At 67.7% G+C, this 48,293-nt stretch carries 48 protein-coding genes and 1 tRNA gene; 18 read left to right on the forward strand and 31 right to left on the reverse strand.

Annotated elements, in window-relative coordinates:
* Together VL15_RS20525 and VL15_RS20530 are read right to left on the reverse strand one after the other, a co-directional pair.
* Positions 1–660: an exonuclease gene (locus VL15_RS20525; RefSeq protein ID WP_048248140.1), complete on the reverse strand. Its 660-nt coding sequence runs from the start codon at positions 658–660 to the stop codon at positions 1–3.
* A complete protein-coding gene (locus tag VL15_RS20530; RefSeq protein ID WP_048248141.1) occupies positions 657–1,301 on the reverse strand; it encodes an MBL fold metallo-hydrolase in 645 nt (214 codons plus the stop codon). The genes VL15_RS20525 and VL15_RS20530 overlap by 4 nt, the downstream gene beginning before the upstream one ends.
* Positions 1,302–1,957: 656 nt before the next feature.
* Between VL15_RS20530 and VL15_RS20535 the strand changes: the two genes are divergently transcribed.
* Positions 1,958–2,569 (forward strand): septal ring lytic transglycosylase RlpA family protein, encoded by a 612-nt coding sequence (locus VL15_RS20535; RefSeq protein WP_048248142.1) that lies wholly within the window; start codon positions 1,958–1,960, stop codon positions 2,567–2,569.
* Between the two features lie 78 nt (positions 2,570–2,647).
* Here the strand turns inward: VL15_RS20535 and rsmI are convergent, their stop codons facing one another.
* On the reverse strand, positions 2,648–3,526 hold the full coding sequence (gene rsmI / locus VL15_RS20540; RefSeq protein ID WP_048248143.1) for a 16S rRNA (cytidine(1402)-2'-O)-methyltransferase: 879 nt from the start codon (positions 3,524–3,526) through the stop codon (positions 2,648–2,650).
* A 46-nt stretch (positions 3,527–3,572) separates the two neighbouring features.
* Here rsmI and VL15_RS20545 point away from each other — a divergent pair, with 46 nt between their 5' ends.
* From VL15_RS20545 to VL15_RS20565, 5 genes are all read left to right on the forward strand, one after another.
* On the forward strand, positions 3,573–4,001 hold the full coding sequence (locus tag VL15_RS20545; protein WP_196319608.1) for a YraN family protein: 429 nt from the start codon (positions 3,573–3,575) through the stop codon (positions 3,999–4,001).
* A gap of 126 nt (positions 4,002–4,127) precedes the next feature.
* Entirely contained in the window at positions 4,128–4,712 is a 585-nt protein-coding gene (locus VL15_RS20550) for an SIS domain-containing protein (protein WP_048248145.1), read from the forward strand.
* Positions 4,713–4,729: 17 nt separating this feature from the next.
* A complete protein-coding gene (locus VL15_RS20555) occupies positions 4,730–5,530 on the forward strand; it encodes a BON domain-containing protein (protein WP_048248146.1) in 801 nt (266 codons plus the stop codon).
* An 11-nt stretch (positions 5,531–5,541) separates the two neighbouring features.
* Positions 5,542–5,889 carry a c-type cytochrome gene (locus VL15_RS20560; RefSeq protein ID WP_419188681.1) on the forward strand — a complete coding sequence of 116 codons (348 nt, stop codon included), beginning with the start codon at positions 5,542–5,544 and terminating at the stop codon, positions 5,887–5,889.
* Positions 5,890–5,955: 66 nt separating this feature from the next.
* Positions 5,956–6,031: transfer RNA gene (locus VL15_RS20565), tRNA-Ala, on the forward strand.
* A gap of 114 nt (positions 6,032–6,145) precedes the next feature.
* Here the strand turns inward: VL15_RS20565 and VL15_RS20570 are convergent.
* The 4 genes from VL15_RS20570 to VL15_RS20585 all read right to left on the reverse strand — a co-directional run bounded on the left by VL15_RS20570 (position 6,146) and on the right by VL15_RS20585 (position 10,599).
* Complete coding sequence (locus VL15_RS20570) at positions 6,146–6,457, reverse strand: hypothetical protein (protein ID WP_048248148.1); 312 nt, start codon at positions 6,455–6,457, stop codon at positions 6,146–6,148.
* Positions 6,458–6,581: 124 nt separating this feature from the next.
* Complete coding sequence (locus VL15_RS20575; RefSeq protein ID WP_048248181.1) at positions 6,582–7,985, reverse strand: enolase C-terminal domain-like protein; 1,404 nt, start codon at positions 7,983–7,985, stop codon at positions 6,582–6,584.
* Between the two features lie 62 nt (positions 7,986–8,047).
* The gene (locus VL15_RS20580) at positions 8,048–9,388 is read right to left on the reverse strand and encodes an MFS transporter (protein WP_048248149.1); all 1,341 of its coding nucleotides are present in this window, start codon (positions 9,386–9,388) and stop codon (positions 8,048–8,050) included.
* 200 nt (positions 9,389–9,588) lie between these two features.
* Entirely contained in the window at positions 9,589–10,599 is a 1,011-nt protein-coding gene (locus VL15_RS20585) for a LysR family transcriptional regulator (protein WP_048248150.1), read from the reverse strand.
* A gap of 39 nt (positions 10,600–10,638) precedes the next feature.
* On the opposite strand from VL15_RS20585, the gene VL15_RS20590 reads away from it, so the two are divergent.
* From VL15_RS20590 to VL15_RS20600, 3 genes are all read left to right on the forward strand, one after another.
* Positions 10,639–11,355, forward strand: coding sequence for a glutathione S-transferase family protein (locus tag VL15_RS20590; protein WP_048248151.1), 717 nt, complete (start codon positions 10,639–10,641; stop codon positions 11,353–11,355).
* A gap of 123 nt (positions 11,356–11,478) precedes the next feature.
* Entirely contained in the window at positions 11,479–12,105 is a 627-nt protein-coding gene (locus VL15_RS20595; protein ID WP_048248152.1) for a DUF2239 family protein, read from the forward strand.
* Between the two features lie 16 nt (positions 12,106–12,121).
* Positions 12,122–13,453: a carotenoid oxygenase family protein gene (locus VL15_RS20600; RefSeq protein ID WP_048248182.1), complete on the forward strand. Its 1,332-nt coding sequence runs from the start codon at positions 12,122–12,124 to the stop codon at positions 13,451–13,453.
* Positions 13,454–13,466: 13 nt separating this feature from the next.
* On the opposite strand, the gene VL15_RS20605 is transcribed toward VL15_RS20600, so the two are convergent.
* The 4 genes from VL15_RS20605 to VL15_RS20620 are packed head-to-tail and all read right to left on the reverse strand — an operon-like array spanning position 13,467 to position 17,725.
* Positions 13,467–14,633, reverse strand: coding sequence for an ABC transporter permease (locus VL15_RS20605; RefSeq protein WP_048248153.1), 1,167 nt, complete (start codon positions 14,631–14,633; stop codon positions 13,467–13,469).
* A 4-nt stretch (positions 14,634–14,637) separates the two neighbouring features.
* Positions 14,638–15,792, reverse strand: coding sequence for an ABC transporter permease (locus tag VL15_RS20610; RefSeq protein WP_048248154.1), 1,155 nt, complete (start codon positions 15,790–15,792; stop codon positions 14,638–14,640).
* A 21-nt stretch (positions 15,793–15,813) separates the two neighbouring features.
* On the reverse strand, positions 15,814–16,512 hold the full coding sequence (locus VL15_RS20615) for an ABC transporter ATP-binding protein (RefSeq protein WP_048248155.1): 699 nt from the start codon (positions 16,510–16,512) through the stop codon (positions 15,814–15,816).
* Positions 16,513–16,519: 7 nt separating this feature from the next.
* Positions 16,520–17,725 carry an efflux RND transporter periplasmic adaptor subunit gene (locus tag VL15_RS20620; protein ID WP_048248156.1) on the reverse strand — a complete coding sequence of 402 codons (1,206 nt, stop codon included), beginning with the start codon at positions 17,723–17,725 and terminating at the stop codon, positions 16,520–16,522.
* Between the two features lie 239 nt (positions 17,726–17,964).
* Between VL15_RS20620 and VL15_RS43220 the strand changes: the two genes are divergently transcribed.
* A complete protein-coding gene (locus tag VL15_RS43220; RefSeq protein WP_226799902.1) occupies positions 17,965–18,330 on the forward strand; it encodes a hypothetical protein in 366 nt (121 codons plus the stop codon).
* Between the two features lie 77 nt (positions 18,331–18,407).
* On the opposite strand, the gene VL15_RS20630 is transcribed toward VL15_RS43220, so the two are convergent.
* Positions 18,408–19,166, reverse strand: a complete 759-nt coding sequence (locus tag VL15_RS20630; RefSeq protein ID WP_048248158.1) for a Mut7-C RNAse domain-containing protein — start codon at positions 19,164–19,166, stop codon at positions 18,408–18,410.
* Positions 19,167–19,223: 57 nt separating this feature from the next.
* Here VL15_RS20630 and VL15_RS20635 point away from each other — a divergent pair, with 57 nt between their 5' ends.
* Together VL15_RS20635 and VL15_RS20640 are read left to right on the forward strand one after the other, a co-directional pair.
* Positions 19,224–20,132 carry an NAD(P)-dependent oxidoreductase gene (locus tag VL15_RS20635; protein WP_268991212.1) on the forward strand — a complete coding sequence of 303 codons (909 nt, stop codon included), beginning with the start codon at positions 19,224–19,226 and terminating at the stop codon, positions 20,130–20,132.
* A 74-nt stretch (positions 20,133–20,206) separates the two neighbouring features.
* A complete protein-coding gene (locus VL15_RS20640; RefSeq protein ID WP_048248160.1) occupies positions 20,207–20,848 on the forward strand; it encodes a LysE family translocator in 642 nt (213 codons plus the stop codon).
* Positions 20,849–20,923: 75 nt separating this feature from the next.
* On the opposite strand, the gene VL15_RS20645 is transcribed toward VL15_RS20640, so the two are convergent.
* On the reverse strand, positions 20,924–22,207 hold the full coding sequence (locus VL15_RS20645; RefSeq protein WP_048248161.1) for an MFS transporter: 1,284 nt from the start codon (positions 22,205–22,207) through the stop codon (positions 20,924–20,926).
* A 97-nt stretch (positions 22,208–22,304) separates the two neighbouring features.
* On the opposite strand from VL15_RS20645, the gene VL15_RS20650 reads away from it, so the two are divergent.
* The gene (locus VL15_RS20650) at positions 22,305–23,246 is read left to right on the forward strand and encodes a LysR family transcriptional regulator (RefSeq protein ID WP_048248162.1); all 942 of its coding nucleotides are present in this window, start codon (positions 22,305–22,307) and stop codon (positions 23,244–23,246) included.
* A gap of 184 nt (positions 23,247–23,430) precedes the next feature.
* Here VL15_RS20650 and VL15_RS20655 read toward each other — a convergent pair whose 3' ends face one another.
* The 5 genes from VL15_RS20655 to VL15_RS20675 all read right to left on the reverse strand — a co-directional run bounded on the left by VL15_RS20655 (position 23,431) and on the right by VL15_RS20675 (position 29,214).
* Entirely contained in the window at positions 23,431–24,264 is an 834-nt protein-coding gene (locus tag VL15_RS20655) for an OmpW/AlkL family protein (RefSeq protein ID WP_048248183.1), read from the reverse strand.
* An 18-nt stretch (positions 24,265–24,282) separates the two neighbouring features.
* On the reverse strand, positions 24,283–25,524 hold the full coding sequence (locus VL15_RS20660) for a DUF2957 domain-containing protein (RefSeq protein WP_048248163.1): 1,242 nt from the start codon (positions 25,522–25,524) through the stop codon (positions 24,283–24,285).
* A gap of 141 nt (positions 25,525–25,665) precedes the next feature.
* Entirely contained in the window at positions 25,666–27,096 is a 1,431-nt protein-coding gene (locus VL15_RS20665) for a DUF2957 domain-containing protein (RefSeq protein ID WP_048248164.1), read from the reverse strand.
* A gap of 430 nt (positions 27,097–27,526) precedes the next feature.
* Entirely contained in the window at positions 27,527–28,477 is a 951-nt protein-coding gene (gene argC, locus VL15_RS20670; RefSeq protein WP_048248165.1) for an N-acetyl-gamma-glutamyl-phosphate reductase, read from the reverse strand.
* Between the two features lie 164 nt (positions 28,478–28,641).
* Positions 28,642–29,214, reverse strand: coding sequence for a flavodoxin family protein (locus tag VL15_RS20675; RefSeq protein WP_048248166.1), 573 nt, complete (start codon positions 29,212–29,214; stop codon positions 28,642–28,644).
* Here VL15_RS20675 and VL15_RS42055 point away from each other — a divergent pair.
* Positions 29,198–29,347 carry a hypothetical protein gene (locus VL15_RS42055; protein ID WP_155420265.1) on the forward strand — a complete coding sequence of 50 codons (150 nt, stop codon included), beginning with the start codon at positions 29,198–29,200 and terminating at the stop codon, positions 29,345–29,347. The genes VL15_RS20675 and VL15_RS42055 overlap by 17 nt on opposite strands.
* A 76-nt stretch (positions 29,348–29,423) precedes the next feature.
* Here the strand turns inward: VL15_RS42055 and VL15_RS20680 are convergent, their stop codons facing one another.
* Together VL15_RS20680 and VL15_RS20685 are read right to left on the reverse strand one after the other, a co-directional pair.
* Positions 29,424–30,017: a YbhB/YbcL family Raf kinase inhibitor-like protein gene (locus VL15_RS20680; protein ID WP_048248167.1), complete on the reverse strand. Its 594-nt coding sequence runs from the start codon at positions 30,015–30,017 to the stop codon at positions 29,424–29,426.
* A 242-nt stretch (positions 30,018–30,259) separates the two neighbouring features.
* The gene (locus VL15_RS20685) at positions 30,260–30,946 is read right to left on the reverse strand and encodes an orotate phosphoribosyltransferase (protein WP_048248168.1); all 687 of its coding nucleotides are present in this window, start codon (positions 30,944–30,946) and stop codon (positions 30,260–30,262) included.
* A gap of 460 nt (positions 30,947–31,406) precedes the next feature.
* On the opposite strand from VL15_RS20685, the gene VL15_RS20690 reads away from it, so the two are divergent.
* Complete coding sequence (locus VL15_RS20690; RefSeq protein WP_048248169.1) at positions 31,407–33,677, forward strand: NADP-dependent malic enzyme; 2,271 nt, start codon at positions 31,407–31,409, stop codon at positions 33,675–33,677.
* Positions 33,678–33,815: 138 nt separating this feature from the next.
* Here VL15_RS20690 and VL15_RS20695 read toward each other — a convergent pair whose 3' ends face one another.
* Complete coding sequence (locus VL15_RS20695; protein ID WP_048248170.1) at positions 33,816–37,406, reverse strand: indolepyruvate ferredoxin oxidoreductase family protein; 3,591 nt, start codon at positions 37,404–37,406, stop codon at positions 33,816–33,818.
* Between the two features lie 317 nt (positions 37,407–37,723).
* On the opposite strand from VL15_RS20695, the gene VL15_RS20700 reads away from it, so the two are divergent.
* Positions 37,724–37,918, forward strand: coding sequence for a hypothetical protein (locus tag VL15_RS20700; protein WP_048248171.1), 195 nt, complete (start codon positions 37,724–37,726; stop codon positions 37,916–37,918).
* A 131-nt stretch (positions 37,919–38,049) separates the two neighbouring features.
* Here the strand turns inward: VL15_RS20700 and hppD are convergent, their stop codons facing one another.
* Complete coding sequence (gene hppD / locus VL15_RS20705) at positions 38,050–39,147, reverse strand: 4-hydroxyphenylpyruvate dioxygenase (RefSeq protein ID WP_048248172.1); 1,098 nt, start codon at positions 39,145–39,147, stop codon at positions 38,050–38,052.
* 217 nt (positions 39,148–39,364) lie between these two features.
* On the opposite strand from hppD, the gene VL15_RS20710 reads away from it, so the two are divergent.
* Complete coding sequence (locus VL15_RS20710) at positions 39,365–39,889, forward strand: Lrp/AsnC family transcriptional regulator (protein ID WP_011350656.1); 525 nt, start codon at positions 39,365–39,367, stop codon at positions 39,887–39,889.
* A gap of 60 nt (positions 39,890–39,949) precedes the next feature.
* On the opposite strand, the gene VL15_RS20715 is transcribed toward VL15_RS20710, so the two are convergent.
* The 8 genes from VL15_RS20715 to paaA all read right to left on the reverse strand — a co-directional run bounded on the left by VL15_RS20715 (position 39,950) and on the right by paaA (position 46,303).
* Entirely contained in the window at positions 39,950–40,597 is a 648-nt protein-coding gene (locus VL15_RS20715) for a GNAT family N-acetyltransferase (protein ID WP_048248173.1), read from the reverse strand.
* 243 nt (positions 40,598–40,840) lie between these two features.
* The gene (locus VL15_RS20720; protein WP_048248174.1) at positions 40,841–41,446 is read right to left on the reverse strand and encodes a TetR/AcrR family transcriptional regulator; all 606 of its coding nucleotides are present in this window, start codon (positions 41,444–41,446) and stop codon (positions 40,841–40,843) included.
* Between the two features lie 16 nt (positions 41,447–41,462).
* Positions 41,463–42,278, reverse strand: coding sequence for a DUF1835 domain-containing protein (locus tag VL15_RS20725; RefSeq protein WP_048248175.1), 816 nt, complete (start codon positions 42,276–42,278; stop codon positions 41,463–41,465).
* Between the two features lie 128 nt (positions 42,279–42,406).
* Complete coding sequence (gene paaE, locus VL15_RS20730) at positions 42,407–43,543, reverse strand: 1,2-phenylacetyl-CoA epoxidase subunit PaaE (RefSeq protein ID WP_048248184.1); 1,137 nt, start codon at positions 43,541–43,543, stop codon at positions 42,407–42,409.
* 31 nt (positions 43,544–43,574) lie between these two features.
* Positions 43,575–44,138 carry a 1,2-phenylacetyl-CoA epoxidase subunit PaaD gene (gene paaD, locus VL15_RS20735; protein WP_048248176.1) on the reverse strand — a complete coding sequence of 188 codons (564 nt, stop codon included), beginning with the start codon at positions 44,136–44,138 and terminating at the stop codon, positions 43,575–43,577.
* Between the two features lie 23 nt (positions 44,139–44,161).
* Positions 44,162–44,965 carry a 1,2-phenylacetyl-CoA epoxidase subunit PaaC gene (gene paaC / locus VL15_RS20740; protein WP_048248177.1) on the reverse strand — a complete coding sequence of 268 codons (804 nt, stop codon included), beginning with the start codon at positions 44,963–44,965 and terminating at the stop codon, positions 44,162–44,164.
* Positions 44,966–44,975: 10 nt separating this feature from the next.
* Positions 44,976–45,260 (reverse strand): 1,2-phenylacetyl-CoA epoxidase subunit PaaB, encoded by a 285-nt coding sequence (gene paaB, locus VL15_RS20745; RefSeq protein ID WP_034188015.1) that lies wholly within the window; start codon positions 45,258–45,260, stop codon positions 44,976–44,978.
* A 44-nt stretch (positions 45,261–45,304) separates the two neighbouring features.
* Positions 45,305–46,303 carry a 1,2-phenylacetyl-CoA epoxidase subunit PaaA gene (paaA, locus tag VL15_RS20750; RefSeq protein WP_048248178.1) on the reverse strand — a complete coding sequence of 333 codons (999 nt, stop codon included), beginning with the start codon at positions 46,301–46,303 and terminating at the stop codon, positions 45,305–45,307.
* A gap of 199 nt (positions 46,304–46,502) precedes the next feature.
* On the opposite strand from paaA, the gene VL15_RS20755 reads away from it, so the two are divergent.
* Positions 46,503–47,768, forward strand: a complete 1,266-nt coding sequence (locus VL15_RS20755; protein ID WP_048248179.1) for an SGNH/GDSL hydrolase family protein — start codon at positions 46,503–46,505, stop codon at positions 47,766–47,768.
* 118 nt (positions 47,769–47,886) lie between these two features.
* Here VL15_RS20755 and VL15_RS43225 read toward each other — a convergent pair.
* Positions 47,887–48,293, reverse strand: a 407-nt coding sequence (locus VL15_RS43225) for a hypothetical protein (RefSeq protein WP_230684491.1), incomplete at its 5' end; no start/stop codon positions are given.

A 48,293-nucleotide genomic window follows, 5' to 3' on the forward strand; every position in this document is an offset into this window, starting at 1 on the left:
CTAATTTGCCCGCGGATCCGTGGGGATTTGTCCCGCCCCCGCGTTTTCCGACCGATCGGTGTCCGACACGGCGAGGCCTGCGAGCGCGGCCTGCTGCCGGCGCAGGTCGGCGAGCATGTTGCAGAACAGCGCGCCTTGCTCGATCGCGTCGTCGAGCGCGACGTGCGTGTGCGGATGGTCGTCGAACCAGTGCTTCGGAAAGCGCGGCTTGATCGCCTTGCGGTACGGCAGGCCGGTCATCGCGAACGCGAGCGTCTTGATGTCGAGCGCCGACCACGAGAACGGGCAGCGTCCCGCGAAGCGCATCATGTACCAGAACATGAACGTGAAGTCGAAGCCGGCCGGCATCGCGACGAACACCGGCTTGCCGGGCAGCGCCTCGACCCAGTCGACGTACGCGACCAGCGCCGCCTCCGGCGCCTGCAGGTCGCGCCGGCAGGCGGCCCAGGCTTCGGGCTCGGTCTTCCACCATGCTTCCTGCACCGGATGCGCCTGCGCGCCGGGCAGCGTCTCGAGGTTCGCCGAGAACGTCGCGATCAGCTGCTTGTCCTCGGTGTAGGCGGCCGATGCGAAGCTCAGCATCGAGTGTGGGCCGGGAATCGGGCCGTCGGCTTCGACGTCGGTGCTGACGTAGATTTCCGGGATGGCGGTCTGGTTCATCCGAATACCTTGTCGGACACGAACGGGTTCGTGCGGCGCTCGTCGCCGAATGTCGAGACGGGGCCGTGGCCCGGCACGAACGTGACGTCGTCGCCGAGCGGCCACAGCTTCTCCTTGATCGAACGGACGAGATCCGCGTGATTGCCGCGCGGGAAATCGGTACGGCCGATCGAGCCCGCGAACAGCACGTCGCCGACGATCGCGACGCGATGCGCGCGGCTGAAGAACACGACATGGCCGGGCGTGTGGCCCGGGCAGTGATAGACCTCGAGCGTCTCGTCGCCGAACTGCACGGTGTCGCCATCGTTCAGCCAGTGGTCCGGCTCGAAGGTTTCGGCGGCCGGAAAGCCGAAGCGCTCGCTCTGCATCGGCAGCTTCTCGATCCAGAAGCGCTCTTCTTCCTGCGGCCCCTCGATCGGCACGCCGTAGTGCGTCGCGAGCGTCTTCGCGCCCGCGCAGTGATCGATGTGCCCGTGCGTGAGCAGCACCTTCTCGACCTGCACGTTCTGCCGCGCGACTTCCTGTTCGATCCGGTCGAGATCGCCGCCCGGATCGACGACGGCGGCGCGGCCGGTCTTCTCGCAGACGAGCAGCGAGCAGTTCTGCTGGAACGGCGTGACCGGAATGAGCGTGACTTTCATGGAGACACCGGCGGCTAAAAGGAGCGATTGTACCGGTCGCGGGCGCTGCCTGCCGCCCGCGCGGCGCACGTCGCGACACGCAGCCGAGGGGATTCCCGGAGCATCCCGATTGTTACAACCATAGAGAGAATCAATGGTGTGGCGGGGGTGCTTTTCGAGACAGCCTTTTGGTTTATGTATAATGCGCTCCATTGCGCGTGAATTTCACGCAATTCGCTGGTGTTTCGGCCCCGTTAAATGGGGTGCCGGAAACACCGTCAAGCATCAGCCGCCGGGGAGTCCGGCGGTGTATCCAGCACCGAATATTCGGTGCTCACGTCTTGTCCGGCCGGGTGCTGCGCGCCCGCCTGCGGCCCTGCTGCCGCGCCGCCGGATGAGGCCTGTGCCGCCGTTCCTGTGCGTTGGTCGTTTCGACGCGCGCGAACGTGAAGTCATGTTCGATGGCGGCATGTGGGGTCTGGTCAGGCTGTTGGGGACAGGTTGCGCCAGACGTGAAAGCTAATCAGGACGGTTGCGGCATAGAGATGAGCCGCGCCCATGCTAGCCGCCTGCTCGAATTTCGAGCGGGGCGTGCACGCATTTGCCGTCCGGGCCGCGTGTCTGCGTTGTGAAGCAGCGTCGTCAAGCACCGGCCCGAACCAGAAGGCGACACGTCGATGAACGTACGATTTCCGAGCCGATTCGGGACCATTGCATTATTTTTTGCGCTGACGGGCTGCGCGGTGCCACCCAGCCAGACCACCGGAAGCGCGAACCAGAAGAACGCGGTCGACAAGACGGCCGCCGCCGCGAAGGCGGACAACGACAAGCAGCAACTGAATTTCGATTCCGCGCTGGCATCGATGCCGGCGGCCGACGGCAAGGACGCGAAGAAACCGTCGCTGGCGGACGCCGAGCCGATCGATGGCAAGGATGTGTCCGACTTCCGCCAGACGGGTCGCGCATCGTGGTACGGGCGGGATTTCCACGGCCGCCGCACCGCGAACGGCGAGCGTTTCAACATGAACGCGCTCACCGCCGCGCACCGCACGCTGCCGCTGTCGTCGTACATCAAGGTGACGAACGCGTCGACCGGCAAGTGGGTCGTCGTGAAGGTCAACGATCGCGGGCCGTTCAAGCGCGGCCGTGTGCTCGACCTGTCGTATGCGGCCGCCAAGGTGATCGGCCTCGTGCATGCCGGCACGGGCCGCGTGAAGATCGAAGGGCTGTCGCCGCAGGAAGCGCGCGAGGCGCGCGACGAGATGGTCGCGTCGCTGTCGGCGAAGTAACGCGGCGGTTCGTCCGCTTTTGCACAAAGGGCTGCCTTCCGGCAGCCCTTTGTCGTTTCTGCGCGGCGCCGTCGCGCGTCAGCCTTCCTTCAGCACGAGCGCACGCGCATACAGCGTGTTGCGCGACGCGCCCGTCAGCGCGGCCGCGAGCTTGGCCGCGCTCTTCACCGGCACTTCTTCCAGCAGCAGCCTGAGCAGCGCGTCGTGCGCGGTGTCGTCGGCCTCGCCGCTCGTCGCCGGCGCGCCTTCGACGACCAGCACGAACTCGCCGCGCTGCCGGTTCGCATCGCCGGCGAGCCAGGTCTGTCCTTCGGCCAGGGTGCCCTGGAACAGCTGCTCGTGTAGCTTGGTGAGCTCGCGCGCGATCAGCAGCCGGCGCGCGGGGCCGAACGCGTCGGCGAGTGCGGCGACGGTTTCGGCGATCCGGTGCGGCGCTTCGTAGAACACCAGTGCATACGGGTGCGATACCAGCGCCTGCAGCGCGGTCGCGCGCTGTTTGGCCTTCGGCGGCAGGAAGCCTGCGAACGTGAACGCGCCGGCCCAGTCGCCGGCCACGCTCAGCGCGGTCACGGCCGCACTCGCGCCTGGCAGCGGGATCACCGCGAAGCCGGCGTCGCGCACCGCGTCGACGAGCCGCGCGCCCGGGTCCGAAATGCCGGGCGTGCCGGCGTCCGATACGTAGGCCACGCGTTCGCCGGCGCGCAGGAGTTCGACCACGCGTTGCGCGGCTTCGCGTTCGTTGTGCTCGTGCACGGCGACGAGCGGTTTCGAGATCCCGTAGCGGGCGAGCAGCTGGCCCGTGTTGCGGGTGTCTTCGGCCGCGATGCGGTCGACGAGGCCGAGCACGTGCAGCGCGCGCAGCGTGATGTCGGCGGTATTGCCGATCGGCGTGGCGACCACATAGAGCGCGGCGCTCGGGTAGTGCTGCGTATGCGCGAGTTCGAGGAGGGCAGTCATGGCGGGCAATGCACGCAATCGCGGCGCAAGCGGAACAAGGACGGCATTGTGCCACGCGGCGCCGGCCCGGCCGGGCGACGGGCGCGGTTTGCCGCGCGCGGGCGACAACTTTTCCGGCGTGGCGGGATCCAAACCGGTCGGCGCGGCGTTCGAGCTCCGCGCGCGGCAGTTTCTCGAGCGCCGCGGCCTCGGGTTCGTCGCGGCGAACGTGACGATGCGCGGCGGCGAGCTCGATCTGGTGATGCGCGAGCCCGACGGCATGCTCGTGTTCGTCGAAGTGCGCGCGCGGGGCAGCGTCCGGCATGGCGGCGCGGCCGCGAGCGTCGGCTGGCGCAAGCGGCGTCGTCTGGTCGCGGCGGCGCTCCAGTTCTGGGCGCGGCACGGCGCCGGGGCCGCGTGTCGTTTCGACGTCGTCGCGTTCGAGGCCGGGCGGCTCGCGTGGCTGCGCGACGCATTTCGTACCGACGATGCGTAGCCGCGAGCTGTGACCAGATGTAAAGAGTTCTTGCCGGACCCCCGGAGAGGGTGTCGGAGTACGGTAAACTCGCCGCACCCATGATGTCGCGCGATGCGAGCCACGCGCCCAGTTCACCAGGAATCGATGTCAGTCGAACGTATTCAGCAACATTTCCGCGATAGCGTCGCGCTTCATGCCGAAGCGGCCGACGCGCTGTCGCTGCCGATCGCGGCCGCGGTCGACGCGATGTTCGCCGCGCTGGCGAACGGCAACAAGATCGTCGCCTGCGGTGACGGCCCGTCGGCCGCCGCCGCGCACTACCTCGCCGTGTCGCTCGTCGGCGGCTTCGAGCGCGAGCGCCCGGGCCTGCCCGCGATCGCGCTGGCCACCGACGCATCGCAGGCCGGCCTCGTGGGCACGGCGGCTGCGGAACAACTGTTCGCGCAGCAAGTGCGCGTGCTCGGCCAGACGGGCGACATCCTGCTGGTGCTCGATCCGGGCGGCGCATCGCCGCGCGTGCTGGCGGCGATCGACGAGGCGCACGAGCGCGAGATGACCGTCGTCGCGCTGACGGGCGGCAACGGCCACGCGGTCGCGGCGGCGCTGTCCGACACCGATATTCCGATCAGCGTGCCCGCCGTTCGCGCGGCACGCATCCACGAAGTCCATCTGCTGACTATCCACTGCCTGTGCGACGGCATCGACGCGATGCTGCTGGGTGAGGATTGAACGAAGGAGAGCCGTCGATGAATCAAAGCCGCGTCAAACAGACGCTCGTCAGAACCACGCTGCTCGTCGCGCTGACGGCGGGCCTCGCCGTGTCGCTGCAGGGTTGCGTGCTCGGAGTCCTGGGTGCAGCGGCCGGCGGCGGCGCGCTGATCGCGACCGATCGCCGTACGCTCGGCGCGCAGACGGAAGATCGCGAGATCCAGGTCAAGGCGCTGTCGCAGATCAACAGCGGGCTGCCGGACCAGTCGCACGTGAACGTGACCGTGTTCAACCGTCGCGTGCTGCTGACGGGCGAAGTACCGAACGATGCATCGAAGCAGCGCGCCGAGGAAATCGTGCGTGCTATCAACAACGTGAACGGCATCATCAACGAACTGTCGGTCGAGCCGGCGTCGTCGCTGTCGTCGCGCGCGAACGACTCGTATCTCGAAGGGCGCGTGAAGTCCGAGCTGATCGCGACGAAGGGCTTGTCGGCGAACAACTACAAGATCGTCAGCGAGCGCGGCAACCTGTATCTGATGGGCCTCGTGACGGTCGACGAAGGCAACCGCGGCGCGGAAGCGACGAGCCAGGTGCCGGGCGTCGAGAAGGTCGTGAAGGTGTTCCAGTACATCAAGCCGCAGGACGCGCAGGCGCTGCAGGGCGCGTCGCCCGCGAGCGGCGCGTCCGGCGCGCAGGCTGCCGCCGCGCCGGCGGATGCCGCGACGGTCGGTGCGGTGCCCGACGCGTCGGTGCAGTCCGCGCCGCTGCAGCCGCCCGCGCCGATCTCGAATTCGTCGAACGTGCACCCGGGCAACCCGAAGGCCCCGTCGCAATGAAGATCGCGCAGATGAAGCAGATGAAACAGTGGGTGATGCAGGGCGCCGTGGCCGCGGCGCTCGTGGCCGGCACGCTGGGCGCCGCGCACGCGGACGTCGGCGACGGCCTGAAGGTGGCGCGCAGCAACGCATGCATGGGCTGCCACGCGGTCGACCGCAAGCTCGTCGGCCCGTCGTTCAAGGATATCGCCGTCCGCTACAGGTCCGATCCGCAGGCCGTGCCGAAGCTGTCGAAGAAGGTGAAGGAGGGCGGCGCCGGCGTCTGGGGCGCGATTCCGATGCCCGCGCATCCGCGCATGAGCGACGCCGACGTCCGTTCGGTGGTCGAATGGGTGCTGGCCGGAGCGCCGTCAAAGTGACGCGTTCGGGGTGACGTAACCCCTATTGCCAAGCGCGGAAACGCGTGTGTATGATGGTCGACTGTTGGGGCGGTAGCTCAGCTGGGAGAGCGTCGCGTTCGCAATGCGAAGGTCGGGAGTTCGATCCTCCTCCGCTCCACCAACGAAATTCGAAGGGCTCGGTCGCAAGACCGGGCCCTTTTTGTTTTCCGCCTTTCCAGCGACCCCGGGCATCGCCCGTGCGGCGCTTTCGACGTGGCGAGATGGCTGGCGGAGACTAGGTCAGCAGCTCGTGCACCAGCCGGAACGTCGGCACCGACAACGCGGCGAATCCCACGGTGATGGCCGCGAGAATCGCCGTTCGCTTCCGCAGCAGCGCGAAGACGACGACCGACAGCACGCAGAACGCGCAGGTCAGCATGATCATCCACCAGAGCGCCGCATAACCCGCGCCGCCTTCGAAGTTCGACACGTTCCGCGTCATCCAGGTCGCGACATGGCCGGCGACGGTCATGCTCGCGGGCAGGCACAGCACCGAATACAGGACGAAGACGATGATCTGCCGCGGAGTCGGGTCGGGAGACGTCATGGCAAGCGTTACTTTCCGGGTGGACGGGGTACCGAACCGGTCGCCGCGCGGGCAGGTTCAGGCAGCCGGCAGGATGCGGGCGTTTTCGGGGTTTGGCAACCATCGCCCGCCGCCCGCCAGTCCTTCACCCGCGCCCGAAACTCGGCCGTTTCGGATCGTACGTCCACCCCGGCACGAGATAGCGCATCGCAACCGCATCGTCGCGCGCCGTGCCGCCAACCGCCTGATACAGCGCATGCGCGGCCTCGACCTGCGCCATGTCGAGTTCGATCCCGAGCCCCGGCCGCTCCGGCACGGCCACCTTGCCGCCGACGATCGCGAGCGGCTCGCGCGTGAGCCGCGCGTCGCCTTCCTGCCAGATCCAGTGCGTGTCGATCGCGGTGATCGTGCCGGGCGCCGCCGCCGCCGCATGCGTGAACATCGCGAGCGACACGTCGAAGTGGTTGTTCGAGTGCGAACCCCACGTGAGCCCCCAGTCGCGGCACAGCTGCGCGAGCCGCACCGAACCCTGCATCGTCCAGAAATGCGGATCGGCGAGCGGGATGTCGACCGCCTGCAGCCGCACCGCGTGATCCATCTGCCGCCAGTCGGTCGCGATCATGTTGGTCGCGATCGGGATGCCCGTCGCGCGGCGGAATTCGGCCATCACCTCGCGGCCCGAATAGCCGCCTTCCGGCCCGCACGGGTCTTCCGCATAGGCGAGCAGGTGGCCTTGCCCGCGGCACAGCGCGACGGCCTCGTCGAGCGACCACGCGCCGTTCGGGTCGAGCGTCGCGCGCGCGTCGGGAAAGCGCGCCTTGATTGCCGCGATCGCTTCCATCTCGTCGGCGCCGGCCATCACGCCGCCCTTCAGCTTGAAGTCGGCGAAGCCGTAGCGCTCGACCGCGGCTTCGGCCTGCCGCGCGATCGCGGCCGGCGTCAACGCCGCTTCGTTGCGCAGCCGGAACCACGGATCCGCCGCATGCGTTTCGTCGCGATACGGCAGATCGGTGCGGCGCCGGTCGCCCAGGTAGAACAGGTACGCGAGCATCGGCACCGCGTCGCGCTGCTGGCCTTCGCCGAGCAGCGCCGCGACCGGCACGTCGAGATGCTGGCCGAGCAGGTCGAGCAGCGCGGCCTCGATCGCGGTGATCACGTTGTCGAGCCGCAGGTTGATCTCGTGCGGCTGGCGCAGCACGGCGGCCTCGCCGGCCGACGTCACTTCGTGCCGGATCGTGCGGCCCGCACCCGCGCCCGCGCCCGCGCCGGACAGCGCCGCGCGCACCGCGTTCAGCGTCGCCTGGTAGCGGCCGATCGACTGGCCGACCACGAGATCCGTCATGCGCTCGAGCGCGTGGCGGATGCCTTCTCCGCCCGGTACTTCGCCGACGCCCGTGTGGCCGCTGCTGTCGTCGAGGATCACGAGGTTGCGCGTGAAATAAGGCGCGTGCGCGCCGCACAGGTTGAGCAGCATGCTGTCGCGGCCGGCGACGGGAATCACCTGCATGCGCGTGACGCGCGGGGTGCCGGCACGGCGGGATTCGGACATCGGTTCGCTCCTGGTTCCGGTGGCGCGCGGGTCGCCGGACGCGCCGGCGCGGCCCGCGCCGTTCAATGAAGCTCGACGCGGCGGATCTCGCCGACGACGAACAGGTAGCAGATCACGGCGACGAGCGCGTGCGCGACGACGTAGACGAGCGCGCCGTTGAACGAGCCGCTGCGGTCGACGATATAGCCGATCGCGATCGGCGTCGTGATGCTCGACAGGTTGCCGCACGTGTTGAGCAGCGCGCCGCTCAGCCCCGCGATCTGGCGCGGTGCGGTGTCGGCGTTGACGGCCCAGCCGAGCGCGCCGAGCCCCTTGCCGAAGAACGACAGCGCCATGAACAGCACGACGAACACGTGCGAATCGGTGTAGTTGCAGACGATCATCGACATCGACAGCAGCATGCCGATCACGATCGGCACCTTGCGCGCGACCGACAGCGACCGGCCCTGCTTGAGCAGCGCGTCGGACACGACGCCGCCGAGAATCCCGCCGAGGAACCCGCACACGGCCGGGATCGACGCGACGAGCCCCGCGTTGAGGATCGACATCCCGCGCGCCTGCACGAGATAGACGGGGAACCACGTGATGAAGAAATAGGTGAGCGCGTTGATGCAGTACTGCGCGACGTACACACCGATCAGCATCCGGCTCTTCAGCAGCGCCTTCACGTGACGCATCGACGGGCCGCCGCCGCGCGCGCCCGTCGCCTGGTCGATGTTGACGAGCGCGCCGCCTTCGGCGAGGTAGTCGAGTTCCGCGCGGTTGATGCTCGGGTGGTCCTTCGGGTCGTACATGGTGCGATTCCACACCAGGACGAACGCGAAGCCGAGCACGCCCATCACCGCGAACACCGACTGCCAGCCGAACGCGTGCACGAGCCAGCCCATCAGCGGTGCGAACACGACGGTCGCCGCGTACTGCGCGGCGTTGAAGATCGCCGACGCGGTGCCGCGTTCGGCGGCCGGGAACCACGCGGACACGATCCGGCTGTTGGCCGGAAACGAGGGCGCCTCGGCCGCGCCGACCAGGAAGCGCAACCCGAACAGCAGCGCGAACGCGGCCGCGCCGCCGAAGAAGCCGATCGAGCCCTGCAGCAGCGTGAACAGCGACCAGAAGAAGATGCTGAATGCATAGACGATGCGCGACCCGTAGCGGTCGAGCAGCCAGCCGCCCGGCAGTTGCGCGACCACGTACGACCAGCCGAACGCGGAAAAGATGAAACCGATCTGCACGTGACTCAGGTGCAGCGCGCGGGCGAGGCTCGGGCCCGCGATCGCGATCGCCGCGCGATCCGCATAGTTGATCGTCGTGACCGCGAACAGGACGGCCAGCACGAGCCAGCGCACGCGCGTGCGCCGGGCCGTTGCCGACGCGGATGCCGGCAGCGCGTGAAGCGGATTCATGACTGTCTCCTCCGAATGGCGGAAGGTGCCGTCGTGCGGCAGGCGCGTCGGGTGCGCGCGTTTTCGTATCGAGTGCCGTCGGCCGGAGGCCGGGCGCCAGACGCCGATGCCGACGGGCAGGGCGTCCGGATCATTCTGTCATGTCGATATTTGCGCTTTCATGCCAATTGCTGACTTGATCGATTCAGCATTTGAATCGATCAAGTCGGTCGATCGCCCGGCGCGCGCGCGTCGTCTGCGTCGTCGCCACCGTCGCCACCGTCGCCATGATGACGCGCCACGTGCCGCACGAGAAATTCGACGGCCGCGCGTACGCCGGGCAGTTGGCCGCGCCGGTGCGGCATCAGCAGTGTCGTCGTGACGGTGCCGGCCCGCCAGCCGGGCAGCACGCGCACGAGCGCGCCGGACGCCAGCGCGTCGCTTGCGATCCAGTCGGGCAGGCAGGCCAGGCCGAGGCCGGCCGTCGCGGCCTGCAGCAGCAGCGTCGATTCGTCGGCCTGCAGGCGGATGCGCGGCGTCACGTCGACGGTGTCGCCGCCGCGTTGCAGACGCCACGGCTGCTGGCTCGGATGGAGCCCGTCGTGCCGCACGAGGTCGGTCGGTTCGTGCGGTGCGCCGGCGCGCGCGAGATAACCCGGCGACGCAACGACGACGATCGGCGACGTCGCGAGCGGCCGCTGCACGAGCGCGGAATCGGGCAGCGGGGCGAAATGGCTGCGCACCGCGATGTCGAAGCCTTCCTGCGCGATGTCGACCAGGCGGTCGCTCGCATGAATCTGCAGCAGCAGCTTCGGGTGTGCGATGGCCAGCGCCGGCAGGCAGGGCGCGAGGATGTGCTGCGCAACCGGCACCGAGCTCGTGATCCGCACGACGCCCGCCGGTTCGGCGGCCTGTCGCAGCACCGCGTCGCGCGCGCTCTCGGCCTCGATCACGGCCGCGCGCGCATGTTCGAAGAATTCAGTGCCCACCGGTGTCAGCCGGAAGCTGCGCGACGTGCGATGCACGAGCCGCGCGCCGAGCGTGCGCTCGAGCTCGGCAACGCGCTTGCTGACCGTCGATTTCGGCAGGTCGAGCCGGCGCGCGGCCGCCGACATGCTGCCCGCGTCGACCGCCTGCACGAACAAGTAGAGATCGTTCAGATTCACTATCAGCGTCCACATAAAGAAACGATGGGTTTCGATTCTAGCGGCTACTGCGCCATCGTTCGTCATGGGAGCATGGTCGCTCGTTCAACTTCCGCGGAATACCCGATGTCCCCGATCCTTCTCTACGGCATTCCCGCCGGCTGCTCGTTCGGCTCGATCGTCGCGCTCGAATGGGCCGGTCGTCCGTATCGGCTGTCGCGCATCACGATGCCCGACCTCGCGACGAGCGACGCATTCCTCGCACTGAACCCCGTCGCCGAAACACCGGCATTCGTGACCGCGAACGGCGACGTGCTGACCGAAAGCCTCGCGATCCTCGGCCACGTCGGCGCGCAAGTGCTCGACAGCGGCCTCGCGTTCCGCCAGGGCAGCGCCGATTTCGACCGGCTGAACCGGATGCTGGCGTGGCTGAACACGACATTCTTCAACGCGTTCGGTGCGCTCTGGTACGTGTACGAACACAACACCGAGGGTGCCGAGAAAGCAGCGTTGCAGGCCTACGGCCGCGGCAAGGTACTGAAGGCGCACCGGCAGCTCGAAGCGCAGCTCGCGCGCGGCGATGGCCCGTGGCTGCTGGGCGCACGGCTCACGCTGGCCGATGCGTATTTCGCGGGGATCGCCCGCTGGGCCGACTATCACGCGGTGTTCGAGCGCGACGCGTTCCCGCGCATCGCCGCGCTGCGCACGCGGCTCGCTGACGACGCGGGCGTGCATTTCGCGCACGCAGTCGAGGAAGGCTTGCCGCTGCCGGCCTCGTCGGCGTTCGAAGGGCATGTGTCGCTCGACGACGCGCTGGCAAGCGCGCACGTCATGGTGACCTGACCGCGCAACGCGGTCGCCCGAAGGGCGGAGCGTCGGCGATATTTTTACCCGGATGATATTGACATCCAATTAATACCCGGATAAAAATAGCGTCATTCCGATTCCTGCCCGCAGGCGACCACGATGACAACCTCCATGCTCCTTCCTTCCTACACGGCCTTCGACGGCCACCGTCGGCTCGCGTCGGGCCCGCTCGCGGCGGTTGCGCTCGCGGTCAGGCAGGCGGCCGGCGATTCGATGGCCGGCACGATCCTGATCTTCGACGATGCGACGGGCCGCTCGATCGACCTCGACCTGCGCGGCACGGCGGACGAGATCCGCGCGCGTTATACGCCGCCGCCGGGCGACGCAGCGGGTGCCGCCGGCGAGCCGGCCGGCGCGGGCGAACAGCGCGGCCGCGGCCGGCCGAAGCTCGGCGTCGTATCGCGCGAGGTCACGCTGCTGCCGCGTCACTGGGAATGGCTCGGCGCGCAGCCGGGCGGCGCGTCCGTCGCGCTGCGCAAGCTCGTCGAGGACGCGCGGCGCACGCATGCGGCGGCCGACCGGCACCGCGACGCGCAGACGCGTGCGTATCACTTCATGTCGGCGATGGCGGGCGACCTGCCCGGTTTCGAGGAGGCCGCGCGGGCGCTGTATGCGAACGACCCGGCGCGGCTCGCCGAACTGATCGCCGGCTGGCCGGACGACGTGCGGGACCATGCGCTCGCGCTGGCGCGCGGCGATCTGCCGCCGCCCGCCGAAGACTGCTGAAGGAGCACCGGACACGATGACCGTATTCGATCTGAACCGCGGCGCGATCGCGCCGGTCGCCGACGAGGTCGATCTCGTCGATCTGCGCGTGACCGGCGCCGTCCCGCGCGAACTCGACGGCACGCTGCTGCGCAACGGCCCGAATCCGCCGGGCGGCCGCTTCGAAGGCAACGACATGCTGTCGTGGTGGCCGGAAGCCGCGATGCTGCACGCGATCGCATTCGAAGGCGGCCGCGCGACCGGCTACCGGAACCGCTGGGCGCGCACGCAGCGCTGGGCCGCCGTGCATGCGCCCGGGCAGGTGCCGCATCTGCCCGACACCAATCCGAACGTGAGCGTGCTGCAGCATGCCGGCGAATTGCTCGCGATGGCGGAGGGCGGCGCGCCGTTCGCGATCACGGCCGAGCTCGATTCGCTCGGCGTATCGCGCCGGTTGGCGGGCTTCGATGGCGGCATGACCGCGCATCCGAAGGTCGACCCGGTGACCGGCGAGCTGATCGCGTTTCGCGCGGACTGGCGCGCGCCGTGGCTGCGCTACGGTGTCGCCGACGTGCAGGGCATCCAGCGCGTCGACATCGCTGTTGATCTGCCCGCGCCGTCGATGATGCACGACTTCGCGATTACCGAAACCCGCAGCCTGCTGCTCGACCTGAACGTCGGCTACGACTTCTCGCTGCTGAAGCAGGGCCACCGGATGCCGCTGCGCTGGCACGACGACCGGCCTGCGCGCATCGGCGTGATCCCGCGTCACGGCGGCGACGTGCGCTGGTTTGGCGTCGAGCCGTGCTTCGTCCAGCATGTCGTGAACGCGTACGACTGCGACGCATCGTGCCTCGTGCTCGACGTGGTGCGCTATCCGTGGTTCCTGCGGCTCGACGCGCGCACCGGCAGGTTCGAGGACAACCCGGTCGGCGAGCTGTGGCGCTACGTGATCGATACGGCGAACGGGCTGATCGACGAAGGGCCGCTTGCCGACGGCGGTATCGAGCTGCCGCGCATCAACGAAAGCCGGACCGGGCGCAGCTACCGCTATCTGTATGCGGTCGAGCAGCCGAACCACGCGGAAATGCGCGGCGTGATGCGCTTCGATCACACGCGCGGCACGACAACGCATTACGCAGTGCCGGCCGGCGACCAGAACGGCGAACCCGTGTTCGTGCCGCGTCCGGGCGGCGTCGACGAGGACGACGGCTGGTTGCTGGTGATGGTCTACCGCGCGGCGACGGAGTCGAGCGACGTCGTGATTCTCGATGCACGCGCGATCGACGCGGGGCCGGTCGCGACCGTGCACCTGCCGCGCCGCGTGCCGGCCGGGTTCCACGGCGCGTGGGTGCCGCGCGTGCGCTGAACGGGCGGGCGCGTCACCGCGCGCGGAGCGCGTCGACGATCTTCAGCCGCGACGCGCGCATCGCCGGCAGGAACCCGCCGACGAGCCCCATCACGAGCGAGAACAGCAGCGTCTTCACGACGATCGCGGGTGTCAGCACGAAGCGGAACGACAGGTCCGAGAAGGTCTGGAAGTTGGTCGTCGAGAACGACGCGAACTGCATCAGCGACGCGCACGCGAGCCCCGCGACACCGCCGACGAAGCCGAGCAGTAGCGCTTCCAGCAGGAACGCGGCGAGCACGTTCCTGCGCTTGAAGCCGAGCGCGCGCAGCGTGCCGATCTCGGCGACGCGGTTCGCGACCGACGCATACATCGTGATCATCGCGCCGATCATCGCGGCGATCGAGAAGATCGTCGACAGCGTGATGCCGAGGATGTTGATGAAGGTCGACAGCGCCTTCGACTGGTCGCCGTAGAAGGTCTGCTCGCGTTTCGCCTCGTCGGTCAGCCGCGGATCGACGTCGATGCCGGCCTTGAAGCGCGCGAAACCGTCGGCGCTCGGGATGCGCAGCACCATCGACGAATAGCTCGTGCGCCGGAACGACTGCATCAGTTGATCGACGTCGCCCCAGATCTCCGAATCGAAGCCGCTGCCGCCCGCGTCGAAGATGCCGACGATGGTCCAGTCGCGCTGCGCGAAATGCAGGCTGTCGCCGAGTTGCGTGCCGCTGAAGCCTTTCGCGATCGCGCTGCCGACGATGATCTCCGACGAGCCGGGCGCGAACCCGCGGCCTGCCACCAGTTTCACGTGCGGCCGCAGCGCGAGGCCGGCCGGCGACACGCCGCGGATCACGACGTTCGACGGCTTGCCGGTCGACGTCTTCACGAGCGAGATCAGCACGACGGCTTCCTTCGACACGAGCGGCCGGCCGTCGGAGCCGAGCGCGACGGCTGGGTGCATCTCGAGCGCGTTGGCCTGCTGGTGGTCGATCGAACTCTGGATCTCGGTTTCGGCGCCCTTGCGGATCACCACGGCGTTGTCGGGTTCGCCGGTCGACACGAGCGTCTGCGTGAGCCCCGCGTCGAGCATCTGGACCGTCGCGAACACGAAGATCACGAGCGCCATCCCGCCCGCGGTCAGCGCGGTGGTGAGCCGCCGGGTCCACAGGTTGCGCGCGATGTAATTGAGCGGAATTGCCATGCGTCTACCCGATCGCCCGCAGGCCTTCGACGACCCGCACGCGCGCCGCCTGCCACGCCGGCACGATCGCGGCCGCGACGCCGACCGCGACCGAGCACGCGGCCTGCAGCACGACCGTCTCGGTCGACACCTTGAACACCGGGAAGATGCCGCCGGCCGCCTGCTTGAACAGGCTCGCGGCGGGCGGCGTCGCGAGGATCCCGAGCCCGCCGCCGGCTACCGCGATCACGACCGATTCGCCGAACACGATCAGCGCGAGAAAGCCGGGGCCGAAGCCGAGCGCCTTCAGCGTCGCGTATTCGGCCGTGCGTTCGCGCGCGCTCATCGCCATCGCGTTGGCCATCACGGCCATGATGATCAGGATCACCACGTACGACACCAGGCGGATCGCCGCGATGATCTGGTTCGACATCGCGACGAAGCCGAGCTGGAACGCCTGCTCGGTCTCGGTCAGCGTCTCGGCGAGCGAGTTCTTGAACACGGCGTCGACGCCGCGCGCAATCGTCGCGCCGTCGTCGGGGTTCGCGACGCCGAGCACGAATACGCCGACCTGGTCGGCCTGTTTCGGCGTGCGCTGGCGCACCGTCTCGTTCAGGTAGTCCCAGTGGAACACCATCTGGCGCGTGATCGTCGAATCGTCGCGGCCGTCGAGAATCCCGCGCACGACGAAATCCCACGTGCCGGGATAGATCGTGCCCTTGAGCGGGATCACGTCGCCGATCTTGAAGCCGAACTGCGTCGCGAGCTGGCGCCCGACGAGGCAGCCGCGGCGGTCGCGGTCGTAGTCGGCGCGCTGCTGCGCCGGGATGATGAATTCCGGATACAGGTCGAGATAATTGTCCGACACCGCGAAGCTCGCGAAGAAGTTCTTCGGGTCGCGGTAGATGCCGCCGAACCAGTTCGAGCGGACCACGGCCGTCACGCCGTCGACGCCGCGAATCCGGTTCTCGTAGCTGACGGGCAGCGGAAACACCAGCGAGATCGCATTGCGCGTGACGAGTCGTCCGCTGGACGCGGCGGCCGCGCCCGCGTACCACGCGTCGACGACGGTGTGCAGCAGCCCGAACGCCAGCACCGCGATCGTGAGCCCGAGCACGGTCAGCAGCGTGCGCAGCCGGTGCCGCAGCGCGTTGCGCGCGATCAGCTTCAGCACATACATCGCGCGCGCTCCCGCAGTCGGTCAGCCGGCGTGCCCATCGATCAGCTCCCCTTTTTCCAGATGCACGAGCGACTGCGCGGCGCCGGCCGCGTGCGCGTCGTGGGTCACCATGATGATCGTCTTGCCGAGCTCGGCGTTCATCCGCTGCAGCATCGCGAGCACGTCGGTGGCCGACGCGCGGTCGAGGTCGCCGGTCGGCTCGTCCGCGACGATCAGCACGGGGTCGGTGATCAGCGCGCGCGCGATCGCGACGCGCTGCTGCTGGCCGCCCGACAGCTCGGACGGGTAATGGCTCGTCCGGTCGCCGAGATTCACCATGTCGAGCACGAGCTCGACGCGCTCGCGCCGCTCGCGGCGCGACAGGTGCGTGAGCATCAGCGGCAGCTCGACGTTCTCGAACGCGGTGAGCACGGGCATCAGGTTGTAGAACTGGAAGATGAAGCCGACGTTCGCCGCGCGCCATTCGGCCAGTTGCGCCTCGGCGAGCCGCGAGATGTCGAGGCCGCCCACGCGCAGCTCGCCGCTGTCGGGCCGGTCGATGCCGGCCACGAGGTTCAGCAGCGTGCTCTTGCCGGAGCCGGACGGGCCCATCAGCGCGACGAAATCGCCTTCGCCGATGTCGAGCGTGATGTCGGTCAGCACGGGCACGATCTGGTTGCCGCGCCGGTACGACTTCGCGACGTGGCTGATCTCGACGAGGGGCGGCGGCGTGTCGTTCACGCTCGCGCTACTTCTTCGCGACGGTCACTTTCGCGCCGTCCTTCAGCTTCGCGCCCGGTGCGAGCACGACCGTGTCGCCGGGTTTCACGCCGCGGATCGCGACCAGCTCGCCGATCCGCATGCCCGTCGTCACGGCCGCCGCGCGCACGCTGTCGTCCTTCACGGCGAACACGACCGGCCGGCCGTCGCGCTCGATGACCGCGCTCGCCTGCACGGCCGTCACGGGTTGCCGATCCTGCGCCGACACGGGCTTCGACAGGAACGCGATCTTCGCGCTCATGTCGGGCAGCACGCGGTCGTCGCGGTCGACGAAGCGCACCTTCACGAGCACGGTGGCCTTCGAGCGGTCGACGGTCGGCACGATGCGCGACACGCGGCCCGCGAAGCGCATGTCGGGCAGCGCGTCGAGCTGGATCTCGCACGGCTGCTCGGCACGGATCTTCGCGATGTTCGATTCGGCGACGTCGGCCTCGACCTCGAGCGTGTCCATGTCGGCGATCGTCACGACCGCGCCCTTGCTGTCCGACGCGGACGAGAACGGCGTGATGTTGTCGCCGACGTTCGCATGCTTGGCGAGCACGATGCCGTCGAACGGCGCGCGGATCACCGTCTGGTCGACCGCGACCTGCGCGGCCTGCGCGTTGGCGTCGGCGGACACGATCGCGGCCTCGCCGCTGCTGAGCGACGCGCGCGCCTTGTTCACGCGGGCCGTGTCGATGTCGAGCTGCGCGGCCGGCACGGCGCCCTTCGGCGCGAGCGCCGCGGTGCGGCGGAATGCGATTTCGGCGTCCTTCAACTCGGCCTGCTGCACGCCGAGGTTCGCGCGGGCGACCTTCGCCTGGGCCAGCGCCTGCGCGCGCGCCGCCTCGACGTCGCGGCTTTCGAGCCGCGCGATGATCTCGTCCTTCTTCACGCGCGTGCCCTCGAGCACGCCGAGCCATTCGACCCGCCCCTGGCCCTTCGACGCGACCGCGGCCTTGCGCTGCGGCACGACGTAGCCGGTCGCATTCAGTTGCGTGTCGTTCTGGTACGGGTAGGCGGACGTGACGGACGTCGTTTCGACGGTCGGCCGGCCGGTGAGCGCAAGGCCGGCGACGATCGCGACGAGGGCGATCGCGGCGGCGACCGCATAGCGGACCCACCGGCGCCGGCGCGGTGCCGGTGCGATCGGACGCCGGTCGATTTTCAGTTTGTCCAGATTGTGATCGGGCAATTTGAGCGCCTCGAGACAGCGGCGGTCTGGCGACCGGCCGCGATCCGGTTTCCGGGGAAGGGGACGGATGGACGCCAGTATAAGCGTCGCCCCGATGGCGCGCGAGCGCGTTTGTGGGGCCAGTGCGGCGGCCGCCGCACCGGCGCGCCGACGCGGGAAGACGCGGAAAGAAGCGCTCGCCTCCGGGGAAACCCGAGGGGCGCAAGCAACGTGTCAACTCGCCGCGAAGGCGGTGCGTTATGGAACCAGTGCGTCAGGTTTTATTGAGGCGGAATGGCGAAAGCCGGCCTCCCGGCCTGGCGCTCCGATGCGAATGCCTCGCATCTTTCACCGGTTCGTTTGATTTTTTCTCCGCTAAAGGAAGAACAATGAAGAAGACGCTCGCTTCGATCATGACCGCAGCAATCGCACTCGCATCGGTTTCGGCATTCGCACAGGAGTCGGCGTCGGCTCCGGCAGGCGCGATGGCACCCGCCTCCGCACCGATGAAGAAGGATCACAGCAAGCCGAAGCACGCGCTGAAGCAACACGGTTCGGCCAAGGGCAAGGCAAAGGCCGCAGCCGCATCGGCAGCTGGCACGAACGACGCAGGCGCAGCAAACTAAGCGCGTCGCCCGGGGCCGGCACTGCCGGCCGCCAGTCGCGAGACCCCGCATGTTTCGGCATGCGGGGTTTTGTTTTTTCAGGCGCCGTGTTCGTCCGCCGGCGTCGGCGGCGTGCGCATCGCGTCGACCACCGTGCGCATGCGCCGCCAGTGCGAGCCTTCCCAGAACACGCGCCGGCACACGTCGCACGCGGCGAAGCGCCGGTGCCGCTGCCCGACGCCGGCTGGCACGCGCGGCGCGGCGGCGGCCGCGTCGAGCGGATGCAGCGGCGCATTGCAGCGCAGGCACAGCCGGAATGGCCGCATGTGCGGCGCGAGATCGAGCCGCGCGAACAGTTCGCGCAGCTGGTCGGCCGGTTGCACCGCGTGCAGGTAGCAGCCGCGTGCGATCGTGCGCCGCTTGAGCAGTTCGCGGTCGCGGGTCAGCACGATCCGGCCCTCTCGCGCGGCGAGCGCTGCGAGCTCGTCGTCGCGATAGTGGTTGTCGTAGCAGGTGTCGAAGCCCGCGAGGCGCAACAGTTGCGCGAGGCCGCCGAGATGCGCGTCGGCGATGAAGCACCATTGCGCCGGTTGCGCCGCGGTGGCACCGTTCGCCGCCGGCTGCGCGCGTTCCGGAAAGGCTTCGACGCGGTCGCCGTCGCCGAGCGGCCGGTCGAGCGCGGCCGGCGCGTCGTTCACGTGGAGCCGGCCGATTTCCGTGTGAGGAATGCCGAGCGCCTCGATCGCGTGCTTCACCGTCGCATCGCGCGCGCACGCGTGCCCGAACGCGCGGTCGCGCTGCGCGCGCGGGAGAAACGCGTTCAGTTCGTCGTGGAAACGGAAGGTCGCGGTCGCCATCCGTGCAGTATCGCACCGCGCACGGCCGGTGGCGGGCGCTGCAGACGGCCGCCATCTGTGTTTAACTCGCGGCTCCACGGAGCGAAGGAGCGGGCAATGGATCTCGGATTTATCGGGCTGGGCGAAATGGGGCAGGCGATCGCAACGAACCTGCTGAAGGCGGGCCACACGGTGCGGGTCTGGAACCGGTCGCGCGAGCGTGCGGAGCCGCTCGCGGCATTCGGCGCGCAGATCGTCGACACGCCGGCCGACGCGTTTCGCGGCGATGCCGTGTTCTCGATGCTCGGCGACGACGCGGCCGCGCGTGCCGTGTTCGACGACGCGCTGCTCGCGCAGGCGCCGCGCGGCCTGATCCACGTGAACATGGCGACGGTGTCGGTCGCGCTCGCCGAATCGCTCGCGCACGCGCATGCGTCGCGCGGCATCGATTATGTCGCCGCGCCGGTGATGGGGCGGCCCGACGTCGCGGCCGCCGCGCGCCTGACGATCATGGCGGGCGGCCCGGCCGAGGCGATCGACCGCGTGCAGCCGCTGTTCGACGCGATCGGCCAGAAGACCTGGCGGTTCGGCTCGCTGCCGCAGCACGCGAACGTCGCGAAGATCGCGGCGAACTTCACGCTCGCGTCGGCGATCGAGACGCTCGGCGAGGCATCCGCGCTGCTGGGCGCACACGGCGTCGCGATGCGCGATTTCCTCGACGTGATCACGAGCAGCGTGTTTCCGGGGCCCGTCTACGCGGGCTACGGCGGGATGATCGCCGAGCGGCAATACGAGCCCGCGCGCTTCAAGGCGCGCCTCGGGCTGAAGGATGTCCGGCTCGCGCTGGAAGCCGGCGACGCCGCGTCGGTGCCGCTGCCGATCGCGAGCGTCGTGCGCGACAGCCTGCTCGACGCGCTCGCGCACGGCGGCGGCGACCAGGATTTCGCGGTGCTCGGCGAAGTCGCACTGCGCCGCGCCGGCCGCTGACGCGGCGCGACAGAAGCGCCGCGCGCACGGCATAATCGACGTTTCCGTTTCCCTACATTCAGGCAGAGGCACGCATGAACTTGCATACGTGGTGGCTTTTCGTGGCGACGGTGTTCGTCGTGTCGGCGATTCCGGGCCCGAACATGCTGCTCGTGATGACGCACGGCGCGCGGCACGGGCTGCGGCGCTCGTCGTCGACGATGGCTGGCTGTCTGAGCGCGCTGGTGCTGATGCTGTCGGTGTCGGCGGCCGGCCTCGGCGTATTCCTCGAAGCGTGGCCCGCGATGTTCAACGCGCTGCGCTTCGCGGGCGCCGCCTACCTGATCTACCTCGGCGTGAAGGCGTGGCGTGCGCGCGTTGACGACGCGCCGCCGGCCGCCGACGTCGAATCGGTGTCGCGCCAGGCTACGCCGGCATCGCGCTGGGTGCTGTTCCGCAACGGCTTCCTGGTCGCGGGCAGCAACCCGAAGGCGATCCTGTTCGCGGCCGCGCTGCTGCCGCAGTTCATCAACGCGGCCGAGCCGACGCTGCCGCAGTTCGGCATCCTCGTCGTCACGTTCGCGGTGATCGAGGTGAGCTGGTATCTCGTCTACGCGTCGTTCGGCACGCGCATCGGCGCGACGCTGAAGAGCCAGAGCGTCGCGAAGGTGTTCAACCGGCTGACGGGCGGGCTGTTCGTCGGCTTCGGCGCGATGATGGCGCTGGTGCGCCACTGATTTCGAACGGATTCCGGTGCGTCGAACGCCCCGTCCCTCGCAAGAGGGCGGGGCGTTCGTCTTTTCACGTCCGCTTCACGGATGCGGGCGAGTCAGCGCCGCCGCGCCGACCCGGCGCCCGGCCGTGAGGCCGAACACCGCGGCCGCGCCGGCGAACACGAATCCGACGCCGCACACGGCGCTCCATCCGCCCCATGCCCACGCGCTGCCCGCGAGCGCCGCGCCGAGCGCGCCGCCGACGAAGAACAGCCCGACGAACAGCCCGTTCAGGCGCCCGCGCGCGGCCGGGTTCAGCAGGTTGATCTCGCGGCGGCCGATCGTCTGGTCGACGATGACGCCCGCGTCGAGCAGCGCCGCGCCGCCGGCGAGCAGCGCAAGCGCGAGGCCGCGATGCGCATGCGCGTCGAAGCCGAACCAGCCGGCGCCCGCGATGCCGAGCACGACGAGCGCCACGAGCATCGTGCCGTGCGCGATCCGCTGCGCGGCCGGGCCGTGGCCGCGGTCGCCGGCGCGGCCGGCGAGCGGCGTGACGATCGCGCCGCTGGCGCCGGCGAACGCGAACAGCGCGATCCCGTGCAGGTCGAGACCGAACGGCGGCTGCGCGAGCCGCAGCCCGACGGCGGTCCAGAAGGCGCTGAACGCAGCCATCGCGAGCGCGGCCGACAGCGCGTGCCGGCGCAGCACCGGTTCGTCGGCGAGCAGGCGCCCCATCGACGCGAGCAGCGCGCGGTAGCCGGCCGTGATCGACGGCGTGCGCGACGGCAGGCGCAGCGCGAGCACGACGGCGATCGCGGCGTTCGCGAGCGCGGCCAGCGCGTAGAACGCGCGCCAGCCGGCCGAGCCCGCGATCAGGCTCGCGAGCGGCCGCGACAGCAGGATGCCGAGCATCAGCCCGCTCATCACGTTGCCGACCGCGCGGCCGCGCTGTGCTTCGGGCGCCATCGACGCGGCCATCGGCACGAGCATCTGGATCACGCTCGACGCGGCGCCGGCGACCAGCGTCGCCAGCAGGAACACGACACCCGACCGCGTGAACGCGGGCAGCGCGAGCGCGGCCGCGCAGGCGACGAGCGTCGCGACGATCAGGCGGCGGTTCTCGAGCAGATCGACGAGCGGCACGAGCAGCACGAGCCCGGCCGCGTAGCCGAGCTGCGGCAGCATCGCGACGAGGCCGGCGAGGCCGGGCGGCAGGTGCAGGTCCGCGCTGATCGGGCCCGTCAGCGGTTGCGCGGCGAACAGATCCATCACGATCACGCCGACCGTCGCGGCGAAGAACAGCGTCATGCCCGCACTCAGCGCGGGCGGCGCGCCGATGGGCGCACGAACGGCGCCGGGACAAGGGTTGGCAGGGCAGTTCATCGGAAGCCTGGGGTGTGGGTTGAAGGAGTTCCCATCGTAGGCAGCCGATGTTTATGCGACAATTGAAATATGTCTAACATGATTATGCGAGTTTGTTTTGAATACGCGTGATCTCCTGGCGTTCGTCGCGGTGGTCGACAGCGGCTCGATGGTTGCCGCGGCCGCGAAGCTCCACCTGACGCAGCCCGGCCTGACGCGGCGCGTGCAGAATCTCGAAACGCTGCTCGGCGTGCCGCTGCTCGAACGGCAAAGCAAGCCGCTGAAACCGACCGCGGCCGGGCGCGACGTCTACGCGCTCGCGCGCAACGTGCTGGGCGCGGTCGACGAGCTGATGGCGGCCGGCGCGCCGGACAGCGAGCCGTCGGGCGAGCTGCGCATCGGCGTACCGCCGTTCCTGTCCGAATTGGCGCTCGAGCGGCCGATCGACCGGCTACGCGACGCGTTCCCGCGCCTCACGCTGCGCGTGACGGCCGGCTGGTCGCCGGCGCTGCTGCAGGGCATCGAGCGCGGCACGCTCGACGTCGCGGCCGTGATGGTGCCGGCGAGCACGGTACTGCCCGACGCGTTTACGGCGACGCTGCTCGCCACGCAGCCGACGGTGCTCGTCGCCGCGCGCGACTTTCCGCTGCCGGACGGCCCGTTGTCGCTCGACACGCTGTCGGGTTTTCCGTGGGTGCTGAGTCAGGACGGCTGCGGGATGCGTTCGGCGCTGAGTCGCGCGCTCGGCGCGGCCGGGCTGCCGTTCGACGTCGCGGTCGAGGCGTTCGGCTCCGAGCTGCAGTTGTCGCTCGTAGCGCGCGGCGCGGGCATCGGGATCGCACCGCCGAACGCGCTCGCGCGCAGCGCGCATCGCGATGCGCTGCGGGTGGTGGAAACGGTGGGGCTGGAGACGCGGATCAACGTGTGGATCATGCACGCCGCGCTGCCGGGCCGCCTGGTGCGGCCCGTCGCGCTGCTGCGCGATGCGCTGGGCGAGGTGCTGGGCGAGGTGCTGGACGGGGAGATCAGGAAGGGGTCAGAAGCGAACGAAGCGAGTTAGAGTCGGCATTCGAGGGAAAATCCTTATTTTCTCTACGGAAATGTTGCAATGCGGAAATCGATTCGCTATAGTTGCACCTGTCTCCTCCATGTCTCCTCTGATATGGATTCAGCCCGCCTCTTAGGCGGGCTTTTTTTTGCCTGCGATTTTGCCGCGGCGTTCCATTCGTCGTCCGTCGCCGGGCTCAGAACTTGTACGTCATCCCGACGTAGCTGATGATCGGGTCGGCCTTCAGGTCCGATTTCGACTCGGCGAGCACCGAACCGTCGGCCGCCTTGATCGTCACCGTCGACGTCGTCTTCAGCGGGATGTACGTCACCGACGCGATCAGCCCGAAATGCTCGGTCATGTTGTACTGCACGCCCGCGTTGAACACCGGCTGCCATGACGACGACGCCTTCGCCTCCACCGATGTCGTACCCGGCTTGCCCGCGCCCGCCGCGAGAATCGCGCCGAGGTTCTCCTGCGTCTGCTTGATGAAGTTCGTGTTGAGCTGCAGGTCGCTGAACCAGTTGTACGACACGCCGAGGCCGAGGAACGGCCGGAACTTCGCGGTCGCCTGCCCGAAGTAGTACTGCAGCAGCACGGCCGGGCTCCATTGCCGCACGCTCTTCACGATCGGGTTGACCGACGCGAGCCCGATGTTCTGCGTGCCGAGCGCGCCGGCCGGGCCGGGCGGCCGGATCGTGCCCTGGCCCGACACCTTGAACACCGGCGGCACGCCCGCCACCGACGTGACCGCGATGTGGTCGGTCAGGAAGTGGCTGACCGTCAGGCCGACGGTGTCGGCGCCGCTGGTGCGCAGTCCGGTGCCCGGCGACGTGAACGACGGCGGCAGCCGCAGCGGCGTGTTGATCGGCGTCGGCGCGACGTTGGTCGTCATCGGCGTGCTGCTCTGTTGCGGCATCACGTGGAACCAGCCCAGCGTGACGACGTTGCTGCCGGCGCTCTGCGCGTGCGCCGCGAGCGGCGCCAGGGCGGCGGCGCCGGCCGCCGCGCAGAGTAGGGTTTTCTTCATCACGGCATTCCCCTCTGCTTACTGGACGAACGCGCCGATCGTGAAATACGGCGTCGATCCGGCGTTATCGAGGAAACCGAACACGCCACCCGTGAAGATGAACTTGCCGGTCGGCGACGTGCTGCCCGAACCCGTGTGGATCGTCGTGACCGTGCCCGGCACCTTCTGCGTGTAGTCGAGGTCGAGCGCGGTCGCGAGCGAGGCCTGCGACGGCTGGAACGGATCGAGCAGCGTGGCCTGGGTGTTGGTCAGCGCGGTGGTCCGGTAATTGAACTGGCTGTCGACGCCGATGTACTCGCCGTTCTGCGAACCGACCGCGACCATCGATTGCGGCGCGAGGATCGAGATGCTCGATTCGTCGTCGGCGGTGAGGCCCGGCACGCCGTTGCCGTCCGGCGTCGGGTTCGGGTTCGCGACGCCCGTGCGCACGAGGATCGGCACGAGCTGGTTGCGCAGCTTGCCGACGATCATGAAGCCCTTGCCCTGCGGCGTCGTCGACAGCGTCGGCTTCAACTGGCTCTGATAGTTGTTGGACTGGAACGCGCCGCTGCCGTCCGCGGACTGCACGAAGTTCGAGCCCTGCTGCGTGCACGCGCCGCCGGCGAACTGGCCGGTCGTGTCGCACTTGGTCCACGAGCCGTCCGCGTTGATCGTCACCTTCGCGTCGATCGACGCGGGCGCGAAGTTCTGCGACGGCACTTCGCCGAAGCCGACGTGGCTGTACGTGCCCGCGACGTTCGCGATGTTGGTCTCGATCGACGAGAAGCCGATGAACGGGTAGTACGGGAATTTCGTGTCGGGCACCGCGGCCTGGCCGAGCACGCCGCCGAACTGGATTTCCTTGCCGGGAATCGTGCCGCCCGCGACGCCTTCGCCGACGAAGATCCGTGCCGGCCGTGTCGGGTCGAGGCTTGCGCCGTTCAGGCGGAACGCGCACTGGTTCAGCTTGTTGGTCGGCAGCAGCGTTTCCTGCGTGAGCGTGCCGCTGTCGACGGTGCCCGCGCGGGTCGGCACGACAGTGCCGGTCGTTTGCGGCACCGGCGATTCGACGTACGTGACCTGCCACGTCATCTTGGTCGTGTCGAGCTGGACCTTGGCGAGTTCGCCGCTGCCCGCACCGCCCGTAAACACGGTGGTGTAATCGAGCGAGGCGGGACAGAGCCGGTCTTCGACGAGCGGGGGCGGATTGTCGCTGCCGCCGCCGCAGGCAGAAAGAAGGGGGGCGGCAAGGGCCGCCGCCAGAATGAGGTTGCGCTTCATGTTGCTCCTCCAGATTTGTCTTGTGCGGCGGCCAGCTCCCTGTCGGCCGCTTCTGTTACTTGTGCTCGTCCTGCCCGCGCCGTGCCACGCGCGTCCTTGCGTCACGCGGCAGCGGGCTGGCCGCCGCCGCGTCCTCGTACGCTATTTGCTGATCTGCGCGCCCACGCCGAAGTACGGTGTCGACGACGTGCTCGAGTTCGCCGACGTCGACGTGACGCCGCCGTTCACCGTGCCCTGGATGAGCGCTGCGTACAGCCCGCCCGTCGCGATCACCACGCCCGACGCGGACGGGTAGGCCGCGCCGCTCGGCGGCGTCGTCTTCGCGTTCAGCAGGCCCGGCGTCGCCTGGCCGTAGTCGAGCGAGAAGGCGTCTTCCTCGGCCTGCGTGGTCGGGTTGATGAACGACGCGTTGCTGCCGCGGATCAGTGCGGCCGTGTACTTGAAGTTCGAGTCCGCGCCCGCGTAGCCGCCGTCGATCGCGCCCGACTGGATCGCCGTCGCCGAGCCGAGTACCGCGATGCCTGATTCGTCGTCGACCTGCGCGTCGGTGTGCAGCGGCGGCGTGCCGAGGTTCACGTTGCCCGTGCGCACGATCACCGGCACGGTCGCGCCGTTGAGCTGGCCGATCACCATGTGCGCGGTCGCCGATTTGCCGGTTGCGCCGATGATCGGCAGCTTCGTCTGCGGCAGGATCTGCGGTGCCTTCGTGCTGTCGAAGTAGCCGCCGTTTGCGCTCGTCTTCCACGGATCGCCGGTCGTTTCGCAGCCCGACGCATTCGTCGACGTGCACGCGCCGTTCGCATCGAACGTCTCGCTCGAATTCGCGCCTTGCGTCGCGTAGTTGCCCGACGGCACGAGGTGGTAGATCAGCGCGTTGTAGGTGCCCGGCAGCTTCGTGAGGTCGGTCGTCGTGTTCGCGAAGCCGAGGAACGGATAGAAGTCGAAGTGACGGTTCGGCACCTGGCCGACGTTCTGGTAGAGCGGGATGCCGGCGAGGCTGATCGTCAGCCCGTCGTACTGCACCGTCGCGCCCGGAATGCCGCCGCCCGCGACGCCCATGCCGACCAGCAGCATCGGCGGGTTCGCCGGATTGAAGTCGGCGGCCGTCGAATAGGTCGAGCCGTTCGGTGCGGTGCCCGTGCCCGGCGTGAGGACGAACGCGCAGCGCGTCTGTTCTGCGGTCGGCAGCGTGCCGGTCGGCGGATGGATGACCTTGCCGGCGATCGACGTGCCGACGCGGCTCGGCGTGACCGTGCCGGTCGCGAGCGGAATCGGCGATTCGAGCCACTTGAGCGTGTAGGTCATCGCGACCGCGTCGATGTTGACGCTGACGATCTCGCCGCTACCGGCGCCACCGAGATACGTGCTCTTCACGATGTCGGCGTCGGCCGGGCACAGCGAACCGTTGACGGGCTGCGAAGGCGGCGGCCCTTGCGTGCCGCAGCTCGATCCGGAACATTGGGGCGCATTGATCGGCGCAGGCGCGCCGCCGGAATCCCCCCCACCACAGGCAAGCAGGAAAGGGGTAATGGCAAAGGCCGTTGCCACCCCCTTCGATAAGGTGTGCGACATGCCGCTGTCTCCAATCGTTTAATTGTGCGAGCTAATGTCGCCGCCTTGATTTTTGCTGTCAATTGATGAACCCGTCTAAAAAAGGCGATTGAAACGGATATCGCGTTTTGATTCCTTGTCCGACGCGGCATTCGGTAAGAATTAAAACGAGGTGAGGGCCGCAGGAAGCTGCCGGAGTGGGGGATGTGCCACGCTCGGCAGGCTGTCGAATGGCCTTCACGCGTATAACGGCAGCGTTTAAAGCGGCAGTATCCGGTTTATCCCTATTCGGGATTGACTGGAGTAAGAGGGGGGGGATTAATGCACTGGTAATCGCGCAATGGAAAGCTTGTAAATAATTGTAAATGCGCGAACCGGATTTTATTTATTGCCTGATACGAGTAAATAAAAAGCCGGCCAGCGGCCGGCTTTGCATCGCATGCGATGATGATCAGCGCTTGAGGCCCGCGTCCTCGGCTGCGCCGATGTTGAGGTTCATGCACTGGATCGCGGCGCCCGACGCGCCCTTGCCGAGGTTATCGAGGCGCGCGACCGTGACGAAGCGCTCTTCATTGCCGAACACGAACAGGTCGACGCGGTTCGTGTCGTTGTTCGCCTGCACGTCGAAGAAGCCGCCGTCGAGGTTCGCGTCCGCGTTGAACGGCGCGACGCGCACGAACGCTTCGTCCGCGTAGTACTCGGCGAACACGCGCTGCACGTCCTGCGGCGTCGCGCGCTTCGCGAGCTGTTCGGCCGTGAAGTAGGTCGTCACCGCGAGGCCCTTCAGGAACGGGCCGACGATCGGCGTGAAGATCGGCGGGTTCGCGAGGCCCGTGTGCGCGGCCATTTCCGGCAGGTGCTTGTGCGTGAGACCGAGCGCATACGGGCGCGGGCTCGCGAGCTTGCCGCCCGGCGCGGCGCTTTCGTATTCGGCGATCATCGACTTGCCGCCGCCGCTGTAGCCGGTGATCGAGTAGCTGTGCGCGGCGAATGTCGGCGCGACGATGCCCGCATCGACGAGCGGACGCATCGCGAGCACGAAGGCCGATGCGTGGCAGCCCGGCACCGCGATGCGTTTCGACGTGCGAATCTTCTCGCGCTGCGCGCGGGTCAGTTCGGGCAGGCCGTAGGCCCAGTCGGCGCTGGTGCGGAATGCGGTGCTCGCGTCGATCAGCGTCGTGTTCGGGTTCTCGACCAGCGAGGCCGATTCGCGCGAGGCGACGTCCGGCAGGCACAGGAACGTGACGTCCGACGCGTTGATCAGGCGGCGGCGCTCGTCGACGTCCTTGCGCTTCGATTCATCGATGCGCAGGATCTCGATGTCGCTGCGTGCCGACAGGTATTCGAAGATCTTGAGGCCGGTCGTGCCTTCCTGGCCGTCGACAAAAACTTTGGTGCTCATTTCGCTCTCACTGAATGAAACGGAGGGGCCGCGCCCTGAAACCGCCATTTTAAGACGTCATCCGGCGGGCCTGCACCGCGCGGGGCGAAAAAAAGACGGCCGGCGGGCCGTCTTGTGTCCCTTTGACGCCCGCCGGCGCGGGCGTGCGAGCGTCGAGGGCGTGCTCAGCGGCCGCCGGCAACCCAGCGGGCCGTCGCTTCGGCGATGCGCCGGCCGAATGCCTTCCCGGTCTCGAGGTCACCCGGCAGCGGGCCCTCGTCGGGCGTCGAATCCGCCGGCGACTGCGCGAGCAGGCCCGTGGAGCCGCCGAGGTAGTTGATGTCGTTGCGCGTGGCCGCCTTCGAGTTGGCAGGCATCAGGCTCGTGCCGACCCACACCATCCCATGCTGCATCGACAGCGTGACGAAATATTGAATCGTCGAGAACTTGTCGCCGTTCATCGTCGCGGAGTTCGTGAAGCCCGCGGCGATCTTGTCTTTCCACTTCTGCGTGAACCACGCTTTCGACGTTGCGTCGGCAAACTGCTTGAACTGCGCGGACGGGCCGCCCATGTAGGTCGGCGCGCCGAAGACGATCGCATCGGCCGCGTCGAGTGCGGCCCAGCCTGCGTCGTCGAGGTCGCCGACGGCGATCAGGCGCACGGTCGCGCCGGCGTCCTGCGCGCCGGTGTGCACGGCCTCGGCCAGTTTCTGCGTGTGACCGTAGCCGCTGTGATAGACGATGACGATGTTCGACATGAAGCGTTCTCCGGAAAGGAACGGGATCGGCGGCCGCGGCGGCCTGCCGGGTTATGCGTCGCCGGTGGGCGGCGCGACGGATGCGCGACGGGGTGCCGCGACCGGTGACGACGAGTCTAGCAAGCCGAAATGACGGGAAAACCGCGCGCGTGCCGCGCACGGAATTTCCCGATGGTCGGCAATCGCGACGTGGCGGTGCGCGGCGCCCGTTACTGCCCGTAGCTGACCGTGAATTGCGCGGTACCGATCGCGAGCGTGCCGATCTCGTGCTCGAACATCGGCGCGGGGCGGCCCTGCGCGACGCGCAGGTCGGTGCCCTTCAGCGCGTAGACGGTGATCACGTAGCGGTGCGGCTTGCCGGGCGGCGGGCACGGGCCGCCGTAGCCGTCGATCCCGAAGTCGTTGCGCGCCTCGCTCGCGCCGATGCGCCGCAGGAAGCCGGACGCGCTCGCGTCGGCGGGCAGGCTCGTGACCGTCGCCGGGATGCCCGCCACGGCCCAGTGCCACCAGCCGTGCCCGGGTGCGTCGGGGTCGAAGATCGTGACCGCGTAGCCGCGCGTGCCGGGCGGCGGGTTGTGCCAGGTGAGCTGCGGCGAGTGATTCCCGCCCTTGCAGTCGCCGCGGTCGAACACGTTCGCCGCGCGGACGTGCCCGCCGGGTGCCAGGTCGTCGCTCGTCACGGTGAACGGGCTTTCCGCATGCGCGGGCAGCGCCAAGAAGACGACGCACAGGAGGGCGGAGAGGATGAATGGAGACGGGCGACCCGATGGCGCAGGCGGGGTGATCCGGCGATCCACACGCATATGGCGCTTCTCCCGTCACGTGGGCCGGGCTGATGCTCCCGGCGTTGTTGGCGTTGTGTGTTGCCCGAGCAGCTGATGGCGGCGATGGATCAAGTCTAGCATTAGGGTTCGATGAGCGATGCACACCGCGACCCACGGTCGCGACCGATTTTTTGCGCGAGACGATGGACGAAAAAAAAGCCGCCCGCGATGAAGCAGGCGGCTTTTTCAGCCAGGGCGCCGGCATGCGAGCCGGCGCGGCGTCACTCCTGGGCGCCCGTCGCGCCGCCGTGCGCGGCCGACCACTCGGCCGGTGCGTGCAGGAATTTCTCGACTTCGTCGAGCGTCTTCGTCTCGAAGTAGCCCGAGGCCTTCGCGACGCGCAGCACGTCCCACCACGTCGCCAGCGCGTGCAGGTCGACGTCGATGTCCTTCAGGACCGACACGCTTTCCTTGAAGATGTTGTAGTGGAACAGCACGAAGCAGTGATTCACCGTCGCGCCCGCGGTGCGCAGCGCGTTGATGAAGTTGATCTTGCTGCGGCTGTCGGTCGTCAGGTCTTCCACCAGCAGCACGCGCGAGCCTTCTTCCAGATGGCCTTCGATCTGCGCGTTGCGGCCGAAACCCTTCGGCTTCTTGCGCACGTACTGCATCGGCACCATCATCCGGTCCGCGATCCACGCCGCGAACGGGATGCCGGCCGTTTCGCCGCCCGCCACCGCGTCGATCTGCTCGAAACCGATGTCGCGCAGGATCGTCGTTTCCGCCATTTCCATCAGGCCGCGGCGCACGCGCGGATACGAGATCAGCTTGCGGCAGTCGATATAGACGGGGCTTGCCCAGCCCGACGTGAAGACGAAGGGTTTTTCGGCGTTGAAGTGCACCGCCTGCACTTCGAGCAGCATTTTGGCGGTCGTATCCGAGATCGACTGACGATCGTAGCCTGTCATGGGCATTCCTTGGGTGTTGAGCGAGGAGCGGGCGCGGGCCCGGTGGCGCAGCAAGGGGAACCTGCCCGGAGGGCCGGGGCGCGATCGGAGAACCAATCGCATCGCTGCGCGCGTAGCCCGACATTTTACCCGATTCAGGCCGGTTTTCGGCGGAATTCGCGCAGGTTCGCGATGCGGCTCACCACCGGCGAAACAAGCGGGGGCGGACCGCTCGCGTACCGATGCCGGGGATGCGGCGCTGCACCAACATGTGTCATGCGCGGGGTGTACACTAGGCGACCCTTAGAAATCGTTCAGTACTTTGTACTTTCCTCTTGCCACCCGCCAAGGTTCGATGGCGTGCCCACCCGGCGCGTCGCGTGCCGTCTCGCAGTCGACCATCCCCTCGATTCAAGCAGACGCGGCCGAAGGTGCTGTGAACTGAACCGTCAAAATTTCGCATGTCTCTCGCAGGTCAATCATGGACGAACAACTGAAGCAGGCCGCTCTCGCTTATCACCTGAACCCGAAACCCGGCAAGATTTCGGTCACCCCGACCAAGCCGCTGTCGAACCAGCTCGATCTGTCGCTCGCGTATTCGCCGGGCGTCGCCGCCGCGTGCGAGGCGATCCACGCCGATCCGCTCGACGCGCAGAAGTACACGTCGCGCGGCAACCTCGTCGGCGTGATCACGAACGGCACGGCCGTGCTCGGTCTCGGCAACATCGGCCCGCTCGCCGCGAAGCCGGTGATGGAAGGCAAGGGCTGCCTCTTCAAGAAATTCGCGGGCATCGACGTGTTCGACATCGAACTGTCGGAGTCCGACCCCGACAAGCTCGTCGAGGCGATCGCCATGCTCGAGCCGACGCTCGGCGGCATCAACCTCGAGGACATCAAGGCGCCGGAATGCTTCTACATTGAGCAGAAGCTGCGCGAGCGCATGAAGATCCCCGTCTTCCACGATGACCAGCACGGCACCGCGATCATCGCGTCGGCCGCGATCCTGAACGGCCTGAAGGTCGTCGGCAAGCAGCTGGCCGAAGTGAAGCTCGTGTGCTCGGGCGCCGGCGCCGCGGCCATCGCGTGTCTGGACCTGCTGGTGAACCTGGGCCTGACGAAGTCGAACATTCTCGTCGCCGATTCGAAGGGCGTGATCTACGAAGGGCGCGGCAATCTCGATCCGTCGAAGCAGCGCTATGCGGCCACGACCGACGCGCGCACGCTCGCCGATGCGATCGTCGGCGCCGACGTGTTCCTCGGCTGCTCGAGCGCGGGCGTGCTGAAGCAGGACATGGTCAAGACGATGGGCGACCGGCCGCTGATCCTGGCGCTCGCGAACCCGGAACCGGAAATCCGCCCGGAAGACGCGAAGGCCGTGCGCCCGGACGCGATCGTCGCGACCGGCCGTTCGGACTACCCGAACCAGGTCAACAACGTGCTGTGCTTTCCGTTCATCTTCCGCGGCGCGCTCGACGTCGGCGCGACGACGATCACGGAAGAAATGAAGCTCGCCTGCGTGCGCGCGATCGCCGAGCTGGCGCAGGAAACCGACCAGAGCGAGGAAGTCGCGAAGGCGTATGAAGGTCACTCGCTCGAATTCGGGCCGGATTACCTGATTCCGAAGCCGTTCGACCCGCGCCTGATCATCAAGATCGCGCCGGCCGTCGCGCAGGCCGCGATGGATTCGGGCGTCGCCACGCGTCCGATCCAGGACATGGATGCATACCGCGAGCAGCTCGGCGCGACCGTCTACCGCACCGGTATGGTGATGCGCCCGGTGTTCGCGACCGCGAAGAAGAAGCAGGCCCGCATCGTGTTCGCCGAGGGCGAGGACGAGCGCGTGCTGCGTGCCGCGCAGTTCGTGCTGCAGGAAAAGATCGCGCAGCCGATCATCGTCGGCCGTCCGTCGGTCGTCGAGATGCGCCTGCAGAAGATCGGCTCGAAGCTGAAGGCCGGTGTCGATTTCGAAATCGTCAATCCGGAAGACGACACGCGCTACCACCGCTACTGGCAGGCGTACCACGACATCGCCGCGCGCGACGGCGTGACGCCGGAAGTCGCGAAGGCCGCGCTGCGCAAGTTCAACACACTGATCGGCGCGATGCTCGTGCATCTGGGCGACGCGGACGGGATGATCTGCGGGATGATCGACACGTTCCACAGCCACCTGAAGTTCATCGAGCAGGTGCTGGGCCGCGCGAAGGGCGCCGAGCACTTCGCGGCGATGAACCTGCTGATGCTGCCGGGCCGCAACCTGTTCGTGTGCGACACGTACGTGAACGAGCTGCCGAGCGCCGAACAGCTCGCCGACATGACGATCCAGGCCGCGGCCGAGATCGAGCGCTTCGGCATCGCGCCGAAGGCCGCGCTGCTGTCGAACTCGAACTTCGGCAGCGCGCCGTCGGCGTCGTCGCGCCGGATGGCCGAGGCACGCAAGCTGATCGTCGAACGTGCGCCGAACCTGGAAGTCGACGGCGAAATGCACGGCGACGCCGCGCTGTCGGAAATGATCCGCAAGCAGGCATTCCCGGGCACGACGCTGTCGGGCGAAGCGAACCTGCTGATCATGCCGAACGTCGAAGCCGCGAACATCGCGTACAACCTGCTGAAGATGGTTGGCGGCGAAGGCGTGACGGTCGGCCCGTTCCTGCTCGGCGCCGCGAAGCCGGCCCACATCCTGACGCCGGCCGCGACCGTGCGCCGGATCATCAACATGACGGCCGTTGCCGCCGCGAACGTGAACACGAAGTAAGTTCGCGCCCGCGTGTGCCGCGCTTCACGCGCGGCGCAATGAAAAACGCCACGGAGCTTGCGCGCCGTGGCGTTTTTTTATCGCGAAGCGCCGGCGGCGCGGGCGGGCGTTCGTACCGCGAACGCCCGTCGCATGCCGTTACGCGACCTGCTGGTGCGACTGGCTGCCCGTCGGCGAACGCCACTTCGCGAGCAGCGTGTCCCACTTCTGGCGTACCGCGCGCAGGTTGTTCTCCTTCACGTGGCCGTAGCCGCGTATGCCGTCCGGCAGCGCCGCGAGCTCGAGCGCGAGCGGGCGGTTGGCCGTGTTCAGCTTGGCCGTCACTTCGTCGATCAGCGCTTCGTACTCGCCGATCAGCGCGCGCTCGGTGCGGCGTTCCTCGGTGCGGCCGAACGGGTCGAGCCCCGTGCCGCGCAGGAACTTCGCCTTCGCGAGCAGCCGGAACGCCGACATCATCCACGGGCCGTACGCCTTCTTCACGAGATGGCCATGGGCGTCCGTCTTCGCGAACAGCGGCGGCGCGAGGTGGAATTTCAGCTTCCAGTCGCCTTCGAACTGCGCGGACAGGCGGGCGAGGAACGCGGGATCGGACTGCAGCCGCGCGACTTCGTATTCGTCCTTGTACGCCATCAGCTTGAACAGGTTGCGCGCGACCGCCTCGGTCAGTTGCTCCTGCATCGTGTCGCCGTCCGCCAGCGCGCGCTCGGCAGCGCGCACCTTGTCGACGAACGCCGCATAGCGCGATGCGTACGCGGCGTTCTGGTACGCGGTGAGAAATTCCACGCGCTTCGCGATCAATGCGTCGACTGCCTTCTTCGTGTGCAGCGCGATCACCGTGGCGCCTTGCGCGGGGCGTGCATCGCCGGCCGCGGCCTGCTTCACGCTGGCAAGGTCGTACGCGGCGCGGCGGCCCCAGTCGAATGCCGCGCGGTTCTTTTCGACCGACACGGCGTTCAGCTCGATCGCGCGTTCGAGCGATGCGAGCGTGAGCGGCAGCCAGCCTTTCTGCCACGCATAACCGAGCACGAACGGGTTCGTGTAGATCGCGTCGCCGAGCAGCGCCACCGCGAAGCGGTTCGCGTCGATGAAATCGACCGCTTCACCGGCCGCCGCGCGGATGTCGTTCTCCGCGGACAGGCCGGGGAACGCCCAGTTCGGGTTCTTGATGAACTCGGCGGTCGGCGTCTGCGCGCTGTTGACGACCACGCGCGTCGTGTCGTGCCGCATCCGCGACGTACACTCGTCGCCGGCCGTGACGATCGCGTCGCAGCCGATCACGAGATCGGCTTCGCCCATCGCGATCCGCGTTGCGTGGATATCGGTCGGCGCATGCGAGATCTGCACGTGACTCATCACCGCGCCGCCCTTCTGCGCGAGGCCCGTGACGTCGAGCACGGTCACGCCCTTGTTCTCGAGGTGCGCGGCCATCCCGAGCAGCGCGCCGATCGTGACGACGCCCGTGCCGCCGACGCCCGTGACAAGCACGCCATAGGCCCGGTCGATGTCCGGCAGCGTCGGTTCCGGGATCGGCGGCAGTGCGTTGCCGTCGACCGAAACCGCCTTCGGCTTCTTCAACTGGCCGCCCTCGACCGTGACGAAGCTCGGGCAGAAGCCCTTCACGCACGAGAAGTCCTTGTTGCAGCTCGACTGGTTGATCTGGCGCTTCGTGCCGAATTCGGTTTCCAGCGGCTCGACCGACAGGCAGTTCGATTGCACCGAGCAGTCGCCGCAGCCTTCGCACACCGCGTCGTTGATCACGACGCGCTTGGCCGGGTCCGGATACGTGCCGCGCTTGCGGCGGCGGCGCTTCTCGGTCGCGCAGGTCTGGTCGTAGATCAGGATCGTCGTGCCTTCGATCTCGCGCAGCTCGCGCTGCACGTCGTCGAGCTGGTCGCGATGATGGATCGTCACGCCGGGCGCGAGCAGCGCCTTCTGGCTGTCGTACTTCTCCGGCTCGTCGGTGACGATCACGATCTTCTTCGCGCCTTCGGACGCGAGCTGGTGCGTGATCTGCGGTACCGTCAGCACGCCGTCGACCGGCTGGCCGCCCGTCATCGCGACGGCGTCGTTATAGAGGATCTTGTAGGTGATGTTCGCCTTCGACGAGATCGCCGCCCGCACCGCCAGCAGGCCCGAGTGGAAATAGGTGCCGTCGCCGAGGTTCGCGAACACGTGTTTCTCGTCCGTGAACGGCGCCTGGCCGATCCACGGCACGCCTTCGCCGCCCATCTGGCTGAAGGTGCTCGTGCTGCGGTCCATCCACACGGTCATGTAGTGGCAGCCGATGCCGGCGATCGCACGCGAGCCTTCCGGCACGTTGGTCGACGTGTTGTGCGGGCAGCCCGAGCAGAACCACGGCTTGCGCTCGGTCTGCACGTGCGGCTTCGCGAGCGCCATTTCCTTCGCGTTGATCACCGCGAGCCGCGCGGCGATGCGCGCACGCACGTCGGACGGCAGCTCGAACTTCTCGAGGCGCGTCGCGATCGCCTTCGCGATGATCGCGGGCGACAGTTCGTAGTGCGCGGGCAGCAGCCAGTTGCCCATCGGCACCGACCATTCGCCGCCGGCGCCGTCCTTCTCGTCGAACTTGCCGAACACGCGCGGGCGTTGCCCGTCGGGCCAGTTGTACAGCTCTTCCTTGATCGCGTATTCGAGGATCTGGCGCTTTTCCTCGACGACGAGGATTTCGTCGAGGCCGCGCGCGAACGCTTGCGCGCCCTGCGCTTCGAGCGGCCACACGCAGCCGACCTTGTAGAGCCGGATGCCGATCCGCGCGCAGGTTTCATCGTCGAGACCGAGGTCGGTCAGCGCCTGGCGCACGTCGAGGTACGCCTTGCCGCCGGTCATGATCCCGAAGCGTGCGCTCGGCGAATCGATCTCGATCCGGTCGAGCTTGTTCGCGCGCACATAGGCGAGCGCCGCGTACCACTTGTAGTCGAGCAGCCGCGCTTCCTGCACGAGCGGCGGGTCGGGCCAGCGGATGTTCAGGCCGCCGTCCGGGACGATGAAGTCGGTCGGCAGCACGATCTCGGTGCGATGCGGGTCGATGTCGACCGACGCCGACGATTCGACGACGTCCGTCACGCACTTGAGTGCGACCCACAGGCCCGAGTAGCGGCTCATCGCCCAGCCGTGCAGGCCGAAATCGAGATATTCCTGCACGTTGGACGGGAACAGCACGGGCAGCCCGCAGGCCTTGAAGATGTGCTCGGACTGGTGTGCGAGCGTCGACGATTTCGCCGCGTGGTCGTCGCCGGCGAGCACCAGCACGCCGCCGTGCTGCGACGAGCCGGCCGAGTTCGCGTGCTTGAATACGTCGCCCGTGCGGTCGACGCCCGGGCCCTTGCCGTACCACATGCCGAACACGCCGTCGTGCTTCGCGCCGGGGTACAGGTTCACCTGCTGCGAGCCCCACACGGCGGTGGCGGCGAGATCTTCGTTGAGGCCGGGCTGGAAGACGATCTGGTGGGCCGCCAGGTGCTGCTTGGCCTTCCAGAGCGAGAGGTCGAGGCCGCCGAGGGGCGAACCGCGATAGCCGGAAATGAACCCAGCCGTATTGAGACCGGCGGCGCGGTCGCGTTCTTGCTGGAGCATCGGCAGGCGCACGAGGGCCTGAATGCCGCTCATGTACGCGCGACCGCGTTCCAGTGTGTATTTGTCATCAAGCGTGACGGACTTCAGCGCGGCTTCTAGCGACGCGCGTTGGTCTGCGTCTAGCGGGGCATTCATTAACAGTCTCCTCCACCCAGTTTGGGATCACCAAAACTCGACTGCTCCGGCGTCTTGTGGACGCGTCGGCAGTGGCCGGCATATTGGCCGGTTTTAAGCGATGGTAGCACTGGGGCAAACCCGCCGCCCATCGGCCGGATGGCGGCGGCGGGCCAGGAAAACAGGGCGTGATGATGCGTTACATCATGTAAATGCATGTAAAGCCGGCCCCATCTGCGGGCAAATGCCGTTAATCTTGTCGGCCTGCCGGAGGTGCCCGGTCGCGTGGGTTTATTTCGCGCAATCGGGGAGGCGCCGGCAGTTTTACAGGAGGTGCAATGAACACACGTCATATCCAGAGTTTTCTGGTCGTGTCCGCCGCGTTCTTCGCGATGACCGGCCCGGTGCACGCGCAAGGCGCAAGCGCGCTGGCGGCAGCCGGCGCGCAGATGCGTCAGATCGTGCCGGCCCAGAACACCGACGCGCAGCCGTCGGCCGAGCGCGCCGTCGAGTCGAAGGCGAACGCGCGTTGATCCGGTCGCGCGGCCCGCGGGTCGCGCCGGAACGCAAAAAGGGCGGGAATCCTCGGATTCCCGCCCTTTTTCTTTGTGCCACCGGATCGTGCGGCTGGCCGGATGCCCCGGGCCGCCGCGCGCCGGATGCGTCAGGCCTTGTCCTGCACGACGCCGCGGCGGATCTGGTCGAGTTCGATCGATTCGAACAGCGCCTTGAAGTTGCCTTCGCCGAAGCCCTGGTTGCCCTTGCGCTGGATGATCTCGAAGAAGATCGGCCCGATCTGGTTCTCGGTGAAGATCTGCAGCAGCAGGTCGTCGCGTGCGCCGTCGATCAGGATCTTGCGCTTCTTCAGTTCGTCCAGCGATTCGCCGTGGTCCGGCACGCGGCGGTCGACCAGCTCGTAATACGTGTCGATCGTGTCGAGCAGCTTCACTTCCTTGCTGCGCAGGCCATCGACCGCGCCGTAGATATCGCTGGCGCCGAGCGCGATGTGCTGGATGCCTTCGCCGTGATACGCGTCGAGGTATTCCTGGATCTGGCCGGCCGTGTCCGAACCTTCCTCGTTGATCGGGATGCGGATCTTGCCGCACGGCGACGTCATCGCCTTCGACTTCACGCCCGTCACCTTGCCTTCGATGTCGAAGTAGCGCACTTCGCGGAAGTTGAACAGGCGCTCGTAGAACTCGGCCCATTCCTGCATGCGGCCGCGGTGCACGTTGTGCGTCAGGTGGTCGATGTAGGTGAGGCCGTGGCCGACCGGGTTCGGGTTTGCGCCAGCGATCGGCTCGAAGTCGACGTCGTAGATGCTGATGTCGCCGATCGCGCCCGGCTGCGCGCCGTTCTTGCCGCGCCAGCGGTCGACGAAGTAGATCAGCGAATCGCCGATGCCCTTGATCGCCGGGATGTTCAGCTCCATCGGGCCCGTCTTGTTGTCGAAGCCCCATGCGCCGAGTTCCAGCGCGTGCTTGTACGCCTTCGCGGCGTCCTGCACGCGGAACGCGATCGCGCAGATCGACGGGCCGTGCAGGCGCGCGAAGCGTTGCGCGAACGAATCCGGTTCGGCGTTGATGATGAAGTTGATGTCGCCCTGGCGGTACACCGTCACGTCCTTGTGGCGGTGGCGCGCGATCGCGGTGAAACCCATCCGTTCGAACAGTTGTCCGAGCGCTTTCGGGTCCGGTGCCGTGTATTCGATGAATTCGAAGCCGTCGGTGCCGACGGGGTTGTCCCAGTTGGGGATCTGCATGGCGTGTCTCCTGTGCTTGGCGATCGGCCGGGGCCACCGACGTGCGCGTGCCCGGCCCGGTTCGATGTCGAAGGTGGCGCACGTGTCGGCGTGCGCAACGAATCGGTACGTGCGACAGAGTGTAGCGGGCGGCCGCGAGCGGAAACTTGCGAAGTTAATCGCCCGCCCCTACGATGGCGCAATTTCCAGTCTCTGAATAACCATTGGAGGGCAGAAGATGGCGCAAGCCGAATTGGATGCCATCGACCGGCGGATTCTCGCGATTCTTCAGGAGAACGGGCGTCTGTCGAACCAGGAGATCGCCGAGCGCGTGAACCTGTCGCCGAGCCCTTGCCTGAGGCGGATCCGGCGGCTCGAGGAGATCGGCGTGATCACCGGTTATGTCGCGCTGCTGAATCCGCAGAAGCTCGGGCTCGATCTGCTGGCGTACGTGAGCGTGCGGCTCGAGAAGCGCGGCGGCCTGGCGCCGGTCCGGGCCGACGAGACGTCGGCGCGCGCGGGCGCGACCCATGCGGAGCTGTTTCGCGCGGCCGTGCAGACCTGGCCGGAAGTGGTCGCGTGTCACGCGATGACGGGAGACATGGATTACCTGCTGCGCGTGCAGGTCGAGGACATGGCGCATTTCTCCCGCTTCGTGCAGGAGCATTTGCTGCATCATCCGTCGGTCATCGACGTGAAGACAAGCTTTTCGCTCGAATGCTTCAAGGAGACGACCGCGTTGCCGATTCGATCGGTGCGGTAGCGCGCCGGGCGGGGAAGGGAGGATCCGGGCGCGCCGCAGGCGCGGCCCGGTCGGCCGACGTTACGCCGTCAGTGCGGCGGGCATCAGCGATTCGATGAACTTCGTCGTGCGGTGTGCCTGGCGCTTGAGCGCGTAGTCGAACACCGCAGCCTGTTCCTGCAGCATCTCGGCGATGATCGTCGAGTGGTCGGCCGGCGGCAACGACAGGTACGCGTCGGCTTCGCCGTACGCGTACTCGATCCGCATCCCGGATTTCTTCGCGATGTGCATCATCGTCGCGTTACGCGACAGGCAGTGCATGTACAGCGTCGTCACGTGCGTGTTGCGGCTGCGGATCGCCGCGCGCTCGAACAGCTTCGAGCCGACGCCGCGGCCGCGCGCGCTTTCGAGCACCGACACGCCGAATTCGGCCGTGCGCTTGTCGCCCTCGGCCGGCAGGTAGGCCAGGTGGCCGACGCCGATCAGTTCGAGGTTGTGGTCGAACACGCCGAACACGGTGTCGCGACCGAAGTCCATCGTGCGGACATAGTTCTCGATCACGTGGTCGGGCACCATCTGGCCGAAGCGCAGCAGGCGGTCCTCTTCACCGAGCGAGAGAAAGTGGGTGAGCATTTGCTCACGGTCTTTGGAAGCCAGTTCCCTGACGAGAACCGGCGCACTACCGGCGGTGCCGACGACATCGGCATTGCCGTTCAATTGCGTGTTCATCGTGGGTTCCTCAAGTGTGACCGTACAGCGGGTTGTGCAACGCAACAGCATTTTACCCGACCGTCAGCCCCCGGATTGGGGAAAACCCGTATTTAACCTTATTTGTGCTGGAGGATGAATTCTAAATCCGCTTAGTTAATTTTCTATCTATTTGATTTTTAACGGATTAAAAATTCATCATATGAAATGAGCGGCGAGCTGTCGCAGTGTGCCGGTCGCGCAACGTTTGCTGCTGCGCGGCAATCAGGCCGTCGGCGTCAGCCCGCGCTCGATCAGGTCGATCACCTGTTCGGCGAAGTCGCGGTAGCCGAGGCGGCCGCCGGGCTTCAGCCACGTGAACGTCCAGTTGATCATCCCGAACACCATCATCGTCACGGAAGTCTGGTTTTCCTTCGAGATGCGGTCCGGGTAGGCGCGCGCGAGCTGCCGCGCGAACGCCGCGACGATGTCGCGCTGGCGGTCGAGCACGATTTCCCGCTGCGCATCCTCGAGATACTTCACGTCGTTGAGCAGCGCGACATGGCGGCTGTGCGACGTCTCGTATTCGGCGAGGAATGCGCGCACGAGCTCCGCGAACGCGTCGCGCTCGCTGAGGCCGCGCCGCTGGCTCGCGCCTTCGACCTCGGCGATGATCAGCATCAGCCGCTTCGTGTAGCGGTCGAGCAGGTCGAACAGGATCGCTTCCTTGCTCTCGTAATAGTGATAGAGGCGTGCCTTCGACGTGCCGCTCGCGGTCGCGAGATCGGACATCGACGTGCTCGGGTAGCTCGTCTGCGCGAATTTCTCGGCGGCCAGATCGAGGATCTGCTCGCGCTGGGATTCGTGGTCGGGCGCTCGGGTACGGGCCATGGTCGAATGCGGAAGATTAGCGGTGCGCGACGGTCGCGCGCACCTGCGTGGAAGAGAGGGCGTCAGGCGCGTCGTCCTGCAGCTCGAGCCGGCCGGCGGCCGCGAGTTCGCGGCAGCGCCACCAGGCGATCGAGTCGCTGACGAACAGCCCGCCGCGGTCGGCGTCGGCCATGATGCTGCCGACGAGGCGCCGTGCGGGCAGCCAGTCGGATTCCGCGCGCGAGACGATCAGCGTGTCGAGGTCGGCGTAGTGGCCGCTCTTGATCGTGTTGCTGACCCAGTAGCGCAGTTCGGCGTTCAGGTGCTTCGCTTCCTGCCATTCGAGCGCGAGGCGGCCGATGCGAAGCACCGAGATCGGCGCGGCCATCGGCCGTTTCCGCGCGAGTTCGGCCGGCGAGAACATCCCGGTCGCGCACGCCTGGTCGGTGCGCGACAGCGACGCGCGCTGCGCGGCGTCGAGGTCGGCGGCCGACAGCCGCACTTCGTTCAGCCGCTGCGGGACGTTGCGCAGGTGATAGGCGACGCGGCGCAGCAGCAGCTTGTCGCCGACGCTCGGCGCGTGCCACACGACCACCTGGCCCGTGTCCATCGCGAGCTGGTCGAGGCGTGCGAATTCCTCGTCGATCTCCGCGTTCCAGTCGGGAATCTGGTCGCCGATCACGTGCTGCCAGAAGGCGGCGCGCGTGTCGGGCGTCTCGTCGGCGCCCTTGAGCGGCCCGACGCCGAGATCGTCGAGCAATCCGACGACGCGCTCGTCGCGTCCGGCTTGCGCAAGGGCCTCGCGCAGCGACGCGGCGGCGGAGCCGCCCTGAATCACATGAATGGTACTCATCGGCCTGTCGTCAACAAAAGAAAGCCGCCGGCCGGGCGGACGTTGCGATGTCCAGCCGGCCGGCGGCCCCTAGTGTAAGCGAGATGTGTGACGGCGAGAAACCGTCCGGCGCCGCGACGCGACGTCGCTCAACGCTCGTCGTAGCTCACCACGACCTTGTCGCTGATCGGGTGGCACTGGCACGTGAGCACGAAACCGTCCTTCACTTCGTGGTCCTCGAGCGTGTAGTTCTTCTCCATCCGCACTTCGCCCTCGATCACCTTCGCGCGGCACGTGCAGCACACGCCGCCCTTGCAGGCGTACGGTAGCGCGAGGCCCGCGCGCAGGCCGACGTCGAGCAGGCTCACGCCTTCGTACGGCAGGCGCAGCTTGCGCTTCTTGCCGTCGAGCACGATTTCCAGGTCGGCGGCCGGCGTCTGGTCGGTGATGTCGACGATCGGCGCACCGGCCTGCGGCAGCGGCGTGCCGAAGCGCTCGACATGCACCTTCTCCCGCGGTACGCCGGCCGCCTGCAGCGCTGCTTCGGCCGCGTCCATCATCGGCGCGGGGCCGCAGATGAACGCCTCGTCGATCGTGTCGGCCGGCGTCAGCGTGCCGAGGAATTCCGCGCATTTCGCCTGGTCGAGCACGCCGTTGAACAGCTCGACGTCCTGCTGGTCGTCCGACAGCACGTGATAGAGGACGAAGCGGTTCATGTAGCGGTTCTTCAGGTCCTCGAGTTCCTCCGCGAACATGATCGCGTCGACGCTGCGGTTGCCGTAGATCAGCGTGAACGTGCTGCGCGGCTCGAGTTCGAGCGTCGTCTTCACGATCGCGAGCACGGGCGTGATCCCCGAGCCGCCGGAAAACGCGACGTACTGCTTGCCGTGGTCGGCGTTCAGGTGCGTGAAGAAGCGGCCGTCCGGCGTCATCACGTCGATCGTGTGGCCCGGCTTCAGCGAATCGAACGCGAAGTTCGAGAAGCGGCCGCCGCGCACGCGCTTGATGCCGATGCGCAGTTCGCCGTCACGGTCGTAGTCCGTCGTGCCGACACAGATCGAATACGAGCGGCGCGTCTCCTCGCCGTCGATGTGGGTCTTCAGCGTGACGAACTGGCCCTGCGTGAAGCGGTATGCGTCGCGCAGTTCGGGCGGCACGTCGAAGGAGACGGTGACGGCGTCGGTGGTCTCGGGCCGCACGTCGCGGATACGCAGCGAGTGAAATTGCGGGGTCGTCGACCCCCGCCGGGCCGCCCCAAGGGGGGCGACCGCCCCCTCGGGGGGCAGCGAATGAAGAGAGCGTGGGGGCTGTTTCATTTCAGTAGGGTTTGAAGTAGTCGAAGGGTTCGCGGCAGTCGACGCAGCGATACAGTGCCTTGCAGGCCGTGGACGCGAATTGCGCGAGACGCTCGGTGCGGGCCGAACCGCAGCGCGGGCAGGCGGGTGCCGCGACCGGCCGTGGCACGAAACGCACGACGTTTTCCCGCGGCGCGGCGCTGCCGCACTGGCCGACCGGCGGTGCGATGCCGTACGCGCGCAGCTTGTCGCGCGCTTCCTGCGTGATCCAGTCGGTCGTCCACGCGGGTGCGAGCACCGTCTCGATCCGGTGCGGCGGGAGGTCGGTGCCCTGCAGCGCGGCGGCGATATCCTCTGCGATCTGCGACATGGCCGGGCAGCCCGAGTAGGTCGGCGTGATCACGACTTCGAGCAGGCCGTCGTCCGCGCGGCGGACATCGCGCAGGATGCCGAGCTCGCGGATCGACACGACCGGAATCTCGGGATCGGGCACGGCTTCGAGCAGGTCCCAAGCGCGGGCGAGCAGCGGATCGTCGCGGCGCGCGGCGGGCGTGGCGTGGGCGTGGGCGGCGGTCTGGACGGACATCGTCGGGCTCCGTGGCGTCGGGGTTACCAGGTCGCGCCGGGATGCTGGCGCGCGAGGCTCTGCATTTCCGCGAGCAGGTAGCCCATGTGCTCCGAGTGCTCGCCCTGCTTGCCGGTCGTCACATGCTTGACCGGCGCCGGCAGCGTGAGCGTTGCTTCCGCTAGCGCGTCGTCCACGTCCGCGCGCCATGCGGCTTCGATCGAAGCCGGGGCCGGGCCGATGCCCGGTGCGGCGATCGCGTCGTCGACCGCATCGGCGGCGAAGAATTCACGCGTGTACGGGGCCAGGTAGTCGAGCGCATCCTGCGCGCGGCGGTGCGATTCGTCGGTGCCGTCGCCGAGCCGAACGAGCCACTCGCGTGCGTGCTGCACGTGATAGCGGGTTTCCTTTACCGATTTCGCGGCGATCGCGGCAAGCTGCGTGTCGGTCGACGTTTCCAGCGCGCTCCACACATGGAGCATCAGCGCCGCGTACAGGAAGTTGCGCACGATCGTCACCGCGTAGTCCTTGTCGGCGTGCGCGGTGCCGGCGACCGGGCCGTAGTGCGGCAGCTCGGCGAGCGTGAAGTTCGCGAACTCGCGCTCGGTACGGAAGTACGCGTAGTCGTCCTCGGTCTTCGTCGCGCCGGTGAGCTGGCGCTCGAGTTCGGCCGCGTGCGTATACAGCATGCGCGCCTGGCCGATGAGATCGAGGCTCATGTTGGTGAGCGCGATGTCTTCTTCGAGGATCGGGCCGTGGCCGCACCATTCGGCATTGCGCTGACCGAGGATCAGCGCGTTGTCCGCGAGGCGCAGCACGTAGGAGAGGTGTTCGGGCGTGATCGTCATGGCGCGGGCGTTACATGTGGTTGACTTCGTCGGGCAGCGTGTAGAACGTCGGGTGACGGTAGATCTTGTCGCCCGCCGGTTCGAACAGTTCGGCCTTCTCGTTCGGATCCGATGCGGTGATCGCCGACGACGGCACCACCCAGATGCTCACGCCTTCCTGGCGGCGCGTGTAGACGTCGCGCGCCATGCGCAGCGCCATCGTCGCGTCGGCGGCGTGCAGGCTGCCGCAATGCTTGTGGTCGAGGCCTTGCTTGCTGCGCACGAACACTTCCCAGATCGGCCATTCCTTGTTCATCACTTTCTCCTGATTCCCTGATTCCTGAATTCGATGGTTGCCGCTCAGGCGGCGTGCTGTTCGGCGCGGGCGCGGCGCTTCGCCTCGTGCGCGAGCGCGGCTTCGCGCACCCATGCGCCATCCTCGTGCGCTTTCACGCGGGTCGCGAGGCGTTCCTTGTTGCACGGGCCGTCGCCGTTGACGACGCGCCAGAATTCGTCCCAGTCGATCGTGCCGTAGTCGTGGTGGCCGCGCGCGTCGTTCCATTTCAGGTCGGGGTCGGGCAGCGTCACGCCGAGTACCTTCGCCTGGTCGACCGTCGCGTCGACGAACTTCTGCCGCAGGTCGTCGTTCGAGATCCGTTTGATGCCCCATTTCGCGGACTGGCTGCTGTGGACCGAATCGGCGTCGCTCGGGCCGAACATCATCAGCACCGGCCACCACCAGCGGTCCACGGCCTGCTGGACCATCTCGCGCTGCGCGTTGCTGCCCTTCATCATCGACAGCAGTGCGTCGAAACCCTGGCGCTGGTGGAACGATTCTTCCTTGCACACGCGGATCATCGCGCGTGCGTACGGGCCGTACGTGCAGCGGCACAGCGGGATCTGGTTCATGATCGCGGCGCCGTCGACGAGCCAGCCGATCACGCCGACATCGGCCCAGGTCGGCGTCGGGTAGTTGAAGATGCTCGAGTATTTCGCCTTGCCGGCGTGCAGCGCGTCGATCAACGAATCGCGCGACACGCCGAGCGTTTCGGCCGCGCTATAAAGATAGAGGCCGTGACCGGCTTCGTCCTGGACCTTCGCGAGCAGGATCGCCTTGCGCTTCAGGCTCGGCGCGCGCGAGATCCAGTTGCCTTCGGGCAACATGCCGACGACTTCCGAATGCGCGTGCTGCGAGATCTGGCGAACCAGCGTCTTGCGATAGGCGTCGGGCATCCAGTCCTGCGGTTCGATCTTGCCGTCCGCGGCCATGATCGCATCGAACCGCGCCTGCTCGGGCGACTCGGCTGCGGCGTCGAGCGGGGCGACGTTGCCGGGGATGTCGAGGGATTGCGTGTACATGGCGAGGCTCTCGTCCGGTTGAATGTCTGCGAAGTATAAGCCAACCGACCGGTCGGTTAATAAATTTCTTGCGGATTTGTGGCGAGACGCGGGTAAACGAGAGAAGTCGGGGCGCGATCAGGCGTCGCGACCGTGGTCCGGTGCGTGGCCCCCGCATCTTCTGCGGCACAATGCCCGCTTTCCGATGAGGATTTTGCCGATGTCATTCCGAAGCAGTTTCGCCGCGGCCGTGCTGGGTGCGGCCGTTTTCGTGTCGCCGCTCGCAGCGTCGGCCACGCCGTCGGGATGGGTTGCTGCGTGGGCGACCGCGTTGCAGCCGATTCCCGACCTTGCCGCGCCGCCGCCGCTCTATCGCGCACCCGACGTGGCCGGGCGGACCGTGCGCCAGATCGTCTATCCGACGGTGTCGGGGCGGGCCGCGCGGATTCGCGTCAGCAACGCCTACGGTCGCGCGCCGCTGGTCGTCGAGGCCGCGAGCCTCGCGCGCGCCGGCGAGGGTGCCGCGCTCACCGGCGGCGCGGCGGCGCCGGTCCGGTTCGGCGGCAAGGCGTCGGTGACGCTCGCGCCGGGCCAGGAATTCGAAAGCGATCCGGTGGCGATCGACGTGACGGCCGGGCGGCCGGTTGCAATCAGCCTCCAGATGGGGCCGAACCAGCGGATGACGGTCTGGCACCGCGTGTCGAACCAGTTCAACTATGTTTCAGCGCCGGGCGACCACGTGGGGGATCCGAACGCCGCCACGTTCCGCACCCGGTTTACCCAATATGCATGGGTGACCGAACTGGCCGTCGAAGCGGGTTCCGCGCGTGCCAGCGTGGCAGCGATCGGCGATTCGATCACCGACGGGCTGCGCTCGAGCCTGAACCGGAACCGCCGCTGGCCGGACGCGCTGGCGCGTCGGCTGACGGAGTCGGGCGTCGAGTCGGTCGGCGTCGCGAATCTCGGTATCAGCGGGAACCGGCTGCTCAGCGATTCGGCGTGTTACGGCACGTCGCTGGCGTCGCGGTTCGAGCGCGATGCGCTGTCGCGCGCGGGCGTGAAGGCGGCGATCGTGCTGATCGGGATCAACGACATCAATTTCGCGGCGATGCCGCCGCGCGCGGGGCTCGATTGCGACCACCCGCATACGCAGGTCACGGCCGCGTCGCTGATTGACGGCTATCGCCGGCTGATCGAGGCGGCGCACCGCCAGGGCGTGAAGGTGTTCGGCGCGACGCTCACGCCGGCCGGTTTGCCGGCCGGGCGCGAGGAGATCCGGCTCGAGGTGAACCGCTGGATCCGGAGTGGCGGCGGGTTCGACGGTGTGGTCGATTTCGACGCGGCGCTGCGCGATCCGGCACGCCCGAGCGTGCTGCAGCGCCGATACGACAGCGGTGACGGCATTCACCCGAGCGACGCGGGCTACACGGCGATGGCCGACGCGGTACCGGTCGAGCAGCTCCAGGCTGCCGTGGGCGGCAAGTGACACCCTTCTATATATAGAGTGAAGTGCTGCCGGCGGCCTGGAGGTCGGCAGCGACACCTGGCCCGTCGAGCCCAAAGCCACCGTGCGCGGTAGCGCACGGTGGCTTTTCAAAATAATTTCACAAAGGGGCTTGCGCGAACGGGGCGGGGTGCATAGAATCACGCCTCTTTCGCGCTAACGGAAACGCAGCGCGGGAGAGGGAAGCGGTGCGGTTGGGGTGCGGTGGTAACGAGCCCTGGCAGCGCACGAAGTTGAACCCCGCAGTCGCAACGAAGTAGTTAAAAAGTTGTTGACGAACTGCGAAACACGGTTCATAATCTCGCTTCTCTGCTGCTGAAAACGCAGCGCTGCCGGGAAACACGAAGTTCCTCGCAGATTGCTCTTTAAAAATTAACAGCCGATAAGTGTGGGCGCTTGATGGAAGCGAGCTGATCCTCGGATCAGATAGCAAAAGTATCAAGAGTCTCACACTAAAGTAAGTCAGGTTCATGAAGCAATTCATGTTCCTGTCAGCTTTGAGTGAGC

This window comes from Burkholderia cepacia, assembly GCF_001039005.1.
Lineage (GTDB): Bacteria > Pseudomonadota > Gammaproteobacteria > Burkholderiales > Burkholderiaceae > Burkholderia > Burkholderia theae.

Excerpts from the sequence above, each read along its gene's own strand:
- VL15_RS20525 (WP_048248140.1), bottom strand. The coding sequence starts at position 660 with ATGAACCAGACCGCCATCCCGGAAATCTACGTCAGCACCGACGTCGAA.
- VL15_RS20530 (WP_048248141.1), bottom strand. The coding sequence starts at position 1,301 with ATGAAAGTCACGCTCATTCCGGTCACGCCGTTCCAGCAGAACTGCTCG.
- VL15_RS20535 (WP_048248142.1), top strand. The coding sequence starts at position 1,958 with ATGAACGTACGATTTCCGAGCCGATTCGGGACCATTGCATTATTTTTT.
- rsmI (WP_048248143.1), bottom strand. The coding sequence starts at position 3,526 with ATGACTGCCCTCCTCGAACTCGCGCATACGCAGCACTACCCGAGCGCC.
- VL15_RS20550 (WP_048248145.1), top strand. The coding sequence starts at position 4,128 with ATGTCAGTCGAACGTATTCAGCAACATTTCCGCGATAGCGTCGCGCTT.
- VL15_RS20555 (WP_048248146.1), top strand. The coding sequence starts at position 4,730 with ATGAATCAAAGCCGCGTCAAACAGACGCTCGTCAGAACCACGCTGCTC.
- VL15_RS20560 (WP_419188681.1), top strand. The coding sequence starts at position 5,542 with ATGAAGCAGATGAAACAGTGGGTGATGCAGGGCGCCGTGGCCGCGGCG.
- VL15_RS20570 (WP_048248148.1), bottom strand. The coding sequence starts at position 6,457 with ATGACGTCTCCCGACCCGACTCCGCGGCAGATCATCGTCTTCGTCCTG.
- VL15_RS20575 (WP_048248181.1), bottom strand. The coding sequence starts at position 7,985 with ATGTCCGAATCCCGCCGTGCCGGCACCCCGCGCGTCACGCGCATGCAG.
- VL15_RS20580 (WP_048248149.1), bottom strand. The coding sequence starts at position 9,388 with ATGAATCCGCTTCACGCGCTGCCGGCATCCGCGTCGGCAACGGCCCGG.
- VL15_RS20585 (WP_048248150.1), bottom strand. The coding sequence starts at position 10,599 with ATGACGAACGATGGCGCAGTAGCCGCTAGAATCGAAACCCATCGTTTC.
- VL15_RS20590 (WP_048248151.1), top strand. The coding sequence starts at position 10,639 with ATGTCCCCGATCCTTCTCTACGGCATTCCCGCCGGCTGCTCGTTCGGC.
- VL15_RS20595 (WP_048248152.1), top strand. The coding sequence starts at position 11,479 with ATGACAACCTCCATGCTCCTTCCTTCCTACACGGCCTTCGACGGCCAC.
- VL15_RS20600 (WP_048248182.1), top strand. The coding sequence starts at position 12,122 with ATGACCGTATTCGATCTGAACCGCGGCGCGATCGCGCCGGTCGCCGAC.
- VL15_RS20605 (WP_048248153.1), bottom strand. The coding sequence starts at position 14,633 with ATGGCAATTCCGCTCAATTACATCGCGCGCAACCTGTGGACCCGGCGG.
- VL15_RS20610 (WP_048248154.1), bottom strand. The coding sequence starts at position 15,792 with ATGTATGTGCTGAAGCTGATCGCGCGCAACGCGCTGCGGCACCGGCTG.
- VL15_RS43220 (WP_226799902.1), top strand. The coding sequence starts at position 17,965 with ATGGAACCAGTGCGTCAGGTTTTATTGAGGCGGAATGGCGAAAGCCGG.
- VL15_RS20630 (WP_048248158.1), bottom strand. The coding sequence starts at position 19,166 with ATGGCGACCGCGACCTTCCGTTTCCACGACGAACTGAACGCGTTTCTC.
- VL15_RS20640 (WP_048248160.1), top strand. The coding sequence starts at position 20,207 with ATGAACTTGCATACGTGGTGGCTTTTCGTGGCGACGGTGTTCGTCGTG.
- VL15_RS20645 (WP_048248161.1), bottom strand. The coding sequence starts at position 22,207 with ATGAACTGCCCTGCCAACCCTTGTCCCGGCGCCGTTCGTGCGCCCATC.
- VL15_RS20655 (WP_048248183.1), bottom strand. The coding sequence starts at position 24,264 with ATGAAGAAAACCCTACTCTGCGCGGCGGCCGGCGCCGCCGCCCTGGCG.
- VL15_RS20660 (WP_048248163.1), bottom strand. The coding sequence starts at position 25,524 with ATGAAGCGCAACCTCATTCTGGCGGCGGCCCTTGCCGCCCCCCTTCTT.
- VL15_RS20665 (WP_048248164.1), bottom strand. The coding sequence starts at position 27,096 with ATGTCGCACACCTTATCGAAGGGGGTGGCAACGGCCTTTGCCATTACC.
- argC (WP_048248165.1), bottom strand. The coding sequence starts at position 28,477 with ATGAGCACCAAAGTTTTTGTCGACGGCCAGGAAGGCACGACCGGCCTC.
- VL15_RS42055 (WP_155420265.1), top strand. The coding sequence starts at position 29,198 with ATGACGATGTTCGACATGAAGCGTTCTCCGGAAAGGAACGGGATCGGC.
- VL15_RS20675 (WP_048248166.1), bottom strand. The coding sequence starts at position 29,214 with ATGTCGAACATCGTCATCGTCTATCACAGCGGCTACGGTCACACGCAG.
- VL15_RS20680 (WP_048248167.1), bottom strand. The coding sequence starts at position 30,017 with ATGCGTGTGGATCGCCGGATCACCCCGCCTGCGCCATCGGGTCGCCCG.
- VL15_RS20685 (WP_048248168.1), bottom strand. The coding sequence starts at position 30,946 with ATGACAGGCTACGATCGTCAGTCGATCTCGGATACGACCGCCAAAATG.
- VL15_RS20690 (WP_048248169.1), top strand. The coding sequence starts at position 31,407 with ATGGACGAACAACTGAAGCAGGCCGCTCTCGCTTATCACCTGAACCCG.
- VL15_RS20695 (WP_048248170.1), bottom strand. The coding sequence starts at position 37,406 with ATGAATGCCCCGCTAGACGCAGACCAACGCGCGTCGCTAGAAGCCGCG.
- VL15_RS20700 (WP_048248171.1), top strand. The coding sequence starts at position 37,724 with ATGAACACACGTCATATCCAGAGTTTTCTGGTCGTGTCCGCCGCGTTC.
- hppD (WP_048248172.1), bottom strand. The coding sequence starts at position 39,147 with ATGCAGATCCCCAACTGGGACAACCCCGTCGGCACCGACGGCTTCGAA.
- VL15_RS20710 (WP_011350656.1), top strand. The coding sequence starts at position 39,365 with ATGGCGCAAGCCGAATTGGATGCCATCGACCGGCGGATTCTCGCGATT.
- VL15_RS20715 (WP_048248173.1), bottom strand. The coding sequence starts at position 40,597 with ATGAACACGCAATTGAACGGCAATGCCGATGTCGTCGGCACCGCCGGT.
- VL15_RS20720 (WP_048248174.1), bottom strand. The coding sequence starts at position 41,446 with ATGGCCCGTACCCGAGCGCCCGACCACGAATCCCAGCGCGAGCAGATC.
- VL15_RS20725 (WP_048248175.1), bottom strand. The coding sequence starts at position 42,278 with ATGAGTACCATTCATGTGATTCAGGGCGGCTCCGCCGCCGCGTCGCTG.
- paaD (WP_048248176.1), bottom strand. The coding sequence starts at position 44,138 with ATGTCCGTCCAGACCGCCGCCCACGCCCACGCCACGCCCGCCGCGCGC.
- paaC (WP_048248177.1), bottom strand. The coding sequence starts at position 44,965 with ATGACGATCACGCCCGAACACCTCTCCTACGTGCTGCGCCTCGCGGAC.
- paaB (WP_034188015.1), bottom strand. The coding sequence starts at position 45,260 with ATGAACAAGGAATGGCCGATCTGGGAAGTGTTCGTGCGCAGCAAGCAA.
- paaA (WP_048248178.1), bottom strand. The coding sequence starts at position 46,303 with ATGTACACGCAATCCCTCGACATCCCCGGCAACGTCGCCCCGCTCGAC.
- VL15_RS20755 (WP_048248179.1), top strand. The coding sequence starts at position 46,503 with ATGTCATTCCGAAGCAGTTTCGCCGCGGCCGTGCTGGGTGCGGCCGTT.